The 53,714-nt window shown below is 65.9% G+C and carries 58 protein-coding genes and 1 tRNA gene (2 of these 59 cut by a window edge); 38 read left to right on the top strand and 21 right to left on the bottom strand.

Features of this window, described 5'->3' with window-relative positions:
• The 8 genes in view from bktB to ACSQ3M_RS06565 are tightly spaced (at most 53 nt apart) and all read right to left on the bottom strand, a layout consistent with a single transcriptional unit that may run on beyond the window.
• A protein-coding gene (gene bktB, locus ACSQ3M_RS06600) for a beta-ketothiolase BktB (protein WP_436149245.1) crosses the window boundary here: on the bottom strand, positions 1-578 show its beginning. Its footprint begins 604 nt before the window's first position; only the first 578 of its 1,182 coding nucleotides appear in the window; its start codon is at positions 576-578; the stop codon falls past the left edge of the window.
• A 12-nt stretch (positions 579-590) separates the two neighbouring features.
• Positions 591-2,414, bottom strand: coding sequence for an AMP-dependent synthetase/ligase (locus tag ACSQ3M_RS06595; RefSeq protein WP_436149244.1), 1,824 nt, complete (start codon positions 2,412-2,414; stop codon positions 591-593).
• 11 nt (positions 2,415-2,425) lie between these two features.
• Positions 2,426-3,235: an ABC transporter ATP-binding protein gene (locus tag ACSQ3M_RS06590; RefSeq protein WP_129155767.1), complete on the bottom strand. Its 810-nt coding sequence runs from the start codon at positions 3,233-3,235 to the stop codon at positions 2,426-2,428.
• A 30-nt stretch (positions 3,236-3,265) separates the two neighbouring features.
• On the bottom strand, positions 3,266-4,447 hold the full coding sequence (locus ACSQ3M_RS06585) for an ABC transporter substrate-binding protein (RefSeq protein WP_436149243.1): 1,182 nt from the start codon (positions 4,445-4,447) through the stop codon (positions 3,266-3,268).
• 53 nt (positions 4,448-4,500) lie between these two features.
• Complete coding sequence (locus ACSQ3M_RS06580; RefSeq protein WP_436149242.1) at positions 4,501-5,541, bottom strand: branched-chain amino acid ABC transporter permease; 1,041 nt, start codon at positions 5,539-5,541, stop codon at positions 4,501-4,503.
• Between the two features lie 4 nt (positions 5,542-5,545).
• On the bottom strand, positions 5,546-6,424 hold the full coding sequence (locus tag ACSQ3M_RS06575) for a branched-chain amino acid ABC transporter permease (protein ID WP_436149241.1): 879 nt from the start codon (positions 6,422-6,424) through the stop codon (positions 5,546-5,548).
• Entirely contained in the window at positions 6,424-7,239 is an 816-nt protein-coding gene (locus ACSQ3M_RS06570) for an ABC transporter ATP-binding protein (protein ID WP_436149240.1), read from the bottom strand. The genes ACSQ3M_RS06575 and ACSQ3M_RS06570 overlap by 1 nt, the downstream gene beginning before the upstream one ends.
• Before the next feature lies 1 nt (position 7,240).
• Positions 7,241-8,029 carry an enoyl-CoA hydratase/isomerase family protein gene (locus ACSQ3M_RS06565; protein ID WP_436149239.1) on the bottom strand — a complete coding sequence of 263 codons (789 nt, stop codon included), beginning with the start codon at positions 8,027-8,029 and terminating at the stop codon, positions 7,241-7,243.
• 307 nt (positions 8,030-8,336) lie between these two features.
• Between ACSQ3M_RS06565 and ACSQ3M_RS06560 the strand changes: the two genes are divergently transcribed.
• The 10 genes from ACSQ3M_RS06560 (at position 8,337) to ACSQ3M_RS06515 (ending at position 15,365) form a co-directional block, all read left to right on the top strand.
• The gene (locus ACSQ3M_RS06560; RefSeq protein ID WP_436149238.1) at positions 8,337-9,083 is read left to right on the top strand and encodes an SDR family oxidoreductase; all 747 of its coding nucleotides are present in this window, start codon (positions 8,337-8,339) and stop codon (positions 9,081-9,083) included.
• Positions 9,084-9,326: 243 nt separating this feature from the next.
• Positions 9,327-9,575 carry a hypothetical protein gene (locus tag ACSQ3M_RS06555; RefSeq protein ID WP_129155761.1) on the top strand — a complete coding sequence of 83 codons (249 nt, stop codon included), beginning with the start codon at positions 9,327-9,329 and terminating at the stop codon, positions 9,573-9,575.
• Between the two features lie 10 nt (positions 9,576-9,585).
• Positions 9,586-9,810 carry a hypothetical protein gene (locus ACSQ3M_RS06550; RefSeq protein WP_436095376.1) on the top strand — a complete coding sequence of 75 codons (225 nt, stop codon included), beginning with the start codon at positions 9,586-9,588 and terminating at the stop codon, positions 9,808-9,810.
• Between the two features lie 231 nt (positions 9,811-10,041).
• Positions 10,042-10,248 (top strand): hypothetical protein, encoded by a 207-nt coding sequence (locus ACSQ3M_RS06545; RefSeq protein ID WP_436149237.1) that lies wholly within the window; start codon positions 10,042-10,044, stop codon positions 10,246-10,248.
• Between the two features lie 82 nt (positions 10,249-10,330).
• Positions 10,331-10,564, top strand: coding sequence for a hypothetical protein (locus ACSQ3M_RS06540; protein ID WP_436149236.1), 234 nt, complete (start codon positions 10,331-10,333; stop codon positions 10,562-10,564).
• Positions 10,565-10,653: 89 nt separating this feature from the next.
• Complete coding sequence (locus tag ACSQ3M_RS06535; protein WP_436149235.1) at positions 10,654-11,145, top strand: GNAT family N-acetyltransferase; 492 nt, start codon at positions 10,654-10,656, stop codon at positions 11,143-11,145.
• Positions 11,146-11,389: 244 nt separating this feature from the next.
• The gene (locus ACSQ3M_RS06530; protein WP_057192325.1) at positions 11,390-11,704 is read left to right on the top strand and encodes an NIPSNAP family protein; all 315 of its coding nucleotides are present in this window, start codon (positions 11,390-11,392) and stop codon (positions 11,702-11,704) included.
• Positions 11,705-11,723: 19 nt separating this feature from the next.
• Positions 11,724-13,586 carry a TRAP transporter large permease gene (locus tag ACSQ3M_RS06525; RefSeq protein ID WP_436149234.1) on the top strand — a complete coding sequence of 621 codons (1,863 nt, stop codon included), beginning with the start codon at positions 11,724-11,726 and terminating at the stop codon, positions 13,584-13,586.
• The gene (locus ACSQ3M_RS06520) at positions 13,577-14,560 is read left to right on the top strand and encodes a TRAP transporter substrate-binding protein (RefSeq protein ID WP_436149233.1); all 984 of its coding nucleotides are present in this window, start codon (positions 13,577-13,579) and stop codon (positions 14,558-14,560) included. The genes ACSQ3M_RS06525 and ACSQ3M_RS06520 overlap by 10 nt, the downstream gene beginning before the upstream one ends.
• A gap of 49 nt (positions 14,561-14,609) precedes the next feature.
• Positions 14,610-15,365, top strand: coding sequence for an SDR family oxidoreductase (locus ACSQ3M_RS06515; RefSeq protein ID WP_436149232.1), 756 nt, complete (start codon positions 14,610-14,612; stop codon positions 15,363-15,365).
• A gap of 75 nt (positions 15,366-15,440) precedes the next feature.
• Here the strand turns inward: ACSQ3M_RS06515 and ACSQ3M_RS06510 are convergent, their stop codons facing one another.
• The gene (locus ACSQ3M_RS06510; RefSeq protein ID WP_436149231.1) at positions 15,441-15,752 is read right to left on the bottom strand and encodes a hypothetical protein; all 312 of its coding nucleotides are present in this window, start codon (positions 15,750-15,752) and stop codon (positions 15,441-15,443) included.
• A gap of 269 nt (positions 15,753-16,021) precedes the next feature.
• Here ACSQ3M_RS06510 and ACSQ3M_RS06505 point away from each other — a divergent pair, with 269 nt between their 5' ends.
• The 5 genes from ACSQ3M_RS06505 to ACSQ3M_RS06485 all read left to right on the top strand — a co-directional run bounded on the left by ACSQ3M_RS06505 (position 16,022) and on the right by ACSQ3M_RS06485 (position 19,426).
• Positions 16,022-16,300 carry a hypothetical protein gene (locus ACSQ3M_RS06505; protein WP_436149230.1) on the top strand — a complete coding sequence of 93 codons (279 nt, stop codon included), beginning with the start codon at positions 16,022-16,024 and terminating at the stop codon, positions 16,298-16,300.
• 22 nt (positions 16,301-16,322) lie between these two features.
• On the top strand, positions 16,323-17,279 hold the full coding sequence (gene speB / locus ACSQ3M_RS06500) for an agmatinase (protein ID WP_436149229.1): 957 nt from the start codon (positions 16,323-16,325) through the stop codon (positions 17,277-17,279).
• A 94-nt stretch (positions 17,280-17,373) separates the two neighbouring features.
• Complete coding sequence (locus tag ACSQ3M_RS06495) at positions 17,374-17,889, top strand: AAA family ATPase (protein ID WP_436149228.1); 516 nt, start codon at positions 17,374-17,376, stop codon at positions 17,887-17,889.
• 245 nt (positions 17,890-18,134) lie between these two features.
• A complete protein-coding gene (gene argC, locus ACSQ3M_RS06490; protein WP_436149227.1) occupies positions 18,135-19,067 on the top strand; it encodes an N-acetyl-gamma-glutamyl-phosphate reductase in 933 nt (310 codons plus the stop codon).
• 143 nt (positions 19,068-19,210) lie between these two features.
• Complete coding sequence (locus ACSQ3M_RS06485) at positions 19,211-19,426, top strand: hypothetical protein (protein WP_436149226.1); 216 nt, start codon at positions 19,211-19,213, stop codon at positions 19,424-19,426.
• A gap of 71 nt (positions 19,427-19,497) precedes the next feature.
• Here ACSQ3M_RS06485 and ACSQ3M_RS06480 read toward each other — a convergent pair whose 3' ends face one another.
• Positions 19,498-20,346, bottom strand: a complete 849-nt coding sequence (locus tag ACSQ3M_RS06480) for a fumarylacetoacetate hydrolase family protein (protein ID WP_436149225.1) — start codon at positions 20,344-20,346, stop codon at positions 19,498-19,500.
• 578 nt (positions 20,347-20,924) lie between these two features.
• Here ACSQ3M_RS06480 and ACSQ3M_RS06475 point away from each other — a divergent pair.
• The gene (locus ACSQ3M_RS06475; protein WP_436149224.1) at positions 20,925-22,244 is read left to right on the top strand and encodes an OmpP1/FadL family transporter; all 1,320 of its coding nucleotides are present in this window, start codon (positions 20,925-20,927) and stop codon (positions 22,242-22,244) included.
• A 139-nt stretch (positions 22,245-22,383) separates the two neighbouring features.
• Here ACSQ3M_RS06475 and ACSQ3M_RS06470 read toward each other — a convergent pair whose 3' ends face one another.
• Complete coding sequence (locus tag ACSQ3M_RS06470) at positions 22,384-24,132, bottom strand: PHA/PHB synthase family protein (protein WP_436149302.1); 1,749 nt, start codon at positions 24,130-24,132, stop codon at positions 22,384-22,386.
• 200 nt (positions 24,133-24,332) lie between these two features.
• Between ACSQ3M_RS06470 and ACSQ3M_RS06465 the strand changes: the two genes are divergently transcribed.
• The 4 genes from ACSQ3M_RS06465 (at position 24,333) to ACSQ3M_RS06450 (ending at position 27,456) form a co-directional block, all read left to right on the top strand.
• A complete protein-coding gene (locus tag ACSQ3M_RS06465) occupies positions 24,333-24,692 on the top strand; it encodes a hypothetical protein (protein ID WP_436149223.1) in 360 nt (119 codons plus the stop codon).
• 87 nt (positions 24,693-24,779) lie between these two features.
• Positions 24,780-25,406, top strand: a complete 627-nt coding sequence (locus ACSQ3M_RS06460) for a glutathione S-transferase family protein (protein WP_436149222.1) — start codon at positions 24,780-24,782, stop codon at positions 25,404-25,406.
• Between the two features lie 150 nt (positions 25,407-25,556).
• Positions 25,557-26,777: an LL-diaminopimelate aminotransferase gene (locus tag ACSQ3M_RS06455; protein ID WP_436149221.1), complete on the top strand. Its 1,221-nt coding sequence runs from the start codon at positions 25,557-25,559 to the stop codon at positions 26,775-26,777.
• A 247-nt stretch (positions 26,778-27,024) separates the two neighbouring features.
• Positions 27,025-27,456, top strand: a complete 432-nt coding sequence (locus ACSQ3M_RS06450; RefSeq protein WP_436149220.1) for a hypothetical protein — start codon at positions 27,025-27,027, stop codon at positions 27,454-27,456.
• Positions 27,457-27,462: 6 nt separating this feature from the next.
• Here the strand turns inward: ACSQ3M_RS06450 and ACSQ3M_RS06445 are convergent, their stop codons facing one another.
• Positions 27,463-27,999, bottom strand: coding sequence for a peroxiredoxin-like family protein (locus tag ACSQ3M_RS06445; protein WP_436149219.1), 537 nt, complete (start codon positions 27,997-27,999; stop codon positions 27,463-27,465).
• A 72-nt stretch (positions 28,000-28,071) separates the two neighbouring features.
• Here ACSQ3M_RS06445 and ACSQ3M_RS06440 point away from each other — a divergent pair, with 72 nt between their 5' ends.
• Positions 28,072-28,854, top strand: coding sequence for a helix-turn-helix transcriptional regulator (locus tag ACSQ3M_RS06440; protein ID WP_436149218.1), 783 nt, complete (start codon positions 28,072-28,074; stop codon positions 28,852-28,854).
• Here ACSQ3M_RS06440 and ACSQ3M_RS06435 read toward each other — a convergent pair.
• Entirely contained in the window at positions 28,841-29,188 is a 348-nt protein-coding gene (locus ACSQ3M_RS06435; RefSeq protein ID WP_436149217.1) for a VOC family protein, read from the bottom strand. The two genes, ACSQ3M_RS06440 and ACSQ3M_RS06435, sit on opposite strands and share 14 nt — an antisense overlap.
• 108 nt (positions 29,189-29,296) lie before the next feature.
• Here ACSQ3M_RS06435 and ACSQ3M_RS06430 point away from each other — a divergent pair, with 108 nt between their 5' ends.
• Both ACSQ3M_RS06430 and glpX read left to right on the top strand, forming a co-directional pair.
• Complete coding sequence (locus ACSQ3M_RS06430) at positions 29,297-30,637, top strand: homoserine dehydrogenase (RefSeq protein ID WP_436149301.1); 1,341 nt, start codon at positions 29,297-29,299, stop codon at positions 30,635-30,637.
• A 96-nt stretch (positions 30,638-30,733) separates the two neighbouring features.
• On the top strand, positions 30,734-31,732 hold the full coding sequence (gene glpX / locus ACSQ3M_RS06425) for a class II fructose-bisphosphatase (protein ID WP_436149216.1): 999 nt from the start codon (positions 30,734-30,736) through the stop codon (positions 31,730-31,732).
• Positions 31,733-31,816: 84 nt separating this feature from the next.
• Here the strand turns inward: glpX and ACSQ3M_RS06420 are convergent, their stop codons facing one another.
• Positions 31,817-32,491: a GntR family transcriptional regulator gene (locus ACSQ3M_RS06420; RefSeq protein WP_436149215.1), complete on the bottom strand. Its 675-nt coding sequence runs from the start codon at positions 32,489-32,491 to the stop codon at positions 31,817-31,819.
• A 177-nt stretch (positions 32,492-32,668) separates the two neighbouring features.
• Here ACSQ3M_RS06420 and dctP point away from each other — a divergent pair, with 177 nt between their 5' ends.
• The 4 genes from dctP (at position 32,669) to ACSQ3M_RS06400 (ending at position 36,022) form a co-directional block, all read left to right on the top strand.
• Complete coding sequence (gene dctP, locus ACSQ3M_RS06415) at positions 32,669-33,652, top strand: TRAP transporter substrate-binding protein DctP (protein WP_436149214.1); 984 nt, start codon at positions 32,669-32,671, stop codon at positions 33,650-33,652.
• A 101-nt stretch (positions 33,653-33,753) separates the two neighbouring features.
• Complete coding sequence (locus ACSQ3M_RS06410) at positions 33,754-34,272, top strand: TRAP transporter small permease (RefSeq protein WP_436149213.1); 519 nt, start codon at positions 33,754-33,756, stop codon at positions 34,270-34,272.
• A complete protein-coding gene (locus tag ACSQ3M_RS06405; RefSeq protein ID WP_436149212.1) occupies positions 34,269-35,564 on the top strand; it encodes a TRAP transporter large permease in 1,296 nt (431 codons plus the stop codon). The genes ACSQ3M_RS06410 and ACSQ3M_RS06405 overlap by 4 nt, the downstream gene beginning before the upstream one ends.
• Before the next feature lie 17 nt (positions 35,565-35,581).
• A complete protein-coding gene (locus ACSQ3M_RS06400) occupies positions 35,582-36,022 on the top strand; it encodes a type II 3-dehydroquinate dehydratase (RefSeq protein WP_436149211.1) in 441 nt (146 codons plus the stop codon).
• A gap of 6 nt (positions 36,023-36,028) precedes the next feature.
• On the opposite strand, the gene ACSQ3M_RS06395 is transcribed toward ACSQ3M_RS06400, so the two are convergent.
• Positions 36,029-36,718, bottom strand: coding sequence for a TetR/AcrR family transcriptional regulator (locus ACSQ3M_RS06395; protein WP_436149210.1), 690 nt, complete (start codon positions 36,716-36,718; stop codon positions 36,029-36,031).
• A 158-nt stretch (positions 36,719-36,876) separates the two neighbouring features.
• On the opposite strand from ACSQ3M_RS06395, the gene ACSQ3M_RS06390 reads away from it, so the two are divergent.
• The 3 genes from ACSQ3M_RS06390 to ACSQ3M_RS06380 are packed head-to-tail and all read left to right on the top strand — an operon-like array spanning position 36,877 to position 39,800.
• A complete protein-coding gene (locus tag ACSQ3M_RS06390; protein WP_436149209.1) occupies positions 36,877-37,875 on the top strand; it encodes an efflux RND transporter periplasmic adaptor subunit in 999 nt (332 codons plus the stop codon).
• A 3-nt stretch (positions 37,876-37,878) separates the two neighbouring features.
• A complete protein-coding gene (locus ACSQ3M_RS06385) occupies positions 37,879-39,126 on the top strand; it encodes an ABC transporter permease (protein WP_436149208.1) in 1,248 nt (415 codons plus the stop codon).
• Positions 39,123-39,800 carry an ABC transporter ATP-binding protein gene (locus ACSQ3M_RS06380; RefSeq protein WP_436149207.1) on the top strand — a complete coding sequence of 226 codons (678 nt, stop codon included), beginning with the start codon at positions 39,123-39,125 and terminating at the stop codon, positions 39,798-39,800. The genes ACSQ3M_RS06385 and ACSQ3M_RS06380 overlap by 4 nt, the downstream gene beginning before the upstream one ends.
• A 15-nt stretch (positions 39,801-39,815) precedes the next feature.
• Here ACSQ3M_RS06380 and ACSQ3M_RS06375 read toward each other — a convergent pair whose 3' ends face one another.
• Together ACSQ3M_RS06375 and ACSQ3M_RS06370 are read right to left on the bottom strand one after the other, a co-directional pair.
• A complete protein-coding gene (locus ACSQ3M_RS06375) occupies positions 39,816-40,526 on the bottom strand; it encodes an RlmE family RNA methyltransferase (protein ID WP_436149206.1) in 711 nt (236 codons plus the stop codon).
• Positions 40,523-41,623, bottom strand: coding sequence for a Ppx/GppA phosphatase family protein (locus ACSQ3M_RS06370; RefSeq protein WP_436149205.1), 1,101 nt, complete (start codon positions 41,621-41,623; stop codon positions 40,523-40,525). The genes ACSQ3M_RS06375 and ACSQ3M_RS06370 overlap by 4 nt, the downstream gene beginning before the upstream one ends.
• A gap of 229 nt (positions 41,624-41,852) precedes the next feature.
• Between ACSQ3M_RS06370 and glpK the strand changes: the two genes are divergently transcribed.
• Positions 41,853-43,355 (top strand): glycerol kinase GlpK, encoded by a 1,503-nt coding sequence (gene glpK / locus ACSQ3M_RS06365; protein ID WP_436149204.1) that lies wholly within the window; start codon positions 41,853-41,855, stop codon positions 43,353-43,355.
• Positions 43,356-43,523: 168 nt separating this feature from the next.
• Positions 43,524-43,597, top strand: a tRNA-Gln gene (locus ACSQ3M_RS06360).
• 265 nt (positions 43,598-43,862) lie between these two features.
• On the opposite strand, the gene ACSQ3M_RS06355 is transcribed toward ACSQ3M_RS06360, so the two are convergent.
• Complete coding sequence (locus tag ACSQ3M_RS06355; protein WP_436149203.1) at positions 43,863-44,882, bottom strand: glycosyltransferase family 2 protein; 1,020 nt, start codon at positions 44,880-44,882, stop codon at positions 43,863-43,865.
• A 138-nt stretch (positions 44,883-45,020) separates the two neighbouring features.
• Here ACSQ3M_RS06355 and ACSQ3M_RS06350 point away from each other — a divergent pair, with 138 nt between their 5' ends.
• Positions 45,021-46,199 (top strand): glycosyltransferase, encoded by a 1,179-nt coding sequence (locus tag ACSQ3M_RS06350; protein ID WP_436149202.1) that lies wholly within the window; start codon positions 45,021-45,023, stop codon positions 46,197-46,199.
• A gap of 18 nt (positions 46,200-46,217) precedes the next feature.
• Here the strand turns inward: ACSQ3M_RS06350 and ACSQ3M_RS06345 are convergent, their stop codons facing one another.
• The 3 genes from ACSQ3M_RS06345 to ACSQ3M_RS06335 form a co-directional block, all read right to left on the bottom strand.
• A complete protein-coding gene (locus ACSQ3M_RS06345; RefSeq protein ID WP_436149201.1) occupies positions 46,218-47,687 on the bottom strand; it encodes a mannose-1-phosphate guanylyltransferase/mannose-6-phosphate isomerase in 1,470 nt (489 codons plus the stop codon).
• Positions 47,684-48,448 carry a hypothetical protein gene (locus ACSQ3M_RS06340; RefSeq protein ID WP_436149200.1) on the bottom strand — a complete coding sequence of 255 codons (765 nt, stop codon included), beginning with the start codon at positions 48,446-48,448 and terminating at the stop codon, positions 47,684-47,686. Before ACSQ3M_RS06340 ends, ACSQ3M_RS06345 begins: the two co-directional genes overlap by 4 nt.
• Before the next feature lie 111 nt (positions 48,449-48,559).
• Positions 48,560-48,790, bottom strand: a complete 231-nt coding sequence (locus ACSQ3M_RS06335; RefSeq protein ID WP_436149199.1) for a hypothetical protein — start codon at positions 48,788-48,790, stop codon at positions 48,560-48,562.
• A gap of 187 nt (positions 48,791-48,977) precedes the next feature.
• Here ACSQ3M_RS06335 and ACSQ3M_RS06330 point away from each other — a divergent pair, with 187 nt between their 5' ends.
• The 5 genes from ACSQ3M_RS06330 to ACSQ3M_RS06310 all read left to right on the top strand — a co-directional run.
• On the top strand, positions 48,978-50,318 hold the full coding sequence (locus ACSQ3M_RS06330; protein WP_436149198.1) for a polysaccharide biosynthesis/export family protein: 1,341 nt from the start codon (positions 48,978-48,980) through the stop codon (positions 50,316-50,318).
• Between the two features lie 70 nt (positions 50,319-50,388).
• Positions 50,389-51,012: a LuxR C-terminal-related transcriptional regulator gene (locus tag ACSQ3M_RS06325; protein ID WP_436149197.1), complete on the top strand. Its 624-nt coding sequence runs from the start codon at positions 50,389-50,391 to the stop codon at positions 51,010-51,012.
• Positions 51,013-51,307: 295 nt separating this feature from the next.
• Positions 51,308-52,000: a sugar transferase gene (locus ACSQ3M_RS06320; protein WP_436149196.1), complete on the top strand. Its 693-nt coding sequence runs from the start codon at positions 51,308-51,310 to the stop codon at positions 51,998-52,000.
• A 74-nt stretch (positions 52,001-52,074) separates the two neighbouring features.
• Positions 52,075-53,232, top strand: a complete 1,158-nt coding sequence (locus tag ACSQ3M_RS06315; protein ID WP_436149195.1) for a glycosyltransferase — start codon at positions 52,075-52,077, stop codon at positions 53,230-53,232.
• 37 nt (positions 53,233-53,269) lie between these two features.
• Positions 53,270-53,714, top strand: the 5' portion of a protein-coding gene (locus ACSQ3M_RS06310; protein ID WP_436149194.1) for a class I SAM-dependent methyltransferase. Its footprint extends 248 nt past the window's final position; the window shows 445 of its 693 coding nt (coding positions 1-445); it begins with the start codon at positions 53,270-53,272; its stop codon lies beyond the right edge, outside the window.

Here is a 53,714-nt window from a genome sequence, read left to right as displayed (position 1 = left end):
CTGGCGATCGCCTCGGCGGCGCGACGCTGGCTCTCGGCGGCGAAGGCGTCCTGCGCCTCGCGATCGATGCCGTAGCGCTCGGCGACGTTCTCGGCGGTGATGCCCATGATGCCGTTGCCGAACGGATCGGTCAGGATGCCGGTCAGATGGTCCGAGGCGACCGTATCGCCCATGCGCTGGCCGAAGCGGGCGGTCGACAGCAAATGCGGCGCGCGGCTCATCGTCTCGGCGCCGCCGGCGACGGCGGTGTCGCAATCGCCGAGCATGATCGCCTGGGCGGCGGAGACGATCGCCTGTACGCCCGAGCCGCAGAGCCGGTTCAGCGTTAGCGCCGGCACCTCGACCGGGATGCCGGCCTCGATCGCCGCGACACGCGCGAGATAGGCGTCCTTCGACTCGGTCAGGATGACGTTGCCGAACACGACATGCCCGACCTCAGCGGCGGGCAGGTCGGCGCGGCGCAGCGCCTCGCCGACGCAGAGCGCGCCGAGCGCGGTCGGCGCATGGCCGGAGAGCGCTCCGCCGAAGGTTCCGATCGCGGTGCGCACGCCCGCGGTGATGACGACATGTCGGCTCATGAGATTGCTCCTTCAGGCGGGTTCGGCCTGCCGCTCGGGCTTGTAAAGGGCCTCGATCTCGGCGGCGTATTTCTGGGCGATGTTTGACCGGCGCACCTTCATCGTCGCCGTCACCTCGTCATCGTCATGGTCGAGCTCCTTGACGAGGAGGTGGAAGCGCTTGAGCTGAGCCACTGGCGCGAGCTGGCTGTTCGCCTGCTCGATCTCGGCGGCGACGAGCTCGCGCACCCGCGCATGCTCGGCAAGGCTGCGGAAATGGGTGAAGGGGAGGCGGTTCTCCTCGGCCCATTTGCCGACGGTCTCGCCGTCGATCTGGATGAGCGCCGAGGGGTAGCGGCGTCCGTCGGCGACGACAATGCACTCCTTGATGAAGGCGCTGCCCTTCACCGTGTTCTCGATCTCCGACGGGCTGAGGTTCTTGCCGCCGGCGGTGATCATGATGTCCTTCAGCCGGTCGACGATCCGGACCTGGCCACCCTCGATCACGGCGACGTCGCCGGTGTGGAGCCAGCCTTCGCGCAGCACGCCTTCCGTCGCCTCGGGATTGCGGAAATAGCCCTCGAAGACGATGTCTCCGCGCACCAGCAATTCGCCCTGGTCGCCGAGCTTGGCCTCGGCGCCCGCGACCGCCTCGCCGACCGCGCCGGGGAGCAGGTGCTCGAGGCGCTGGCCGGTCGCCATGCCGGAGGTCTCGGTCAGCCCATAGACCTCGACCAGCGGCACGCCGAGGGTGCGGAAGAACTGCACGATGCGCGGCGGGATCGGCGCCGCGCCGGTGAGCGCGACCTTCGCCTTGCGCAGGCCGATGAAGTTCTGCAGCGGGCGGAAGATGACGAGGTGATAGAACAACGCCAGCGCCTGCTCGCGCAGGCTGCGTGCGGCCCTGGGCTTGGTGGCGAAGGGCTCGCAGGCGGCAAGGCCGGCCTCGAACAGGGCCCGGCGCCAGCCGCCCGCCTCCATCAGCTTGATGTGGATCGAGGCGTGCAGCTTCTCCCAGATGCGGGGTACGCCGAGGAAGAGCGTCGGCGCGACCTCGCGCAGGTCTTCCTGCACGGTGCGGATCGACTCGCCGAAGGAGACGCAGGAGCCGGAATAGATCGGCGCCATCGTGCTCAGCATCTGCTCGGCGACATGGCAGAGCGGCAAATAGGACAGGTTGGTTGTGGTCGCGTCATAGCCGAGCCGCTCGACGACACCGGCGGCCTGGGCGCGCATGTTGCGATAGCTCAGCATCGCGCCCTTGGGCTTGCCGGTCGAGCCGGAGGTGTAGACCATCAGGCCGATATCGGCCTGCGTCTGGGCGGCAAGGCAAGTTTCGACCAGCCCGGGATGCGCGGTCTCGTGCTGTGCGCCGAGCCGCAGCACCTCGGCGAAGGCGACGACCAGCTCGGAGGCGTAGCCCCTCAATCCCTTGGGATCGATCACCACGATGCGCTTCAGCCGCGGCAGTTCCTCCAGCCGCTCCAGCACCTTGTCGGTCTGCTCCTGGTCCTCGCAGACCACGATCTCGACTTCCGCATGCCCCAGCACATAGGCGACCTCGTTGGCCGGGCTCGTCGCATAGACGCCGACCGCGACGGCACGCACCATGCCGGCGCCGAGCTGGGCGACGACCCATTCGGCGCGGTTCTCGGAGAGGATGCCGACATGCCCGCCTTCGCCTAAGCCGAGTGCGCGCAGGCCGAGGCCGAAATGGCGGGCGCGCCGGTCGTACTCCCCCCAGCTGATCGGCAGCCAGATGCCGAAATCCTTCTGCCTGAGAGCAAGCCGCGCCGGCATCGTCCGCGCATTCTCGCGCAGCATCTGCGGCAAGGTGAGATTAGGGAGCTCGCGCATCGTCGCCACCCTCACGAAAGCCAGCGCTTGCGGCGCTTGTAATGCTTGATGTCGCGATAACTCCGTTCGCCCCCAGCGCCGCCGAGGCCGAGATAGAATTCGCGCACGTCCTGGTCGCGCATCAGCTTCTCGACCGGTCCGTCGATGACGACCTTGCCCATTTCGAGGATGTAGCCGTAGCTCGCCACCGCGAAGGCGACGGCGGCGTTCTGCTCGACCAGCAGCATCGAGACCTTCTGCTCGGCGTTGATGCGGGCGATGATCGCGAAGATCTCCTCGACCAGCTTGGGCGCCAACCCGAGCGAGGGTTCGTCGAGCAGGATCAGCGAGGGCCTGGCGATCAGCGCCCGCCCGATCGCGAGCATCTGCTGCTCGCCGCCGGAGAGGTAGCCGGCAAGCCCCTTCCGACGCTCATGCAGCCTTGGGAAATAGCTGTAGACCAGGTCGAAATCGGCGGCGGGCAGCTTGCGCCCGGTCAGTGCGAAGGTCGCGGCCGTGAGGTTCTCCTCGACCGTCAGGTCCTCGAAGATCCGCCGCCCCTCCATGACATGGAAGAGGCCGCGCCGGACGAGGCCGTGCGGGGTGAGGCTGGCAATATCGTCGCCGCGAAAGCGGATGGCGCCGGCGGTGACGTCGCCATCCTCGAGCGAGAGCAGGTTCGACACCGCCTTGAGCAGGGTCGACTTCCCCGCGCCGTTCGAGCCGAGGAGGGCGACGATCTCGCCCTCCGGCACTTGCAGCGACAGCCCGCGCAGCACCTGCACGGTCCGGTTATAGACCACCTCGACATTGTTGACGTCGAGCACCGCGGGACCGGCCATGACCTCTAGCCCTTCACCTGGCAGCTGCTATCACAGCTTGATCCAGTCGGAAGCCGGCTGCATCTGCTTGGCCTTGGCGTCGAAGCGGTAGATGCGCCCGACCGGCACGGAATTGCCGGGGATCGAGATCGGCACGCCGAACAGCCCGCCGGTGTCGAAATCCTTGATGCTGTTGAGCCCGGCCTTCAGGTTGACGCCGGTGAGCTCCTTGCCGGCATCGAGCGTGCGCTTCACCGCCTCGGACATCAGCATGGCGGTGACGAAGCCCTGCAGGTAGCCGGTCGACTGGTAGTCGGGGCGCATCTGCCGGATCTTCTCCAGCATCGGCGCCGAGCCGTCCTTGTCGTAATAGTAGCGGTACGGCATCACGCCCATGAAGCCGTCGGCCGCGTCGCCCATGCGTTGCACGGTCGAATTGTCCATGGTCCAGAACGTGCCCATGAACTGGCTCTTCATGCCCATCTGCTTGGCCTGCGCGACGAATTCCGGGATCGGCGCCAGCACATAGCCGTGGAAGATCGTGAAGTCGGGATTGGCGCGGCGCAGCTTCAGCACCTCGGTCGAGACGTCGACGCTGCCCGGCGGGGTCACGATCTTCTCGACGACGCTGAGCTTCAAATCCTTGGCGACGGCCTCGCTCGGCACGATCGGATCGCGCCCGAACTCGCTGTCGGAATAGACGAAGGCGACGCGCGCGCCCGGCTTCTCCTTGGCGATGTAGCGCAGGAGGATGCCGAACATCTCGGTGTAGTCCGGCCCGGCCATGAATTGCAGCGGGAACTTCTTGGGGTCGTTGAGCTCGGTCGCGAAGGAGGCGCCGGCCATGATCATGCTGCCGCGGCGGTCGAGCTCCGGATTGATCGTCTTCGAGAAGCCGGTCGAGTCGCCATAGTAGAGCGAGACCTTCTCCTGGCTGGTGATCTTGTTGAAGGCGGCGACCGAGGCGTCGACCTTGTAGGCGGTGTCCTCGGCGACGTACTTGATCTTGCGGCCCTTGATGCCGCCGCCATCGTTCAGGATCTTGAGATAGTCCTGGATGCCGGCATGGATGCCGACGCCGGCGAAGGCAAAGACGCCGGTCAGCGGGATCGAGCCGCCGAGCACGATGTCGCCGCCATCCTGCGCGGCGAGGGGCCTGACGCCGAGCGCCATGCCGGCGAGCGCCGCGGTGCCGGCCAGAAGCTGGCGCCTGTCGAGATTCGTATGCGTCATCTCATCCTCCCTAGGGTTGGCTGCTCTTGCCGGCAGCCGTTTCAGCGAAGTGCTCAGGTCCTGAACGGCCAGAGATGGAAGAAGCGCCGCAGCCGCCGCCAGATTTCGGCGAGGCCGCGCGGCTCGAAGATCAGGAAGCCGACGATCAGCCCGCCGAAGACGATGGTGCGCACCGGCGCCAGCGCCGCGAGCGCGTCCGGGTAGATCGGCGTCGCCCAGTTCGCGACGAACTTCAGCAGCTCCGGCACCAGCGTCATGAAGACGGCGCCAAGGATGCCGCCAAGGATCGTCCCCATGCCGCCGACGATGATCGCGGCGAGATAGAAGATCGAATTGACCAGCGGGAAGCTCTCCGGCGTGACGACGCGGAAGAAATAGGCCCAGAGCCCGCCGGCGAGACCGGCATAGAAGGACGAGATCGCAAAGCTCGTCAGCTTGTAGCGCAGCAAGGGTATGCCGAGCACTTCGGCGGAAATGTCGCGGTCGCGGATCGCGATGAAGGCGCGCCCGATCCTGGTGCGCAGCAGGTTCGCCGCGCCGAGCACCATCAGGCAGGTCACCGGCATGATCAGCCAGTAGAGCGAGAAGGGCTGGTCGAGCGTCAGGCCGAACAGGCGTGCCGGCGGCATCGACAGGCCGCGCGACTCGCCGGTCAAGCTCCAGTGCGCGAACAGGAAATGCAGGATGACCGAGGCCGCGATCGTCGCGATGGCGAGATAGAGCCCCTTCACCTTGAGACTGGGAATGCCGACGAGGATGCCGATCATCGCGGCGAGGCCGGCGCCGACCAGAAGATTGATGAAGAGGGGCGTGCCGAGCCTGATCTCCAGCACCGCGACCGTATAGGCGCCGACGCTCATGAAGGCAGCCTGGCCCAGGCTGACGAGGCCGGTATAGCCGGTGAGCAGGTTCAGGCCCGTCGCGCTCGCGACGTTGATCGCGCAAAGGCAGGCGAGGAAGAGCCAATAGGGGCTGGCGACGAAGGGGAAGGCGATCGCGCAAAGCGCGAGCAGCCCCAGCAGCACGCGTTGCGTCGGCGTGTCGAACAGCGCCTCGTCGGCGGCGTAGCTGGTCTTGAGCGTGCCGATCCGCATGGCGCTACAGCCTCTCGATCTCGTGGGTGCCGAACAGCCCGTAGGGACGGACCATCAGCAGCACGAGCAGCAGCGCGAAGGTGACGACGAGCTTGAACTCGCCGCCGAGGAAGGCGCCGGCGAGCGCCTCGACCAGCCCGATCAAAAGGCCGCCGACCAGCGCGCCGGCGATCGAGTCGAGCCCGCCGATGATCACCACAACGAGGACAGAGAGACCGAACACGCCCATGGTCGGCGAGATCCCGCCGATTGCCCCGATCAGCACGCCGGCGCCGGCGGCGGTGGCGCAGGCGAGGATCCAGGCCACCGAGAAGACGCGCGGCACGTCGATGCCGACCGAATAGGCCGCGCCTTGATCGGCCGCCGTCGCCTTCAGCGCGACGCCGCCGCGCGAGAAGCGGAACAGCGCGAGGAAGAGTCCGATCACCACCGCTGCCGCGACGAAGCCGATCGCGACCTTGGGCGCGAGATAGGCTTCGCCGATGAAGACCGGCTTCGACGGCATGAACTCGGGCAAACGCAGCGGATCAGCGCCCCAGCAAAGTTGCACGACGCCGGCCAGGATCGATCCGAGGCCGATCGTCACCATAAAGACCGAGATCGGGCTCTCGCCCAGCATCGGCCGGATCAGGGCGCGCTCGACCAGCCAGCCGAAGGCACCGCCGGCAGCGATGGCGAGTGGCAGCGCCAGCCAGGGCGACAGGCCGAGCCCGGCCGCAAAGCCGAGGAAGGCGTAGCCGCCGAGCATCAGGATCTCGCCGATGGCGAGGTTCACCACGCGCGTGGCCTTGTAGATCAGCACGAAGGCGACGCCGGTCAGCGCATAGAGTGCGCCGGCGCCGAGGCCGGCGAGGGTGACTTCGGCAAGGAAGAGGGTGTCCATCACGCCGCCTCCGCCTTGATCCGGCGCGCGATCGCGCCGACATCGCCGGAGCCGAGATAGGCGGCAACCACCGCCTCGTTGCCTTGCATGTCGCGCGGCGTGCCACTGGCGATGACCTGGCCGAAATTCAGCACCACGACATGGTCTGAGATATCCATCACCATGCCCATGTCGTGCTCGACCATCAGAATAGTGACGCCCCACTCCTCCTTCACGTCGAGGATGAAGCGGGCCATGTCCTCGGTCTCCTCGCGGTTCATGCCGGCGACCGGCTCGTCGAGCATCAGGATGCGCGGGCGCATGGCGAGGGCCCGCGCCAGTTCGACGCGCTTCTGCAGCCCGTAGGAGAGCGTGCCGACCGAGGCGTTGCGGATGTGCTGGATCTCGAGGAAATCGATGATGCGCTCTTCGATCTCGGCCCGGAGTTCCAGCTCCTCCTTCTGCGCCCGGCCCCGATAGAGCAGCGCGTCGAGCACGCCGGTGCGCATATGGGCGTGGCGGCCGAGCTTGATGTTGTCGAGCACGGTCATGCCGCGGAACAGAGCGATGTTCTGAAAGGTGCGGGCAAGGCCGCGCGCGGCGCGCTGCGGTGCGCGTACGCCGTCGAGGTTCTCGCCGGCAAAGGCGATGCTGCCGGCCTGCGGCCGGTAGAAACCCGAGATCGTGTTGAAGAGCGAGGTCTTGCCGGCGCCGTTCGGGCCGATCACCGCGGTGATCGCGCCTTCCGGCACGGTGAACGAGACATCGCTGAGCGCGCGCACCCCGCCGAAGGCGAGCGAGACGCCCGATACCTCCAGAATGGGCGAAGCGGCCATCTCAGCGCCCCTCGAACTGGGGCGGCCGCTTGGCCAGGAAGGCCTGCGCGCCCTCCTTGAAGTCGGCCGTGCGCGCGCCGGCGAGAAAAGCCTCGCGCTCGAGATCGAGCTGGGCGGAGAGATCGTTGCCGAGCGAGCGGCCGATGAGATGCTTGATGCGGGCATAGGCCGCCGTCGGCCCCTGCGCCAGCCGGCGTGCCAACGACATGGCTTCGTCCGCCAGCTCGGCGGCCGGCACGACGCGGTTGACGAGCCCGAGCGCCAGCGCCTCGGGCGCGCGGACGGGCTCCGCCAGCATCGCCAGTTCGAGCGCCTTGCGCGCGCCGACGATGCGCGGCAGCCGATAGGTCGACGAGCTGTCGGGGCTGATGCCGATGCGGGCAAAGGCCAGGGTGAAGACGGCATCATCCGCTGCGATGCAGAGATCGCAGGCCATGGAAAGGCTGAAGCCCGCCCCCGCGACCGGCCCCTGTACGGCGGCCAGCGTCGGCAGCTTCAGCGCGTCGAGCGCGCGCAGGGCTGCGTGAACCGGGTCGATGATCGCCTCGATCGCGGCCGCCGGATCGCCCTCGAAGAAGCGGGCGACATCGCCGCCGGCGCAGAAGGCGCGCCCCTCTCCACGCAGCAGCAAGACGCGCGCCGTGCCATCCCGCGCGATGCGTTCGATCGCATCCGCAAGGCTGCGCGCCATATGCGGGTCGATCGCGTTGAGTACGCGCGGACGATTGAGCGTGACGGTGGCGACGGCCTGCTCGATCGTGAGCAGCACCGGGCTTTCGGCCTGGTCCATGACGTTCCCCTCGAGTCCGCGGTCGTTGGCCGCCGCGGTATCTCCGGCTCTACTCGATATTCCTGAGCTTACTCGTGAGTAAGGCGGAACCTCGAGAGACACGCCATGCGCAATTCCGCACGGCCCGGATTGTCGAAACGGAACGGGTGCATGCCGGCCGTGGCGTCACCCGCTTCCCGGCGCTCGAAGCTCTGCCGGGAGATCACTACGCTCATACGAAGGCCGGCCGCGATCCCCATGGCTGGCGTGTCGATGTGGCTTAAAGGTAGGAGAGCAGTCCGCGACACCGATCCCGCCGAGGACTGTGATGAAGCTGGCAGGCAAGACCGCCCTGGTGACTGGCGCCGGCAAGGGGCTTGGGCTGGAGATCGCCCGCGGCCTTGCCGAGAACGGCGCCCATGTCGTGCTGCACGGGCGCAAGCCGGCCGATCTCGATGAAGCGAAGCGTGCCCTGGCGGCTGGCGGTGCCAATGTCTCCGTGCTCGTCGCTGACCTCGCGGACGAGGCCTCGACCGCTGAAGCGTGCCGCAAGCTCGTCGACGACCGCGGTGGCATCGACTTCCTCGTCAACAACGCCGGCGCGCGCGACCGCCGCCCGCTCGACCAGCTCGATCGCGCCGCCTTCCGGGCCCTGCTGGAGGTCAATCTGATCGCGCCGTTCGATCTGGTGCGGCAGCTCGCGCCGCATATGCCGGATGGCGGCCGGATCGTGAACATCACCTCGATCGCAGGGCCGATCGCCCGCGCCGGCGACCCCGGCTATATCGCCACCAAGGGCGGGCTGGATGCGCTGACCAAGGCGCTCGCCGCCGAGCTCGGTCATCGCGCGATCACCGTCAACGCGGTTGCGCCAGGCTTCTTCGCGACCGAGGCCAATGCGGCGCTGGTCGCGGATCCGGCCATCGCCGAGCGATTGTCGCATCGCACTTCGCTCGGACGCTGGGGCGTACCGAAGGAGCTGGTGGGAGCCGTCGTGTTCCTGTGCTCGCCCGAGGCTTCGTTCATCACTGGCGTGTCGCTGCCGGTCGACGGCGGTTATCTCGCTCACTTCTAGCGGGGCGGCGTCGGAGCATCGTTCCAGGCTCTTGGCGCAATCGTGGCCAGATTGCGTCACGTGGCGGGTAGCAAAACTGAGCGCCGCTCTGCTATGGGTTCAGGGTGAAATGCGGTGATCTGCCTGCTGATCTGGCCGTTCACCATGGATAATCTCGTAGAGCCGCGCGAAAACCGCACTGACCGAAGCAAGGCCCGCCAAGCGGTGCTGGACATATTTCCGCCGCAAGACAGGAGAAATGCCATGCTCAAGATAGCCATCGCCGCAGCGGGGTTCGCTGCTCTCAGCCTCGCAGCGGCTCCGGCCTTCGCCCAGGGCAAGAAGGGCAAGGACGAATTCCTTGGCGTCGACATGGATACAGGCCGGACCTATTACGACGGTCGCAACGACGGCAAGTACTGCCTCTACAAGACGGTGCGCGTGTTCAACCGCTACACCGGCTACTACGAGAACCGGCGGGTACGCCGCTGCGGCCGCGGCCTCTACTTCTAGGAGGCTGCACATGAACCGCATCGCAAAGTTCACCATCGCGCTCGGCCTTGCGGCCGCCGCTGCCGCTTGTGGTCCGACCATCGTGGCCGCCCCCGATGGTACTCTCGTCAACACCGGCGTAGTCCAGGACGGCGACTGCCTGACCCGTACCGTCATGGTCTTTGACCGTGAGCTCGGCTACGAGCGTGCGGTGGAGCAGCGCTTCTGCGGCGGGCGCGCCCGCATCGCGCGCTGATCATTGTATTGATCCCGCGCAGGCCTCGCCACGGCTGTGGCGGGGCCTGTACCTTTGCTAGAGCAGGATGCGAAAAAGTGGGAACCGGTTTTTCGCCAAGAATCCTGCTCTAACTCTTTGATTAGAGACGGATTCAGATTTCAGATGGAAACGCAAAGCGATTCCATCTGAAATCATCCGGCTCTAGGGTGTAGTGACGGAATCGCTCGGATTGCTCCGGAGACAAGTCACATGCCCAGACTCTGCAAGTTCACCTCGCCCAGCGACGGCAAGCCGATCTACGTCAATCCCGATCAGGTCAGCGTCGTCTACACCTTCAAGGGCCAGCCGCCCGACACCATCATCGCGTTCCGCAAGGACTTCCAGCTCGGTGTGAAGGAAAGCCTGGAAGAGACTGTCAAGATTCTTGAAAGCACTGCCGAGGGAGCCGAGCGCTGACGGTTCGGCGCGAGCTGGCGTCTCCCCACCGCCGCCGGATTGTCGCCCCAAAGCAGCCATGCGGCCCTTCCATCCTCGCGCCATGAGGATCATCGCCGCTTCAGCACTCACCCTGGCTCTCAGCGCCTGCGCGAGCACGCCGGACCCGATCGTCGAGGACCGTTCACGCTGCGACGCCTATGGCTTCCAGCGCGGCACCGACGCTTACGCGAACTGCGTCATGACGCAGGACCGCGACCGCGATCGCCGTTACGAGCGCCAGGCGGGGCAGCGGCCTTCCCGCGCCGAACGACCTTATAGTTCCGTCGAGGAATAGCTGCCGGGCTTAGGGCGCTTGAGGCCGGTGCGGGGGTGGGCTTCCGCTCCTGCCCGATTCATGCCGCTTCAGACCGTTCAGTCCGGCCCATGATCCATGCTTCGCAGCTCGAGACGGCACGGCTCGTCGTCAGGCCTTTCGTGCAGGCCGACGCGCCGCCGCTCGTAACCCTTTTCGCCGATCCGGCAGTCCACCGCTTCGTCGATGACGGCCAGCCGTTGACGCCGGACGTCGCAGCGCTCTGGGTCGAGCGCTCTGCCGCCAATCTTGAACACTTCGGCTATGGCACCGGCGCCGTGGTCGAGCGCGCCAGCGGCGAGCTGATCGGCTGGGCCGGTTTCGCGCGCCCGGGCGATGGCTCCGAGGAGCTGATCTACGGCCTGCGCCGCGCGAGCTGGGGCAGGGAACTGCTCGCCGGCCTCGTCGCCTTCGCTGAAGAGCGCGGCATCAAGCCGATCAGGGCGACGGTCGACCCGAACAACAGCGCCTCGATTCATCTGCTGCGGCAGGCGGGATTCGTGCTCGCCGAGCCAGGCTATCGCGGCGATGCCGGGAGCGATCTCTACCTGCGGGGAGCCTGACGGCGCCCCAGCTCGAAAAAGCAAAAAGCTGCTCATTCTGCGCAGGATTGCAGCTCATTCTTCTCCGTCAGGCTGCTCTTGCGTGCTGCGCCCGTCGCCACCGGTTGGCGGGGGGCGTGAGAGATATCCGTCATGTATCGATCGCGGCCGAGACCGGAGCCGTGCCGGTTGGGCTTTGGCGCGAAGACGGCTATCTGATCGCAGGGCCGCAGCGCGGCTTCGCCGTTTTGCCATGAGGGGCCCGATGATCCTCGACGAGCGTACCTACGCCATCAAGCCCGCGCATGTGCGCGACTATCTCGACCTCTATGTCGCCGAGGGAATGGAGCTGCAGATCTCCCATCTCGGCCATCTGATCGGCTGGTTCACCACCGATACCGGCGTGGTCAACGAGGTCGTGCATATGTGGCGCTTCGAGGATGCCGGCGATCGCGAGCGCCGGCGCGCCGCGATGGAGGCCGATCCGCGCTGGCAGGTCTTCCGCGCCAAGGCGGCCCCTTACGTCCTCGAAATGCGCAGCCGGATCCTGAGGCCGACGCACTTCTCGCCGCTGCGCTGATGCGATGCCGGGCGCTGCCATGATCGCTGCGCCGACCCAACCTTCCGCTCGCTTCATCGGCGGACGTGGGCTCGCCGTGCTCGTGGCAGGCCTCGAATGGCTGGGCGCGGCGATCCTCGCGCTGCTCTTCCTCGTGGTGATGGCCGCGGTCACGCGCCGCTATCTGCTCGGCGGCGGTCTGGTCTGGTCGGACGAACTCGCGATCTGGCTCAATGTCGCGCTCGTGGCGGTCGGCGCGCCCCTGGCGGCGACCAGCGCGCTTGCCATGCGGCTCGATGTCGTCGCGAACCTCCTGCCGCCGAAGGGACGGCGCATCGCTGCCATCCTGGCGGAGGCGATAGCCGTCCATGGCTCGCTGGTTCTGGCGCTCGGCGGCGCCAGCGTCGCTGCAATGGTCGGGGGCACCTCGACCGTGCTCGGCCTGCCGGAAAGCTTGCGCTTCGCCGTCTTCGCCATCGGTGGCGGGCTGACGCTGGTTGTCGTGCTCTGGCGCGCCGCGCTCAACCTGTCCTGGCCCGCGGCGCTTGCTGCGCTGCTGCTCGGGCTCGGTCTCTATGGCCTGGCGCAGAGCGCGCCCGCGCTCTTCATCGGCACGCCGAGCCTGGTCGCCGGCCTCGCTGCCGCGGCAGGGCTCCTGCTCGGCGCGCCGCTGCCCTTTGCGCTTCTCGCCGGTGTATCGCTCTCGGGCGCCTTCGGCGGCCTTCTGCCGGAACCGGCCATCGTCCAGAACACGGTGGCGGGTGTCTCGAAATTCCTGCTGCTGGCGATCCCGTTCTTCCTGCTCGCCGGCGAATTGCTGACCGCCGGCGGCCTCGCCGAGCGGCTGGTGCGCTTCGCCGCGGCGCTGGTCGGACATTTCCGGGCCGGGCTGGCGCAGACGGCGCTGGTCGCGAGCGTGCTGTTCTCCGGCGCCTCCGGCTCCTCGGTCGCCAACGCCGCCTTCGGCGCCAAGGTGATGGCGCCAGCGTTGGTGGCGCGTGGCTATCCGCCGGCCAATGCCGCGGCGATCGTCGCCGGCGTCTCGATGCTCGACAACATCATCCCGCCCTCGATCGCCTTCCTGATCCTGGCGGCGGCGACCAATCTCTCGGTCGGCTCATTGCTGGTCGGCGGCTTCGTCGCGGGGGCGGTACTGACGCTGGCGCTCGCCATCGGCATCCATCTCAGCGTGCGCGGCGTGGTCGATTCCGCGCCGCGCGCCAGCGGCGCCGAGCGAGGGCGGGCTTTCGTCGGCGCGCTGCCGGCGATCGGGCTCGGCATCGTCGTCGTTGTCGGCATCCGCTTCGGCGTGGTCACGGTGACGGAGGCCTCGGCACTCGCCGTCGCCTATGCGCTCGTCGCCTGCCTGCTCCTGCGTAGCCTGAATGCCGGCACCGTGCTGGCGTCCTTGCGCAAGGCGGCGGGAGAGGCGGCGGCGGTTGGCCTCCTGATCGGAGCCTCCGCGCCCTTCGCCTTCCTGCTCGCGGTCGACCGCGTCTCCGAGCAGATGGCCGGGCTGGTGACGGCCCTGGGCGGCGGGCCGCTCGCGGTGATGCTGCTGTCGAACCTCGTCCTGCTCGTCGCCGGGCTCTTCCTCGACATCGGCGCGGCGATCCTGTTGCTGGCGCCCTTGTTGCTGCCGGCCGCCATTGCCGCCGGCCTCGACCCGATCCAGTTCGGCGTCGTGCTCGTGGTCAACCTGATGATCCACGGCCTGACGCCGCCGCTCGGCATCCTCGTCTATGTCGCGAGCGGCATCATGCGGATTCCCGCGGCTTCGGTCTTCCGGGCCGTGCTGCCTTTGCTGGCGAGCCTGCTCGTCGCGCTCTTTGTCCTCTGCCTTGCGGTGGCGGCCTGGCCGTCGCTACCTCTGCCCTTCAAGGAGTTGTTCCGATGGCTTTGACCCGCCGCGCCTTCGCCGCCGCCACGATCGCCGCGCCGACCTTTCTCAGGAGCCGCGCGGTCGCCGCCGGCCGGCCGGTCACGGTTGCCTCGCTGCTCGGCGAGGACAAGCCGGAGACCAGGATCTGGCGCCGCGTCACGGAGAAGCTCGCACAGAGCGCGCCCGGTCGCTTCGATCTGCGCGTCGTGCCCAATGCCGCGCTTGGCGGCGAGAAGGAAGTGGCCGAGGGCCTGCGGCTCGGCTCGGTCCAGGCCTCGCTGTTCACGATCTCGGCGCTCTCCTCCTGGGTGCCGGACGGGCAGCTCCTCGATCTGCCCTTCCTGTTCCGCGATCGCGCGCATCTGAAGCGCGTGCTCGCCGGGCCGCTGGGCGAGGAGCTCAAGCGCAAATACGAGGCGCAGGGCTTCGTCGTGCTCGGCTTCATCAACTATGGCGCGCGCCATCTCCTCGCCAAGGAGCCGATCACCACGCCCGCCGGGGTCAAGGGCAAGCGCATCCGCGTGATCCAGAGCCCGCTGCACACCGAGCTCTGGTCAGGGTTAGGCGCCTATCCGACGCCGATCCCGATCCCCGAGACCTACAACGCGTTGAAGACCGGCGTGGTCGACTGCATGGACCTGACCAAGTCGGCCTATGTCGGCTTCAAGCTGCATGAGGTCGTGCCCTATCTGATCGAGACCGGCCATATCTGGGCCTCCGGCGTCATCGCCGTCTCCGCCGCCTTCTGGAAGGGGCTCTCGGCCGAGGACAAGGCGGCGTTCTCGGCTGCGGCCGCCGAAGGAGCGGGCTATTTCGACGAGCTCATCGTCTCCGACGAGGACGCCTCGATGGCCAAGGCGAAGGCCGAGGGCGGCAAGGTCGTGCAGCCGGAGGACCGGGCCGGCTGGGAGGCCGGCGCGCGCAAGGTCTGGGCTTCCTTTGCGCCCAAGCTGGGTGGGATCGAGAAGATCGAGGCGATCGCCAGCAGCACGTGAGCCCGGCCGCCATCCAACTTCGCATTGATGTCAAAGGAGCGCCGTCCGCATGTCCGACCGTCCCGTCCTTCTCGTCACCGGCGGCAGCCGTGGCATCGGTGCCGCGATCTGCCGTTTCGCCGCCGAGCGCGGCTATGACGTCGCGGTCAACTACCAGGGCAATGCGCAGGCGGCTGCCGACGTCGTTGCGGCCTGTGGGCGGGCCGGGGCCAAGGCGGTCGCGATCCAGGGCGACATGGCGAACCTTGCCGATATCACGCGTGTCTTCGCCGAGGCGAAGGCGGCGCTGGGGCCGCTGACCGCGGTCGTCAACAACGCCGCGATCACCGGCAAGAGCAGCCCGCTCGCCAAGTCCGATCCACAGGTCATTCGCGCCTGCATCGATCTCAACGTCACCGGCGCGATCCTGGTGGCGCGCGAGGCGGCGCAGGCCTTGCTCGCCAATGAGGGCGCGAAGAACCGCTCGATCGTCAACATCTCCTCGATCGCCGCCGGCCTCGGCTCGCCGAATGAATATGTCTGGTACGCCGCCTCGAAGGCGGCGGTCGATTCCATGACTATCGGCCTCGCGATCGAACTCGCCCCGGCCGGCATCCGCGTCAATGCGGTGGCGCCGGGCATGACCGAGACGGACATCCACGCCCTCTCGACCGGCGAACCGGGACGCGTCGCCCGCATCGCGCCGTCGATTCCGCTGAAGCGGGTCGCACAGCCGGAGGAGATCGCTGAGACCGTGCTGTTCGCACTCTCCGAGGCAGCGTCTTACATGGTCGGCTCGATCATCCGGGTCGGTGGCGGCCGCTGAGGCGCATCGAACGGCCGGATTGGCTGCGGCTGCGGCCGCAAAGGGCAAGCGCAGGCGCGCTTGCCCAGAGGTCATTCAGTTGCAGATCTCGACCTGCCTCATCCGTCCTTCGACAACGGCCTGCGTGAAATGGCACGGCATGCGGTTGACCGGCTGGGAATACCAGCTCGCCGTCGGCGAGTCGTGGTAGACCGGATAAGCTTGCGTCTCCGGCTGGGGCGGAGGCTGGACCATGTGCTGGTTCTGCGTCGTGCGCGTGTTCGCGACATTGGTGATCAGGCCATGGGAAGCCAGCCCTCCCGAGGCGGCCGACGCCGGTGACTGAATGGCGAGGCTCCCGAGGGAACCAGCCAGGGTGAGTGCTGCTGCGATCAGGGTCTTCTTCATAACAGCCTCCAAAGTCGCGATATCGAGTGATCAAGGCCACTTGGCCGCGCCTGGATTGACGGGGCGACCAACACTGCTGCCCGCAAATCGACCAAGCTGTGGCCTTGATGTGTTGCCCGATCACGAAGCCGTGCCATCGGGCTCACGAAGGGGTGAGGCGGGGTTGGCGGCTCAAACGACAGAATCGGCTGCGGGAACAACCGCAGACGGCTGGAGCCGCAGCCCGTCCGTGCTAAATCGGCTGCCAGCCTGTTCAACTGGAAGCCGCCATGCGCGTCCTGTTCATCCTGATTGCCTTCGGCATGGTTGCGGTGCCGGCGCTGCTGGCGCTGGCGCGCAGCGACCTGCCGCGTGGCCGGCGCATCGTCAATGCGCTGATCGTCTTCCTGGCGCCGGCCTTTGCGCTCGGCCTGATTCATGGCGTGCCGGAGCTCGACGGCAGGGCGCTGCAATATCCGGTCGCCTGGACGACGCTCAGGCTGGTCCTGACCGGGCTCGCTTTGATCCTGCCCTGGTGCCTCTATGTCTGGCTGAACGGCCGGCGCTGACCTCCTGACGGACTTTTTCAAGATGACCGAACCTGCCCAGATCCCGCCGATCGACTACGCCTTCACTGGCGACCGCAAGGGCCCGGCGCATGACCCGACCTATGCCGGCGCGCTCTCCTTCATGCGCCGCCGCTACAGCAAGGACGTCGCCGGCTGCGATGCGGTGGTTTGGGGTGTGCCCTTCGACCTCGCCGTCTCGAACCGGCCCGGCACCCGCTTCGGGCCGCAGGCACTGCGCCGCGTCAGCACGATCTTCGACGGCGACGCGCAATATCCCTCGCGGATCGACCCGTTCGAGACGCTGGCCGTGGTCGACTATGGCGACTGCCTGCTTCCGCGCAGCGACCTACAGGGCTGTGCCCGGGCGATCGAGAACGAGGCGGCTGCGATCATTGCGAGCGGCGCCCAGCTCGTCACCCTCGGCGGCGACCATTTCATCACCCTGCCGCTGCTGCGCGCCCATGTCGCCCGCCATGGCAAGCTCGCCATCGTCCAGTTCGACGCGCATCAGGACACCTGGGATGACGGCGTCGGCGCGATCAGCCACGGCACCTTCGTGCTCGAGGCGGTGCGTGAGGGGCTGATCGATACCGAGCGCTCGATCCAGATCGGTATCCGCACCGTCGCACCGCGCGATTGCGGGATCAAAGTGATCGACGCCTATCAGGCGCATGCGCTCGGCGTCGACGGCATCGCAGCCCAGATCAAGGAGCGCGTGGGGCACGGGCCTGCCTATCTCACCTTCGACATCGATGCGCTCGATCCGGCTTTTGCGCCGGGCACCGGCACGCCAGTCGCCGGCGGCTTCTCTTCGGCAGAAGCGCTGCGGATGGTCTGGGCGATCCGCGATCTCGATTTCCGCGGCATGGACGTGGTCGAGGTCTCGCCGCCCTACGATCATGCCGATGCGACCGCGATCGCAGGCGCGGCGGTGGCGCAGCACTACCTCCAGGCGCTGGCCTTGAGGAAAGCGGGCTGAATCGCTTTGCGAGGCGTTTGAATCTCCTTGAGAAGCGAACACACCAAGCGCTTCGAAACGCGGGTTAAATCAACCGAACCGACCGGAGGCATACGTGCTGATCGTCTTCAGTGGACTCCCCGGTAGCGGCAAGACGACCCTCGCCCGCAAACTCGCGACGCGGCGCTCGGCAACCTATCTGCGCATCGACAGCATCGAGCATGCGTTGCGCAAGGCTTTGCCGGGCAACGACATCGGTGCGGCGGGCTATGCCGCGGCTCTTGCGATCGCAGGCGGAAACCTTTCGCTCGGCATCGCTGTCGTGGCCGATTGCGTGAATCCTGTCGCCGAGAGTAGGGACGCCTGGCGCGATGTCGCTCGCGGCTCGGCCGTGCCGCATCTCGACATCGAGGTTGTCTGTTCCGACAAGGCGGAGCATCGCCGCAGGGTCGAGCAGCGACGGCCCGATATTGCGGGATTTGCCCTTCCGGACTGGGCCTCAGTGGAGACACACGCCTATCAGCCTTGGACGGGGGACCGGCTGGTCGTCGACACGGCGGTTCTTTCGGTCGAGGAGGCATTGCGCCTGATCGAAGGCCGCCTGGCATCGCTGGCACGCAGCGCGGATTGACAGCGACCCGGGCACGGAACATATACGGGCCATGATTACGAACCCGACCCGACGTCGCAACGAACAGGCCGCCCCGGCGCGCCCGCGATGACGCTCGGCTAAAGTCCGAACGCCCGCGACCGCGCCACGAGCGCGGTTTTTTTATGCCCGTCGCAAAAGTGATGTCCGGTTTTGCGACAAGGCCATACTCACAAAGCCAGCCAACGAATTTCGTCCGCCTCCACCAGACACCTTGCGAGGGTCCGATGAGCCAGAACCTGAAATCCATCTTTATCGACGGCGAAGCCGGCACCACCGGGCTCGGTATCCGCGAGCGCCTCGCCGACGTGTCGGAGGTCGTGGTCAAGAGCATCGACCCGGACAAGCGCAAGGATCCGGCCGCCCGCAAGGCGATGATGGCGGGTGTCGATCTCGTCGTGCTCTGCCTGCCCGACGATGCGGCCAAGGAATCGGTCGCGCTCGCCGATGAACTCGGCGCTCAGGCGCCGAAGATCGTCGACGCCTCGACCGCCCATCGCGTCGCGCCGGACTGGGTCTATGGCTTCGCCGAGCTCGAGCCGGGCTTCGCCACGAGGGTCGCCAACGCCAACCGCGTCGCCAATCCCGGCTGCTACCCGACCGGCGGCATCGCGCTGCTGCGCCCGCTCGTCGATGCCGGGTTGCTGCCGACCGACCATCCCGTCACCGTCAACGCGGTCTCCGGCTATTCCGGCGGTGGCAAGAGCATGATCGAGGCCCATGAGGCCGGCACGGCGCCCGACTTCGAGCTCTACGGTCTTGGCCTCAAGCACAAGCACCTGCCCGAGCTGCAGGTCTATTCGCGGCTGGAGCGGCGGCCGATCTTCGTGCCGTCGGTCGGCAATTTCCGGCAGGGCATGCTGGTCTGCGTGCCACTGCATCTCGACACGTTGCCGGGCAAGCCCAAACCCGCCGATCTCGAAGCGGCGCTGGCGGAACGCTACGCTGGCTCGACCTATGTCAGCGTCCTGCCGGCTGAAGCCGGCGGCAAGCTCGAGCCGGAGGCGCTGAACGACACCAACAAGCTCGAGCTGCGCGTCTTCGGCAATGCCGATCTCGGTCAGGCCGTGCTCGTCGCCCGGCTCGACAATCTCGGCAAGGGCGCCTCCGGCGCCGCCGTCCAGAACATCCGCCTGATGCTCGGCCTCCCCGAAAGTTGACAGCCGTTCACATCGCCGCCCTCCAGGCGCATCGTCTCCCTCAATCCGCCCCGAAACAGCAGCTGCACCCCCCAAATGGGGGATGCAGCCGTTTGCGCTCAAGCTCATAGCTGAGGTTGGCGGCTGAGAGCGGGGGCGATTCGATGCCGGGATTCGACACATTGGGAGTGCGTCTGGCTCGCAGTCGGCGCCGGCTGGAACGTGAGCGCGCCACTGTCGCGACAACGACCGTGCGAGAAGGTCTGGACGGCGCGGAGCAGAGCGATGTCGGGACCCAGGCCGCCAAATCCGAGATGAAGGTGCCGATGTCGGCACAGGTGATCGCGTTTCCGCGCTCCAACAGGCGCGGCCGGGACTAAAGCAGTCTTGCCCGTGCAAGATTGCGTGCGCTGCCGGGGGTGGTCGAACGACCCCGGCAGCGCTTTTTACGTCAGCCCGCGTAAGGCTTGAACAGCTGCTTCTGCGTGCCCAGCCCCTCGATGCCGAGAGCCACGGTCTCTCCGCCCTTGAGGAAGCGCGGCGGCTTGAAGCCGAGGCCGACGCCAGGCGGCGTGCCGGTGGTGATGACATCGCCCGGATCGAGCCGCATGAACTGGCTGATATAATGGACGAGATAGGCGGCGCCGAAGATCATCGTCTTGGTCGAGCCGTTCTGGACACGCTCGCCATCGACCTCGAGCCACATCGCCAGGTTCTGCACGTCAGCGACCTCGTCCGGCGTCACCAGCCAGGGGCCGAGCGGGCCGAAGGTCGGGCAACCCTTGCCCTTGGCCCATTGGCCGCCGCGCTCGGTCTGGAACTCACGCTCCGAGACGTCGTTGCAGACGCAGAAGCCGGCGATCGCCCCCATCGCGTCCTTCTCGTCGATATACGAGCCGCCGTCGCCGATCACGATGGCGAGCTCGACTTCCCAGTCGGTCTTCTTCGAGTTCTTCGGGATGATCACGTCGTCATTGGGGCCGACGATGCAGTTCGGCGCCTTGTTGAACAGGATCGGCTCGGCCGGGATTGCCGCCCCAGTCTCGGCGGCATGATCTGCGAAGTTGAGGCCGACGGCGATGAAGTTGCGGACATCGCCGACGCAGGCGCCGATGCGCGGCGCACTCTCGACAAGCGGCAGTGATTCGGGGGACAGCGCCTTCAACTTGGCGAGCGAGGCCGACTTCAATCCTGCGCCGGCGATGTCGGACACATGGGCCGACAGGTCGCGGAGCTTGCCGGCGGCGTCGACAAGGCCGGGCTTCTCCTGGCCGAATGCGCCGTAACGAACCAGTTTCACGTCGTTTCCCCCTTTTTCAAACGTTTAAAACACAATGTGAGACAGAGACCTGAGGTCGGGGCGATCCTGTGCGGACTGCCGCCATGATGCAAGCCCGTCGGGGCGCATGCCATGCCTGCGGAGGCACCAGAGCCGGATCCGATCAGGTTGGATCAACCTGATCGGTGAATCCGTCTCTTATTTTGAGTTGGAGACCGTTTTACCGGTCAGCTTGCGGTGCAAGCTGACCGGAGCGGGCTCAAGGAATTGTGGCGCTTATGCAACGGTCTTCGGTAAACCGCCCCATCGCCTCGCGCCGGTGAACAAGCCTATGCTGCGGCGCACAATAGCAAAATCCACGATAGTTCGTATGTAAACCATCTTTTCCGTCGCCGCTTCGCGGCGGGACACGCAAAACGTGCCGATTTTGGACGGTTTTAATCATGGTGCCGCGACCGATGGGGCGAGCGTGGCGATTTAGAGGCGATCTGGGCGGGATTGCGGCGAAAACCGGCAGGCGGCATGTTGATGACAGATTCCGCGGCGTGATTTGCCGCAGCCGTCACAACAAGAAACCTCAGCCTGGGGAAGAAGCCGCGATGAAGAGCCTCCTGAAACTCACCGCCGCCGCCACCGTCTCGCTCTCGGCGCTGCTTGCGGCCGGCGCGGCCTCGGCGAGCTCCTTTGCGATCCGCTCGGGCCAGAGCGCCGAGGGTCTCGGCATGGCCTATGCCGGCGCTGCTTCGGGTGGCATCGGCATGGGCTCGATGGCGTGGAACCCGGCGACGATCACCATGTTCCCGGGCCGCAACAGCCAGTGGAACTTCACCTATCTCAACGCGAATGCGAGCTATGATCCGACATCGGTGAGCCGGCTCGGCGCGCCCAACGGTCCGCTCAATCCGCTGCAGAACGGCACCGGCAATATCGGTGGCGACGGCGCCTTCATTCCGGCGTCCTACTCGGCCTGGCAGCTCACCGACCGCTTCTGGATCGGCCTGACCACCGGCGCCCCCTATGGCTTGCGCTCGAAGCCTGACAATCAGGCGCATGCCGCCCAAGTCTATGGCCGCTCTGCGAAGCTCGCGACCATCAACGTCTCGCCGACGATCGGTTACAAGGTGACCGACTGGCTCTCGATCGGTGCCGCAGTGCAGGTCCAGTGGCTGAATGCGGCATTGAAGACCGCCTCCGGCGTCGCTCCGACCGCAGCGCCTGTCATCATCGAAGGCGATACCATCGATTTCGGGTATCGGTTTGGTATCAACCTGACGCCATTCCAGGGTACGAATATCGGCATTGCCTACCGCTCGGCGGTGCGCCAGACGCTGGACGGCACGCTGCGCACGCCGCTCGGCGTCGTTCCGGTCAAGGCGAACCTCAACCTGCCCGACTCGGTCGTGTTCGGCATCTCGCAGGAGATCAACGAGCAGTGGCAGGTCCATGCCGGCGTCGAGTGGACCAACTGGAGCCGCTTCCGCAACATTCCGATCGTCAGCAAGCTCAGTGGCCTGCCGGCGACCAGCCTGAACTTCCAGTATGACGACGCCTGGTTCTTCTCGGCCGGCGCCGAGTACAAGTACAACCGCGACCTGACCCTGCGAGCAGGTGTCGGCTATGAGCTGTCCGCGGTCAACGATCGCAACCGGACGATCTTCATCTCGGACAATGACCGTCTCTGGCTCTCGGCCGGCGGCAGCTACCAGATCACCGACAAGGTGAAGCTCGACGTCGGCTACACCTATATCCACGTGAAGAAGGCTTCGGTGAACTACACCGGCATCCACCCGCAGCAGGCTGCCGTGCTCTACACGGCCGAGGCCAAGCCCTCCATCCACATCGTCTCGGCCGGCTTGACCTATCGCTGGGACACCCCGACGGAAACGATCCCGGTCCGCCCGGTCGTCCGCAAGAACTGATCGGCGCCTTCGACGGCAACGAAAGAGCCGGCCTTTGGGCCGGCTCTTTTTGCTTTGGACTATGTCGTCGTTTCAGGCAGGCGGCAGCGTCGCTGGACGCCGGAATGATCGCCGGCCAGCGACCGATGTCCTTCGGTCGCTACGCTCTGATCTTCACATAGCTTCCGGGGGCGTCCTCCAGCGCGGGCAGGGGGCCGTCGCCGGGGATGCGCGGCTTGACGCGCTTGGGCGCCTGCTTCTCCAGCCAGGCGAGCCAATGCGGCCACCAGGAGCCGGGATGCTCCTCGCTCTTCCGGACCCAGTCATCGAAGGCGCCTTCGGGCTTCGCGCCGGTCCAGAACTGGTACTTGACCTTGTTCGGCGGATTGACCACGCCGGCGATATGGCCTGAGCCGGCCATGATGTAGTCGACCGGGCCACCGAAGCTCTGCGAGCCGAGAAAGACCGATTTTGCCGGGGCGATATGGTCCTCGCGGGCCGCGAGATTGTAGACCGGGATCGTCACCTTCTTGAGGTCGAGCAGCTTGCCGCCGAGGCGCATCTCGCCCTTGCTCAGCTTGTTCTCGAGATAGCAGTTGCGCAGGTAGAAGGAGTGGTTGGCGGCCGGCATCCGGGTTGAATCCGAATTCCAGTAGAGCAGGTCGAAGGCCGTCGGTGCCTTGCCCTTCAGGTAATTGTTGACGGCATAGGTCCAGATCAGGTCGTTCGGGCGCAGCATGTTGAAGGCGCCCGACATGCGCGACCCGTCGAGATAGCCGCGTTCGGCCATCTGTTCCTCGACGGAACGAATCTGCTCCTCGTCGACGAAGACCGCGAGCTCGCCGGCGTGGGTGAAGTCGACCTGCGTGGTGAAGAAGGTCGCGCTGGCAATGCGCTTGTCCTTTGTCGCGGCCATATAGGCGAGGGTGACGCCCAGCAGCGTCCCGCCGACGCAATAGCCGATCGTCGAAACCTGCTTCTCGCCCGTCACCTGCTCGACCGCCTCGATCGCGGCGAAGATGCCCTCGCGCATATAGCTCTCGAAATCCTTGAGCGCGTGGCGGTGATCCGGATTGACCCAGGAGATGCAGAAGACCGTCAGCCCCTGCGAGACGCACCAGCGGATGAAGCTCTTCTCGGCGTTGAGATCGAGGATGTAGAATTTGTTGATCCAGGGCGGCACGATCAGCAGCGGCCGCTTCAGCACCGTTTCGGTCGATGGCGCGTACTGGATCAGCTCGATGATGTCGTTGCGGTAGATGACCTTGCCCGGCGTCGTCGCGATGTTGACGCCGACCTGGAAGGCGCCGGCATCGGATTGCCGAATCTTGAGCTCGCCGCCGCCGGCCTCGACATCCTCGGCCAGCATCTTCATGCCGCGCACCAGGTTCTCGCCGCTCTGCGCCATGGTTTCGCGCAGCAGCTCGGGATTGGTCGCGACGAAATTAGAGGGGGAGAGGGCCCCGGCGATCTGCTTGACGTAGAAGCGGGCTTTGTTGCGCGTATGCGGGTCGAGATCGTCGGCCTGCTCGACCATGCCTTCGGCCCAGCGCGTGGTCAGAAGATAGGCCTGCTTGACGAAGTCGAAGACCGGATGGGTGTTCCATTCGGGGTCGGCGAAGCGGGCGTCCCGTTTCTCGGGCTCGATCACTGGCTCGACCTGTTCGCCGCCGAGGCGCTTCAGCGTCGCGCTCCACAGGCTGAGGAAGTCGCTGGTGAGCGCGCCTTGAGCCTCGATGATCTTCTGGGGATCGCTGATCCAGCGCTCGGCGACGCGGCCGAGCACCTTGACCATCTCGCTCGCCTCGTCGGCCTGGCCGGTCTTGGCCTCGCCCCGTTCGATCGGTTTCAGATAGGCTGCCGTCACCTTGCCGGCATGCTCGACCAGCTTGCCCATATTCTGCGCCATCGACTCGAAGTCGGGCACCGGCGGCAAGTCTGCAGACGGCGTTTCAGTTGCCTTGTGGCCGGCTTTGCCCTTCTCGTCAGCAGGCGGACACATGGCGACGCTCCCCTCGGTAGCCTTACGCAGGAGTTGCACTCCCCATTTTGGACCCATTAAGGACCTAACCGGTATGAGTGACAAAGAAATTTTGCGGAAGCAGGGCAATGGCTGACAGGCGGACAGAAATCTCGCTTAAGGCGGTCGGGATCGTCCTGCTCGTTGCAGCTGTGCTCGGCGGCTGCGGGGCGGCTCGCGGCGTCGCCGAGATGACCGATTTCGCCACCACGCCGGGCGAGCCCAAGCCATTCGTCGTCGAGACCCGTCCGCAAGATCCGAAGTTCATTCCGATCGGCACCACTGTTTCGCGCCAGGCCAAGCGCAAGACTGTCGACGAATTCAAGAAGCTCGAAGCCGAGCTTGAAGCCAAGCGGACCTCGAACGAAGCGGCCGGCTCGCAAGCGCAGACCCTTGGCAAGGTCCTGCCACCGCCGGCGCCGCCGCCTGCTCCTCCGCCGTTGCCGTAAGAATGAGGGGACGGCCGCTCGCTTAGGCGGCTTGCCCGACGCCTCCCGGATCGATCCAATGACGGTTCCGCACTGGAGCCGCCCGCAATGATCCTGATCGGCCAATATGATTCGCCCTTCGTGCGCCGCGTCGGCATTGCGCTGACGTTCTACGAACTGCCCTTCGAGCACCGGCCCTGGTCGGTCTTCGGCGACGGCGAGAGAATCGCGCCGCTCAACCCGCTGGTTCGGGTCCCGACGCTCGTGCTCGATGACGGGCTCGTACTGGTCGAGAGCCACGCCATGCTCGACTATCTCGACGGCCTGGTTCCGGCCGAACGCGCCTTGTTCCCTCGGCAGGAGCCGGCGCGCCATCGGGCGCTGCGCATCGCCGCGCTGGCGATGGGGCTCGCGGAGAAGGCGGTGAGCCTGTTCTACGAGCTGCGGCTGCACGATCAGGTCTCCGAGACCTGGGCCGGGCGCTGCCGTGGCCAGATCGGAGGCGTCCTCGCCGCTCTGGAACAGGAACGGGCCGGGCGCGCCGGCGACTGGTGGTTCGGTGACGGCATCGGCCATGCCGACATTGCACTCGCCTGCGCGCTACGCTTCGCCAGCGACGCGCATCCCGATCTCGTCGTCCTGAGCGATTATCCCGCCCTGGCGGCGCACTCGGCCCGCTGCGAGGCGCTCGATGTCTTCCAGACGATCAGCCAGCCCTTCATTCCGCCCTCCTGAGGCGTTGTCGTCGGGAGGTATGCGTCGTCTTTCGATGAATCTTGCTTATTTTGCTCTGTCGGGGCGAAAGCTGCGGTGGTAAGGCATCGCAACGCAAGAATGTGATCGACCGCCTTCCGGGGCGGCGATCCGCAAGGACCTGTTGCCGAGATGACCGACTTCCATCGCATCAAACGCCTGCCGCCCTACGTTTTCGAACAGGTCAACAAGATCAAGGCAGCCGAGCGCGCCAAGGGCGTCGACATCATCGATCTCGGCATGGGCAATCCCGATCTGCCGGCGCCGAAGCACGTCATCGAGAAGCTGGTCGAGACCGCTGGCAAGCCACGCACCGACCGTTACTCCGCCTCCAAGGGCATTGCCGGGCTGCGCCGCGCCCAGGCGCATTACTATCAACGCCGCTTCGGCGTGACGCTCAATCCCGACACGCAGGTCGTCGCGACGCTCGGCTCGAAGGAAGGCTTCGCCAATATGGCGCAGGCCATCACCGGCCCGGGCGATGTCGTGCTCGTGCCCAATCCGAGCTATCCGATCCACGCCTTTGGCTTCCTGATGGCGGGCGGCGTGATCCGCTCCGTTCCGGCCGAGCCGACCCCGGCCTTCTTTCCGGCGCTGGAGCGGGCGATGGCCCATTCGGTGCCGAAGCCGATCGCGCTCGTCACCTGCTATCCGGCGAACCCGACGGCCTATACAGCCTCGCTCGATTTCTATCGCGACCTCGTCGCCTTCGCGAAGCGGCACGAGCTGATCCTGCTCTCCGATCTCGCTTATGCCGAGGTCTATTTCGACGAGAACGATCCGCCGCCGTCGATGCTGCAAGTGCAGGGCGCGGTCGACGTCACCGTCGAGTTCACCTCGATGTCGAAGACATTCTCCATGGCCGGCTGGCGCATGGGTTTTGCCGTCGGCAACGAGCGGTTGCTGGCGGCGCTGGCGCGGGTGAAATCCTATCTCGACTACGGCGCCTATACGCCGATCCAGGTCGCGGCGGCGGCGGCGCTGAACGGCCCCGACGACTGCATCCGCGAGATGCGCGAGATCTATCGCAAGCGCCGCGACGCGCTGGTCGAGAGCTTCGGCAAGGCCGGCTGGGAGTTCCCGGCGCCGCAGGCCTCGATGTTCGCCTGGGTGCCGATCCCGGAGAAGTTCCGTCATCTCGGCTCGCTGGAGTTCTCCAAGCTCCTGATCGAGAAGGCCGAGGTTGCGGTCGCGCCGGGCATCGGCTTCGGCGAGCATGGCGACGATTACGTCCGCATCGCCATCGTCGAGAACGAGCAGCGCATCCGCCAGGCCGCGCGCAATGTCGGGCGCTTCCTGAAGACCGCCGACCAGACCCTGCACAACGTCATCCAGATGCCGAAGGCGGGGTAGGGGACGGCGGCTGTCATTCCGGGGCGGCGCGCGGAGCGCCGAGTCCGGAACCCATGAACACGACGGTCGGGGAAAGGGCATCCGTGACGGAGCCTTTTCGGGGCAGGCCGTGTTCATGGGTTCCGGGCTCACTGCTGCGCAGCGCCCCGGAAAGACGGCCCACAGTGTTGCGCGCTGGCACTGGACCGAGCCGCCAAAACATGGGAACGCAGGCGGCGGGGCGGATAGCTGGGACGAAGAGTGCGCAATGGTCTCTAAGGGCCGGTTGATCGGGATCGCTTTCGGCCTGTTCGCGCTGGTCTGCCTGTTCGCGACCTATGATTTCTCGCGTGGCCGCAGCGCGGACACCGATTCGCCCCTGATCGCCGAGGTGCTGACCGCGACGCGGGCGCGCGAATGCGGTCGCGACGCCACCGAGATCGTGACGAAATACTTCCCGAACGGCATGGGCCGCGCCGAGGCCGAGCAGCTCCTGGCGCAGACCGTGATCCGGGCGCCGAAGCCCTGGTTCTGGAAGCCGGTCGACGAGAACTCCACCGTGGCAGATGGCGACAGCGTCGAGGCGCTGCGCACCATCAAGATCACCGCCTTCGGCAACCAGCTGCTCCGCCTCTATCTCGGCTTCGAGAACGGCAAGGTCCACAAGCTCGCCGCCGAGGTCGTCTGCCGCTTCGAGTGAGCGGCGTCAAACCGCTCCGGTGAACTCGCCGCGCGCCGGGTAGTCGTTCTTGATGACGAAATCGAGCGCTGCGACCATCTCGGCGAAATTCGGCCGTACGAACGGCATCGACTGCACCGACAGATAATAGATCGTGCCGTCCGGGCGGATGAGGAACACGCCCGGCTCGGAGAACAGCGCCGGCTCCTCGATGCCGATCGAGGTCTTGCCGCGTGAGGTGGAAATGTAGAGGCCCCATTCGCGGGCCTTGGTCAGCGGCAACCCGTAGCCGACCCTGAGCGCCTGCGCGCCGACCTTCGCCGCCATCTCGGCCGCCCGTTCGGCGCCGTCGCTGCTGATCGCGATGGTCTCGACGCCGCGCGCGGCGAATTCGGGCGTCAGCCGCTCGAGTTCCTTCAGGTAGCTGGCGCAGATCGGGCAGTGCAGGCCCCGATAGAAGCAGATGAGCGTGAAGCGCTCCGGCGACGCCGCATGAAGCTCGAAGCGGCCATGCGCGAGCGTGTCGACGGAGAGTGCGGGAGCCGGCTGACGGGGAGTGAGCATGGACTTGACCTCGTTGCAGTTGCAGCTGCCGAAGGGTTTCGCATATTATTGGATATGGAAGGTCCCAATCTCATGATCGAAAGTTCGGCGCTTGGCCGAGATCGCCTGTCGAGTTTTTTTGCGGCGTTCGACGTCGTGGCGGAGCAGGCCCAGCTCGATACTGCCAATCTCGTGATGCTCGGTCAGGCTGGGGAGCCACAAGCGCTGATCTTTTTGCCGCATGTGGACGGCCCCATGCGCTTCGATGGAGACGTGCTGGCCGCGGTCAGGATCGACTTCGGTGGGCCTGCCAATCCCCTCATCGCAGCACTGCCAGGGCGGGTCGATCTGGCCTTGGAGAGCGCCCCGGCGATGCAGGCGGTAGCCAGAATTCTCGTCACTGAGGCTTCCGCCCGGCGCTGCGGTCGCCAGGTAGCGCTCGACAATCTCTGCAAGCTGCTGCTGCTCCTGCTGTTGCGCCATCTGATCGATCAGGGCACGACCCGCCCCGGATTGCTGGCCGGCCTGTCCCACCCACAGTTGTTTCCGGCTCTCACCGCCATGCAGGAGACGCCGGCGCGCGATTGGCGGATCGACCATCTCGCGGTGATCGCAGGCATGTCGAGAACCCGCTTTATGACCCTGTTTCCGCAAGTGGTCGGTGTTACTCCGATGGCCTATCTCGCCGGCTGGCGGATGGTGCTGGCAAGACGCGAACTCGAGCGTGGCGGCCGCGTGAAGCTCGTCGCTCGGCGGATTGGCTACGGCAGTGCCGCCGCCTTCTCGCGCGCCTATCAGCGAGCCTTCGGAGAGCCGCCGGTCGCGCGGAGGAAGAGTCGGCAGGGCGAGGGCGCGCTCGCCGTCACTTCTCGATGACGCAGAAGCGGTTCCCGTCCGGGTCTTCCAGCACCACGTAGTCGGCGCCTTCCGGGTAGCGCCACTCGGCCCGTTTCGCACCGATGCCGAGAAGTCGCTCGACCTCGGCCTCACGGTCGCTGGCATAGAGGTCGAGATGATGACGCCGGTGATCCTGCGCCTGCGACGAGACCTGCGTGATCGCCAGTTGCACGCCGACGCCTTCGCGCGGCACCAGGATCGCCCAGTCGAGTGAGGGCGGCCGCAGCGGCCTGTAGGCGAGCGCTTCCGCCCAGAATGCGATGGCGCGCGGCACGTCGCGCACGCCCCAGACGATCGAGCCGACCTTGAGCATCTCGGGTACCTCCTGTTGAACCCTCAATCGCGCCCGATGGCGCAGGTTCCATCCACCCCTTCGCCGTTGACTCCAAACCCGCCTCATGCGACCCCGCCGACCATGACCATGCACGCTGCTCCCTCCGAGATCAGGCCCTTGCGTGTCGGCATCGCCGGCCTTGGAACAGTCGGCGCAGCGGTCGCCGGCATTCTGAAGCGTCAGGAGAACGCGCTCGCCGCGCGTTGCGGCCGGCCGATCCGGGTGACGGCGGTCTCGGCGCGTGATCGCAACCGCGACCGCGGCATCGATCTCTCCAACTTTACCTGGTTCGACGATCCGGTCGCACTCGCCAGCTCCGACGAGATCGATTGCCTGGTCGAATTGATTGGCGGCTCGGACGGCCCGGCCAAGCAGGCCGTCGAGGCTGCGCTTTCCGCTGGCAAACACGTCGTCACCGCCAACAAGGCGCTGCTCGCCGCCCATGGCGTCGCGCTCGCCGAGCTCGCCGAGAGCACCGGCGCGGCGCTCGCCTTCGAGGCCTCTTCGGCCGGTGGTATCCCGGTGGTGAAGACGCTGCGCGAGGCGCTCACGGGCAACAATGTCAGCCGGCTCTACGGCATCCTCAACGGCACCTGCAATTACATCCTCTCGCGCATGGAGCTGGAAGGGCTGACCTTCGAGGCCTGCCTGAAGGACGCCCAGCGCCTCGGATACGCCGAGGCGGACCCGACCTTCGACGTCGAGGGCTTCGACACCGCGCACAAGCTCGCCATCCTGACCAGCCTCGCCTTCGGCACGAGGATCGACGCCGAAGCGATTCATGTCGAAGGCATTTCCTCGATCACGCCGCTCGATCTGAAGATGGCCGACGAGCTCGGCTACCGGATCAAGCTGCTCGGCGTCGCCGAGCGCACCAAGACCGGCATCGAGCAGCGCGTGCACCCGACCATGGTGCCGAAGTCGTCCGCGATCGCGCAGGTGATGGGCGTCACCAATGCGGTGACCATCGATGCCGACGCGGTGCGCGAGATCACTTTGGTCGGCCCTGGCGCAGGTGGCGGGCCGACCGCCTCGGCCGTGATCGCCGACATCGCCGATGTTGCCCGCGGCACCGCCGGCCATCCTTTCGGCATGCCGGTCGCGCGGCTGGAGCAGCCGACCCGGGCGCCGATGCAGCGCCATGAGGGCGGCTACTATATTCGTCTCGCCGTCGCCGATCGTCCAGGCGCCGCGGCCGCCATCGCGACCCGCATGGCGGAAGCCGACATCTCACTCGAAAGCATCGTCCAGCGCCGCTCCGAGAGCGCCGCCCAGCGCGATCCCGGCGGGCGTTCCGGTGCGCCGGTTCCGGTTGTGCTGATCACCTACGCCACCAGCGAGCGGGCGATCCGCGCCGCGCTGGAGAAGGTCAGCGCCGACGGCCACATCGCCGAAGCGCCGCAAGTCATCCGTATCGAGCGGGAATGAGGGGGATGGTGCGGTCGGCCACGGCTTCGCCCTATCCTCGCCAATCTGCTCGCCATTTGCCTCGGCCATCCGCTAACCGCGTTTAGGGAGTCCCCCATGTCCGTCGATCTCCGCATCTCGCCCGATCAGATCATCGAGCGCTACCTCTCGATGGAGCTGGTGCGCGTCACCGAGCGTGCCGCCGTTGCCGCCGCCCGCCTGCGCGGTCATGGCGACGAGAAGGCGGCCGACCAGGCCGCGGTCGATGCGATGCGGCGCGAGCTCAACCGCCTGCCGATCGATGGCGAGATCGTCATCGGCGAGGGCGAGCGCGACGAGGCGCCGATGCTCTATATCGGCGAGAAGGTCGGCAACAAGCAGGGCCCCAAGGTCCACATCGCTGTCGACCCGCTCGAGGGCACGACGCTCTGCGCCAAGGACATGCCGGGCTCGATCGCCGTGATGGCGATGGCCGGCGCCGGCCAGTTGCTCTACGCCCCCGACGTCTACATGAACAAGATCGCGATCGGCCCGGGCTATCCGACCGGCATCGTCGACCTCGACGCCTCGGCCGCCGACAACATCAACGCGCTGGCCAGGGCCAAGGGCGTGAAGCCGCATGAGATCAACACGCTGATCATGGACCGGCCGCGCCACGAGAAGCTGATCGCGGAAGTCCGCAAGACCGGCGCCTCGATCCGCCTGATCACCGATGGCGACGTCGCCGGCGTGATCTTCTGCACCGAGCCGGAGAAGACCGGCATCGACCTCTATCTCGGCATTGGCGGCGCGCCCGAGGGCGTTCTCGCCGCGGCGGCGCTGCGCTGCGTTGGCGGCCAGATGCAGGGTCGCCTGATCCTCGACACCGAGGAGAAGCGGGCTCGCGCCGCGACCATGGGCGTCAAGGATCCGAACCATAAATACGACATGGCCGAAATGGCCTCGGGCGACGTCATCGTCTGCGCCACTGGCGTCACCGATGGCGGCATGCTCTCGGGCGTGCGTTTTGGACCCGACGTGATCGAGACTGAGACCATCGTCTACCGCTCGATCACCGGCACCGTCCGCCGCATCTATGGCGAGCACCGCGAGTTCTCGAAGTTCCAGCTCGACTGAACTCTGGACCTGCTGCGACTACAAAGCCCGTTCCGCAAAGCTGCGGAGCGGGCTTTGTTTTTGAGCTGACGCGCAGCAGCAGCTTCAGCCTTGCAGGCTGCCGCCGGCAAGGGTGTGTTCGACGCAGGCGTTGATATGCGTCGCCAGGACATCCGTGGCGCGCGCTGTGTCGCGCCGCATCGCGCAGTCGAGCAGGATCTGGTGCTCCTGCGCCGCCACCTCGCCACGAAAGATCACCGCGACCATCTGATAGCGCAGATAGCGGTCATAGATCGAGGCATGCGTCTCCATCAGCACCTGCGAGCCGCAGGCTGAGATCAGCGCGTGATGGAACTCCCAGTCATAGCGCTTCCAGAGCTCTGGATCGGCGCGGTCATTGTCGAGCATGCGCCTTTCCATCAGGGCAAGCTTGTGATGGGCGGCGACGACGCGGCCTTCCCACTCCATGTCCCCGGTCGCGAAGGATTGCGCCAGGGCATGCGCTTCCAGGAGCAGCCGCAGCGCCGCGATCTCGCTCAGATTGCTGGCGGAGACCGGCGCGACCATGAAGCCCTTTTGCCCCTCGGCCCCGACCAACCCTTCCGACGAGAGCCGGTTCAGGATCTCGCGCAGCGTGCTGATGCTGGTGCCATAGGTCTCGCGCAGATCGTCGAGCTTGAGCCGCTGCGCCGGCACCAGCCGCCCGAAGACGATGTCGGCCCGGATACGGCGATAGGCGAGCTCTCCGATCGAGGCGGTCGGCGGCGCGTAATTCAGCATGCGTGATCCGTCCGGGACTGCGGCAGAGGGCTCAGCTTAGCGACGCAGCGGAGTGGGCACAATTGTTATGGTGAATTCAGGATCATCAGATGAAATCGAAAATACCAGTTGATTGCTGATTGAGCCTTGGGCATGGTCTGCTTCGAAGCGGGGCCAACCCGCACGGGGAGGAACGGCATGAAACAGGGTATCGACAGGCGCATGCTGCTGGCGGCCGGTGGCGCGCTGGCGCTGACGGGCGGCACGGCGCTCGCACAGGGCAAGCCCAACCTGCGCTTCTCGGCGGTGTTCTCGGAGCAGGATATCCGCGCCGAGATGATGAAGCGCTTCGCGGAGGCCATCAAAGACGACTTCGCGCTGCAGCCCTATTACGGCGGCAACCTGTTCAAGCAGGGCACCGAGCTGGTCGCCATGCAGCGCAACAACCTCGAAATGGGGAACATCGCGCCGCAGGACGTCTCGAACCAGATCCCGGCCTGGTCGATCGTCACCTCGGCCTATCTCTTCCGCGACGCCGACCATCTCAAGAAGGTCTTCGCCAGCGATGTCGGCCGCGACCTCAAGACGATGGCCGAGGACAAGCTCAACATCAAAATCCTCGGCCCGACCTATTTCGGCGCCCGCCAGGTCGGCCTGAAGCCGAAGAAGAAGATCAGCACCCCGGCCGATCTCGCCGGCGTCAAATTGCGCATGCCTGGCGGCGACGCCTGGCAGTTCCTCGGCCAGTCGCTCGGCGCCAACCCGACGCCGATGGCCTACGCCGAGGTCTATACCGGCCTGCAGAGCGGCGCGATCGACGGCCAGGACAATCCGCTGCCTAACGTCCAGAACATGAAGTTCTACGAGGTCTCCTCGCAGATCGTGCTGACCTCGCATCTCGTCGGCTTCGATCTACTCTGCGTCACCAAGCGCGTCTGGGACGGGATGGATGCGAAGAAACAGGCCGCCTTCCAGGCCGCGGCTGACGCCGCGATCGACTGGAGCACCAAGGAGCACCTCGCCAAGGAGGTCGAGCTGGTCGACTTCTTCAAGAAGCAGGGGCTCGAGGTCTATGCGCCCGATCTCAAGGCCTTCCGCGACTTTGCTCAGAAAAAGTATCTTGAATCCGAGCTGGCCAAGGGCTGGGCGCCGGGCATGCTCGACAAGATCAACGCGCTCTAGCGTGCGCTAGGTTCACGCGATCGAGGTCTAGCGCTGGCCCTTCGGGGCCGGCGTGGCCCGCCGAGGGAGGGGCCGGCGGGCCGAATTTCACCGGAGGACACATGCCGCAATCGCTGAAAGCGCTGGGCGCCTGGCTGTCGCGCCGGGCCGAGAACCTGCTCGCGCTGATGCTCGGGGCGATGTTCGTCGTCTTCCTGGTGCAGATCGTCTTCCGTTATCTGCTCAACTTCCCGATCGGCTGGACGCATGAGATCAGCGTCATCCTCTGGCTCTGGCTGGTGCTGTTCGGTGCGGGCTTCGTGGTGCGCGAGAGCGAGGAGATCCGCTTCGACATCATCTATGGCGCCGTCGGGCCGGGGCCGCGCCGCGTCATGGCGCTGATCACGGCAGTCGCACTCGTCATCCTCTACGTGATCTCGCTGCCGGCGATGGTGGACTACGTCGCCTTCATGAAGGTCGAGCGCACCGCCTATCTCAAGCTGCCCTTCAACTGGGTCTATGCGATCTACATCGCCTTCGCGGTCGCTGCGATCATCCGCTATCTCTGGCTCGGCTTCAGCGCATTGCGTGGCAAGGCACCCGAGGCCTTCGATCCGACCAAGGCGGGCTCCGGCGTATGAGCACGCCTTTCTCCCTCGCCATCCTCGCCATCGTGACGCTGTCGCTGCTCGGCCTGCCGATCGGCCATGCGATGATCGCGGGCTCGATCCTCTATTTGCTCGTCGCCGGCCAGGACCTCTCGATCGCCGCCGAGCAGCTGCTCAACGGCATGTACACCAACTATGTCATCCTCGCCGTGCCGCTCTTCATCCTGGCAGCTGAGCTGATGAACATCGGCTCGATGACCGAGCGGCTGCTGCGCTTCTGCGACGCGCTCGTCGGCCGTTTCAGGGGCGGGCTCGCCCATGTCAACATCGTCCAGAGCGTGATCTTCGCCGGCATGTCGGGCTCGGCCATCGCCGACGCCGCCGGCACAGGCAGGATGATGCAGGCGATGATGACCAAGGACGGCAAGTATCCGCCGGCCTTCGCCGCTGCCTTGACGGCCGTGTCCTCGGTGATCGGGCCGATCATCCCGCCCTCGATCCCGATGGTGATCTACGCACTGGTCTCCGACGCCTCGATCGGCTTCCTCTTCCTCGGCGGCGTCATTCCCGGCCTGCTGATGGCGCTGGCGCAGATGGTGATCGTCGCTTCGGCCGCCAAGCGCCGCAATTTCCCGGTCGAGCCGCCGATTCCCTTGCGCCAACTGCCGGGCATCACCTGGCGCGCCTTCCCGGCGCTGATGATGCCGGTCGTGCTGCTCGGCGGCATCTATGGCGGCGCGACCACACCGACCGAGGCTGCCGCCGTCGCCGCCGCCTATGCGCTCGCCGTATCGGTTTTGCTCTATCGCAGCGTCAGCCTCAGCGCCTTCTATGGCTCGCTGGCCTACAGCGCCCGCACCACCGCCTCGATCGGCATGCTGATCGCCGGTGCGCTTGTCTTCAACTACGTCGTCACCATCGAGAACATCCCCGACAGCCTGCGCGTGCTTCTCGCCGGCTGGAACCTGTCGCCGCTCGGCTTCCTGATCCTCGTCAACGTGCTGCTGCTGATCCTCGGCTGCCTGCTGGAGGGCACTGCGATCCTCCTGATCGTCGTGCCGGTACTGATCCCGACGGCCAAGGCGCTCGGCATCGACATGGTGCATTTCGGGGTGGTGGTCGTCGTCAACATCATGCTCGGCTTGATCACGCCGCCTTACGGGCTGCTGCTCTTCATCATGACCAACATCGCCGAGGTGCCGCTGCGCCAGATCGTGCGCGAATGCATGCCGTTCCTCGGCGCAATGATCGTCGCCCTGGCACTGATCACCTTCTTTCCCAGCCTCGTGCTCTGGCTGCCGCGCCTGATGGGCTACCAGGGCTGACAGGACAGGACTGACCCGTGAGCAAGCCGATCTATGTCCTCAACGGCCCCAATCTGAACCGGCTCGGCACGCGCGAGCCGCAGATCTACGGCTCGACCACGCTCGCCGAGGTCGAGGCGCTCTGCCGCGAGGCGGGGGGCGGGCGCGAGATCGTCTTCCGCCAGAGCAACCGTGAATACGAGCTGATCGACTGGATCCACGAGGCGATCGACAACGGCGCCGCGATCGTGATCAATCCCGCCGCCTATTCCTTCACCTCGATCGCGATCCTCGACGCGCTGAAGATGTTTCCCGGCCCGATCGTCGAGCTGCACATCTCCAACATCCACAGGCGCGAGGCGCACTACCACAAATCCTATGTCTCGCTGGCGGCGACGGCGGTCATCGCCGGGCTCGGCGCGCAGGGCTATGCTGTGGCGGTGAGGGCGGCGATCGACTTGGCGGAAAGTACCGGCTGAGGCGCGTCAGCGCGCCGTCATCACCGCGCGGGTGAAGCCAGGTTCGACGAAGGTCAGGCTGCCGTCCGGCAGGCCGAGGATACGGTCGATCGCGACGCCCTGGAACTGAAGGCGCTGATCCAGCGCCTCGATCGCAGCGTCTTCTTCGGCGGTGCCGATGGCTGTGATGGTGCGCGCGACGGCATCGTAGGTGCTTGCGCCTAGATGCAGGATGATCTCGGCGGCACCCTCGGGATCCGGTACGGTGAAGGCACCTTCGGCCTTGCCCTGGGCGATGATGCTGCTCAGCACCGGCCGCATGACCGCGATCGAGGCGGCATTGATCCGGTGATAGAGCAAGAGATTCTCGGGCCGGAAGACCACGTCGAAGGCGGCCCTGAACTTCGGCGCATCCGCCAGCTTCGTGCTCCGGGAGCGCGCCATGAAGCCGTTCAGCCGTTCCAGCGCACTTAATGAGGGATCGTCCAGGATATCGCGGACGCGCGCGACTGCGTCCTGCGACAGGCGGGCAGTGATCCCTTCGAGCAGATCCTCCTTGGCGGAGAAGTGGTGATAGAAGCCCCCCTTCGAGATGCCGATCTGCGCGATGACGTCGTTGATGGTGGTCCGCTCGTAGCCGCGCTCGAAGAACAGCGCCTGTGCTGCATCGAGAATCTCGTTCCTGCGATCATCGGGGTGCTTCACGATACGGGGCATGCATTCTCGCTTCTGCTTGACGACCGACCGTCGGTCTGTAAAATGACCGACGGTCGGTCTTTCGTGATTGTGCGCGAGAGATGTCGCCGATGCAACGCTTTCGACCTGCGATACTCCAAGGTCGAGCACGTTGCGCGAGGCCTCCCGCGGAGGGGGCCGTGAAGTTCGCTCGCAGTCTTCTTGCCGCCGCAGCCGTGATCGTTGCCGGCGGCGCCTATTGGTCGCTGTCGAAGCCGATCGCGGTCGCGACCGTTGCGCCAAAGCGTGGTGACGCGGCCGAGATCGTCTACGCCACCGGCACGGTCGAGCCGCGCATTTGGGCAAAGGTCGCGGCGCTGGTGCGCGAGCGCGTTATCGAGCGCTGCGATTGCGAGGGCCAGCGGGTGGAGCAGGGGCAGATCCTCGCTCGGCTCGATAGTGCCCAGGCCGAGGCGACTCTGGCCGAGCTCAAAGCCCGCCAGAAACTCGCCACCGCCGAGCATGACCGGCTCGCGGTCCTGGTCGAGCGCAATGTGATGAGCCTGCAGGCGCTCGACCGGGCCCGCAGCGAGATGAGCCAGGCCTCGGCGCTCATCGCCGGCCAGACCGCGCGCCTGGAGAATTATGTGCTGCGCGCACCGATGCGCGGCACCGTGCTGCGCCGCGACGGTGAGGTCGGCGAGATCGCCGAGCCCGGCACCGTCCTGTTCTGGATCGGTGAAGCCAAGCCGCTGCGCGTCGTCGCCGAGGTCAACGAGGAGGATATCCCGCAGGTCAAGCCGGGCCAGCGCGTCCTGATCCGGGCCGACGCCTTTCCGGGGCGGACGCTGGAGGGAACCGTCGACAGCATCACGCCCAAGGGCGATCCCGTCGCCAAGACCTACCGTGTCTATCTTGCTCTGCCGGGCGATACCCCGCTGCTCATCGGCATGACGGTCGAGCTCAACGTCATCGTGCGGGTGGCGCAGAACGCGCTCCTGCTGCCGGTCGCTGCCGTGCAGGGCAATGCGATCTTCATCGTCGAAGGCGATGTCGCCCGCCGCCACGAGTTGGCGATCGGGATACGAGGCACGGGCGATGTCGAGGTCCTCTCCGGCCTGCCGGAGGCGGCGCGCGTGATCGCGCCCTATCCCGAGAAGCTCAGCGACGGCGCCCGTGTCGCGCCGCAGGGCAGGTGAGCCGTGCGGCTGATCCTCGCCCTGGCGCTGACACATATCCGCGGCCGCGGCCGGCAGACGCTGGTCGCGATCATCGGCGTCGCGCTCGGCGTCGGCTTCTCGATCGCCATGGCGGCGCTGATGCAGGGCGGTGAGGATGATTTCGTCGCGAGGCTGGTCGACACCATGCCGCATGTCGACATCACCGACGAGTATCGCACCGCCCGCCGCCAGCCGGCGCAGGATGCGTTCGCAGCGGTCCAGATCGCCGGCCTGCGCCCGAAGGACGACCGGCGCGGCATCCTCAACCCGACGGAGGCGACGGCCATGCTGCGCGCCTGGGTGCCGGGGCGGCTGGCGCTCAGCCTGAAGACGCAAGGGGTGGTGCGCTATGCCGGGCGCGATGTCGGCATCGCGATCATCGGCATCGAGCCGCAGGCGGAGGTGAAGGTCTCCTCGCTCGCCAAGGATTTCCGCCAGGGCAGCTTCACCTCGCTGATCGCCGGCGGCAACAACATCATCGTCGGCGACCGGCTGGCGCAGCGCCTCGGCGCCGAGTTCGGCACCACCGTCACCGTGGTCTCCTCGACCGGCCAGAGCCGCGCCTTCAAGATCGTCGGCCTGTTCCACACCGGCACGACCGCCCGCGACGAGGGCGAGGGCTATGTCCTGCTCAAGAACGCGCAGATCCTGAGCGAGCGCCCGAACGCGATCAACGAGATCAGGTTGAAGCTCGACGATCCCGCCGCCGCCCCGCAGGTGGCCCGCCGCGCCGAGGCGCAGATCGGCTATAAGGCGGTCGCCTGGCAGGAGGCGAACGAGTCGCTGCTCGAGGCGCTCGTGATCCGAAACGTCATCATGTACACGGTCGTCGGCGCGATCCTGCTCGTCGCCGGCTTCGGCATCTTCAACATCATCTCGACGATCACCCACGAGAAGGCGCGCGACATCGCGATCCTGAAGTCGCTCGGCTTCACCGAAACCGATATGCGCCGGCTCTTCCTGCTCGAAGGGCTGGCGCTCGGCGCCGGGGGCTCGCTGATCGGCTGGGTGGTCGGCTTCTCGCTCTGCTTTGCACTCTCGCTGGTCCGCTTCGAATTGTCGGGCGCGAGCGTCGCGCAGGAGATCACCCGCCTGCCGCTGGCCTGGAGCATCTGGCATTATCTGATCGCGGCCGGCTTCGCGCTGGTCTCGGCCGGGGTCGCCGGCTACCTGCCGGCCCGCCAGGCGGCGCGCCTCCACCCGGTCGACATCATCCGGGGCGCGACATGAGCGCGCTCATCGAGACGGCTGGGCTCACCCGCGTGCTGCCTGCGGCCGTGCCGGTGACGCTGGTCCAGGACATCACCCTGACCATCGGCGAGGGCGAGTTCGTCGCGATCACCGGCCCGTCAGGCTCGGGCAAGTCCTCGCTGCTTTACCTGCTCGGCCTGCTCGACCGGCCGACAGCCGGCACGTTCGCCATTTCGGGCAGGGATACCGCCGGTCTCAGCGAGCGCGAGCGCGCCGAGATCAGGTTGGCGACGCTCGGCTTCGTCTTCCAGTTCCACTTCCTGCTGCCGGAGTTCACCGTCCGCGAGAATGTCGAGATTCCGATGCGCCGGCTCGGGCGGCTCGGGACTGCCGCCATGCGAGAGCGTTCGACCGAGCTTCTCGGCGCGCTCGGTCTCGCCGACCATCTCGACAAGCGGCCGGACCAGCTTTCGGGCGGCCAGCGCCAGCGCGTCGCAGTCGCCCGCTCGCTCGCCAATGATCCGCCGCTGATCCTCGCCGACGAGCCGACCGGCAGCCTCGACAGCAAGAACTCCGAGCAGGTCTTCGCCATTCTCGCAGCGCTGGTGCGCGAGCGCGGCAAGACCGTTATCGCCGTGACCCACGACACCGACATGGCGGCCAAGGTGAGCCGCCGCATCCATCTGGTCGATGGCCAGCAGGCCGAGGCTTGAGGCGGGGGGTCTGCGTCAGTCTTCCGCGGCCGGCTCGGCCTTGCGACGGAAGCCCGTCGCCAGCACGTAGAGCTCGGAGGAATCGGCCCGGCTCGCGCCAGGTTTGATGTTGCGGACCTGGCTGAAATCGCGCTTGAGTTGCGCCAGCAGCTCGGCGGTGTCGCCGCCCTGGAACAGCTTGGCCAGGAAGAAGCCGCCCGGCGCCAGCACGTCATTCGCGAATTCGAGGGCGGCCTCGGCGAGGCCGATGATCCTGAGATGGTCGGTTTTCTTGTGGCCGGTGGTGTTGCCTGCCATATCCGACATCACGCCATCGGCCTTGCCGCCGAGCTTCTCGGTCAGCAGGGCAGGGGCTTCCTCCGCCATGAAGTCGAGCTCGATCAGTTCGACATGCGGAATCGGATCGACTGGCAGGAGGTCGATGCCGACGATCCGGCCCTTGCCCTTGTCGAGGCCGACCTTCGCCGCCGCGACCTGGCACCAGCCGCCGGGCGCGCAGCCGAGATCGAGCAGCTTCTGGCCCGGTTTCAGGAATTTGTAGCGCTCGTCCATCTCGGCGAGCTTGAAGGCTGCTCGCGAGCGATAACCCATCTCGCGCGCCCGCTTCACATAGGGGTCGTTGAGCTGGCGCTCGAGCCAGAGCTGCGAGGAATGGCTGCGCTTGGCCGGCTTCTTGACCTTGATACGCAGGTCGCGGGCGCCGCCGCCGGATTTTGCTGTCGTCATTGCCGCCTGCGCCACCAGGCGCGATCCTCATGCATCATCCTGAGCAGAATGCCCTCGCGCAGGCCGCGATCGGCGATGCGCACCTTCGGGCTCGGAAATGCGCGCCGGATCGCCTCGAAGATGGCGCAGCCGGCGAGCACCAGATCGGCCCGCTCGTGGCCGATGCAGGCATTGGCCTGGCGCTGGGCATAGTCCATCGCAACGAGTTCGTCGATCACGCTGAGGATATCCTCCTGGCGCATCCACAGACCGTCGACCTGGCGCCGGTCATAGCGTGGCAGGCGCAAATGGATGCCGGCGACCGTCGTCACCGTGCCGGAGGTGCCGAGCAGATGGAAATTGGGCGCGTCGCGCGCCGCAGCCGCCTTCTGCGCGAAGGGGGCCAGCGCCTCGCTGCAATCGGTGACCATGCGCTCGAATTTTTCGCGTCCGACCTCGACCCCGCCATAGCGCTCCGCCACCGAGACGACGCCGATCGGCAGCGAAGCCCATTCGCGGATGCGCTGGGCCGGGTCGCGCCCGGCCTCGCGCCCGCCGAGCCAGACGATCTCGGTCGAGCCGCCGCCGATGTCGAAGATGATGACGGCGCCGGCCTCCGGCGCCGCCAGCGCAGCGCAGCCGGTGACGGCGAGCGAGGCTTCCGTCCTCTGGTCGACGATCTCGAGCTCGATGCTTGCTTCGTCGCCGACACGGCGAACGAACTCGATGCCATTGGTCGCGGCGCGACAAGCCTCGGTGGTGATCAGGCGCGCCCGAGTCACGCCGCGATGGTCCATCTTGCTCTTGCAGATCTTGAGGGCCTCGACAGCGCGGTCCATCGCGTCGTCGCAAAGCCGCCCGCTGGCGCCGAGCCCCTCGCCGAGCCGCACGATTCGCGAGAAGGCATCGACCACCCGGAAACCGTGCTGGGCCGGTCGCGCAATCAACAGGCGGCAATTATTGGTGCCGAGATCGAGCGCCGCATAGGTGGTGGGATGAGGGCGCTGGTAAGGCGCCGGAGCAAATCGAACGGCTTCCGGCGGCGCGGGCCGCTCGCCCGGTAGAGGGACCGCCGCCACGACGGGGCGGTCGGAATCCTGGCGGTCTTCGACCGTCACTTGCTAACCCTTCGCCGGCCATGCCGCCTCGGCGGCTGCCGGGAGTCCAGCACGAAGCTGGAACGTTTCCATTCGTGAGCAGCGTAACAACAGCACGCTGCCCCTGCCAAGCAGAACCTGTGGCGAAACTGCGGTGGCTCTCTCGTGCTTGCCTGTATCGGGCCTTCGCGGCAAAGCTCGATGCCAGCCGGCATTGCGAGCCCGGCAGCGATAGATCGGGAGAAACGGCATGGCGGCGCGGCGCATGATCCTGGCGATCGACCAGGGCACGACTTCCTCTCGCGCCATCCTGTTCGACGAGAATCTGCAGCCGGTCGCCAGCGCCCAGCAGGAATTCCCGCAGCATTATCCGGCCTCGGGCTGGGTCGAGCACGAGGCCGAGGATCTGTGGGAGAGCACGCTTGCGGTCTGCCGGCAGGCCCTGGCGCGAGCTGAGGCGCGGGCAGGGGAGGTCGCGGCGATCGGCATCACCAACCAGCGCGAGACGACGCTGGTCTGGGACCGCAGCACCGGCCAGGCGATCCACCGCGCCATCGTCTGGCAGGACCGGCGCACCGCCGAGCGCTGCGCCGCCCTGGAGGCGCAAGGCAATGGCAGGCTCGTCGCCGAGCGCACCGGGCTGCGAATCGACCCCTATTTCTCCGGGACCAAGATCGCCTGGATCCTCGATCAGGTACCCGGCGCCCGCGAGCGGGCCAGGCGCGGCGAACTCGCCTTCGGTACGGTCGATTGCTTCCTGCTCTGGCGCCTGACCGGCGGCCGCGTCCACGCCACCGACGCGACCAATGCTTCGCGCACCATGCTGTTCGACATCCATAAAGGACAGTGGGACGAGGAATTGCTGGCGCTGCTCGATATTCCGGCCGCGATGCTGCCGGAGGTCCGCGACTGCGCCGCGCATTTCGGCGACAGCGAACCCGGCCTGCTCGGCGGAGCGATCGCGATTCGCGGCATCGCCGGCGACCAGCAGGCGGCGACCGTCGGCCAGGCCTGCTTCGAGCCCGGCATGCTGAAATCGACCTATGGCACCGGCTGCTTCGCCTTGCTCAACACCGGCACCAAGGCCGTCGTCTCGCAGAACCGCCTGCTCTCGACGATTGCCTATCAGCTCAAGGGCGTGCGCCATTACGCGCTGGAGGGCTCGATCTTCATCGCCGGCGCCGCGGTACAATGGCTGCGCGACGGGCTCGGCATCATCGAGAAGGCCTCGGATAGCGGCCCGCTCGCGGCCAATGCCGACCCCGGCCAGCAGGTCTATCTGGTGCCGGCCTTCACAGGCCTCGGCGCGCCGCATTGGGACGCCAACGCCCGCGGTGCCATGTTCGGGCTGACGCGCAACACCGGCCCGCGCGAATTTGCTCGCGCCGCGCTCGATTCGGTCTGCTTCCAGACGCTCGACCTGCTCGAGGCGATGCGCTCCGACTGGCCGGAAGCCGATGGTGCGCAAACCGTGTTGCGTGTCGATGGCGGCATGGTCGCCTCCGACTGGACGATGCAGCGCCTCGCCGACATCCTCGCCGCCCCGGTCGACCGGCCGCAGGTGCTGGAGACCACCGCGCTCGGCGCCGCCTATCTCGCCGGCCTCGATGCCGGCCTGCTGCCGGAGCCGGCCCAGTTCGCCGATCGCTGGCGGCTGGAGCGGCGCTTCTCGCCGAGCCTGGCCGAGGAGACGCGCCGCGGCCATGTCGCCGGCTGGCGCGATGCGGTCAGGCGCACGCTCAGCGCCGGCTGAAGCGTTCTCGCGCGGACGGCCGTGCGGCATGGCCTCAGCGACTGCTTTTGGGCGCCGCGCCGGGCGCCGTGACCGCCTTGCATGTCGAAATCGTCACAGAAGACTTGCAACCGGCCGTGAGGTTGTTTAGACCGCGCCCATCCGACGCGTCGCACCAAGCGCGCCCGTTGGGGGATCGTCTAACGGTAGGACCCCAGACTCTGACTCTGGTTGTCTAGGTTCGAATCCTAGTCCCCCAGCCACTTTCCTAAGTGGTTGATTCAAGCGATTTTCTGCCCTTTCCGACTCGTCATGCCAATCGCGCACTCGGTTGCTACAAACGGGCCGCTTTGGCGCGTCATCTCCACAACGGCGCCCAGCGCAAAGTTTCTGCGGCCGAATGGGATCCCAGGGACCCAGCGCACGCCCTCGCTGTCACGAGCCGCGCCATTTCGCGATCATTCTAGCGAATAGAGCCACCAAGCCCGGTACCCGGCATATGATGTCGGTGTGAATGCTGACCGGAGCTCATGCAAGGCCGCCGGTCAGCGCCTTCGCAAATGCGCGGGCTGACCGCTGCTCGGGGCGGTAGCGGATTTCGATGAGATGGCGAGACATGCTGACGGGTAGAAGGGCAACGAGGATATGAAATAGCGAGAGCACGAGTTTTTTGGGCAGTGAGAAGTACTCTTGGGCGACGACCCCAATCAACCTGGGAAGCTGAAAATAACGATTGGCGTCTCCGTTGATCGCGGCAAGGATCAGCTTCTTCTCCAGATAGAAGAACGTTCGTTTGACATCGAGCTGTCGCGATTTCGAATCCTTGGGCATGACCATGTTGAGATGGTCGATCAGGTGCTCGAAGCGCTTCATGTGCTGTTCGATCTTGTCAGTGTCGATCATGCGCCCCACGCCCGACATGTTGCGGCTGTGGACACGGTAAAGCCCAAGCTCCACCGGGAGGGATACGACCTCACCGAAGAAGGGGGCAGCGAGAATGATGATCCCGTCAACCGCATCGTCATAATCGGCGTCGCGCAGCAATTCGCAGAGATCGCGTCTGAACACGTTCCCCGAGGTCGGCGGGCTGATATAGACGCCGGTCCTGCGGACACGCTCCCTGAGGTCGCCGGGCTCACGAAACAGCTCGGGTTCAGGAACCGCCGAGCCCAGGGACGTGCTGCCGCCATCGACGCGGCTCAGGCAGAATTGCACCTTTGCGATCGACGGTTGCAGATGGGGGACGATCGCATCGAGCGCGCCTGGAGCGAGTTCGTCGTCGGCATCGAGGAACAACACGAACGGCGCCGTCGTCTGGTCGAGACCGAAGGCGCAAGCCCGGCGCTGGCCGCTATTCTCGATCCGGTAGGCGGTGACCCCCGTTCGGCTGATCACCTCCCATGAGGCGTCGGTTGAGCCGTCATCGACGACGACGAGTTCGCAATCGCTGCGGTTTTGCACGAGTACGCTGCGGATCGCGCGCTCGACATATTCGGCGTAGTTGTAGCAGTTGACGATCACCGCGATCTTGAACGTCGAACCGGTCATGCGCCGCTCCGTTGAAGCTTCGATCCCGGCGCCGTTCGCAGTGGCGGCATGGTGTTCGCCACCGGACGCAGAGCACCCCTTGGCGCAGACATTGCAAGAGCCGTACCGCAGAGCAGGCTAGCCGGCGGCCCTGTGGCGATGGCGATCGGGAGCGCGATGTCGGGCAGGAGGACCAGGATTCTCTACATCGTGCCGCCGACGCGGTCGTTTGCCGGTATCGAGCGCGTCACTGACTCGATTTGCTCGGCATTGGCGACCGAGTATGAGCAGGATCTTGAGGTTTCCGTCCTCTACACCTCGCCCTTCGAGCAGATTGTCGGCCAGCCGCGGCCATACGACGTCATTCTGAGCTTCTCAAAGGGACGGCTCGACCTGCTGCGCCGGGTCCGGCGAACGATCGCCAATGGGCAATTCGACCTCGTGGTCGTGCCGCAGGTCGAGCCGACGGCGGTGTTCTGGCTCTGCTGCCTCGGCATCCGGCGCCGCTTCATCCTCTATCTCCACGGAAATCCAAGGCTCGAGCGTCGTTCCCTCAAGGCGAGCCTGCTGTTCGAGGCGATGCGGTTCCTGGTACTGCCGCGGCTGGCGCGCATCTTCGGCACGTCGCCGCGCCAGCTCGAAGCCTTCCGGGCCGATTATCCGAGCAGGGTCGAACATGTCTGGGTGCCCAATCCGGTGCGCTCGTTTGACATGCCCGTGCCCGTGCGGGCGACTGCCATAGGCAGCCCGGTCCGCTTCGTTACGGTCGGCCGCTTCGCTTACCAGAAGGGCTACGACATCCTGCTGCGCGCCTTCGCCGCCTTCTGCGAGAAACGCGAGGGCGCCGAGCTGATCCTCGTCGGCTATGGCGATGAGGAACCGACGATCCGTGCCTTGATCGACGAGCTCGGCCTCGGCGGCAAGGTGACGATCGAACATCACCCCGACAGCCCCGCGATCCCGCTCTCGCGCAGCGACATCTATCTCTCGGGCGCACGCTGGGAAGGCTGGTCGCTCGCCATTTGCGAGGCGCTGCGGTTCGGGCTGCCTGTGATCGCCTTCGACTGCGAGTTCGGACCGAGCGACATCATTCTCGATGAGCGCATCGGCCGTCTCGTCGCGCTGGGGAACCTGGCCGGCTTCGTCGCCGCGATGATGCACTATCACGACCATGCCGTGTCCGAGCGTCGCCATGCGCAGTACCGGGCCGACTACATCGATCGCTTCAGTCTCGACAAGGTCGTGCATGCGCATGCACGAGCCCTGCTCGCCGCCGACGGACGCGTCGAGCTGCAGCCGCTCGGCACGGTGAACACCGAATTCGCCGGAGCATCCTGACGAGGCGGCGGTTGCTGCTCACACCCGGCGATAGATGTCCTCGTAGCGGACGATGTCGTCCTCGCCGAGATAAGAGCCGGACTGCACCTCGATGATCTCGAGCAGAATCTTGCCAGGGTTGGCCATCCGATGGACGCAGCCGATCGGCAGATAAATCGACTCGTTCTCGTGCACGAGGATGGTCTCATCGTTGCGCGTCACCTCCGCGATGCCGCGGACCACGACCCAATGCTCCGCACGGTGGTGATGGCTTTGCAGGGACAGCTTCTGGCCTGGATCGACGACGATACGCTTGACCTGGAAACGCCCCCCGAGATCGAGCGTCTGATAATAGCCCCATGGCCGATAGACCCGGCGGGAGCTGACAACGGCTGGATGCCCGTCGGCCTTGAGTCGCTCGAAGGCGCCCTTGACCGCTTCGGCGCGATCGCGCTTCGTCACCATCACCGCATCGTTCTCGACGATGACAACGGCATCCTCGATGCCGACCAGCACGGTGAGCGGGCCGCTGCTCTGGACATAGCAATTGCGGCTGTCGACGAACTCGACATTCTCGCCGCCGGCATTGCCGGCCTCGTCTCGCGCCGAAGCCTCCCAGACGCTTGACCAGCTGCCGACATCCGACCAACCGAAAGAGGCGGGCACGACACTGGCAAGCTCGGTCCGCTCCATCATGGCGTAGTCGATCGACTTGCGCGGCGCGGCGCCGAAGCGCTCGGCGTCGAGGCGATGGAAGTCGATATCCTCGCGCGCCTCCGCCACCGCTGCTATCGCCGCATTCGCCATTGCCGGCTCGTGCTTGGAGAGCTCCGTCATGAAGCTGTCGGCGCGGAACAGGAACATGCCGCTGTTCCAGAGATAGCCTTCGTCGAGATAGCGCGCCGCCGTCGCCGCATCGGGCTTCTCGACGAAGCTCAGCACCTTGCGGGCTCCTTCGCTACCCGGTTCCGGCCGGATGTAGCCATAGCCCGTGGCGGGCTTGTCCGGAACGATGCCGAAGGTCACGAGCCGGCCTTGGCCGGCCGCCGCTGCTGCAGTCTCGACCGAGGCGCGGAACGCCGCGAGGTCGCCGATCAAATGGTCGGAAGCGAGCACGAGCACGAGGGCTTGCGGATCGCGCTTCTGGACGAAACTCACGGCGGCGGCGATCGCCGGTCCGGAATCGCGGCGGGCCGGCTCGAGCAGGATCTCGCCGGTCATCCCGACCTGCTTCATCTGGCTCAGTACAAGGAAGCGGAAATCATCATGAGTGACGATCACAGGGGCGCGAAACAGCGGATCCTGGATCCGGCCCAGCGTCTGCTGGAACATCGATTCCTCGCCGAGCAGCGAGATGAACTGTTTCGGAAAGGCTTCCCGCGAGGCGGGCCAGAGCCGCGATCCTGCTCCACCGCAAAGCACGATGGGCACAATCGTACCGGCGACATTCATGACGGGGGAGGGCGCGGCGGCGACTGCCGATGCCTGCGTGAGGGGATCGAGCTTCACGGGGCCCTCATGGATGGTTTGAGCCGCTCCGTGACGGAGACGAGCAGCAGGCCGAGGGCAAGCCCGACGGCCTTGATCGAGGCGTCGTGCAAGGTGCCGTGGCGTGTCGGTGCCCAAGCTTGGGCGAACTCCAGCAAAACGACCGCGGCAAGGCCGATGGCGAAGATCGCAATCCGCTGCTTGGGATAGCCGAGCGCAAACGCGGCCGCGGCGGCCAGAAAGGCAAGACTGCGCTCGACATCGGGCATCAGCCACGCCACCGATGGCCGCTGCTCGACGCCAGACAGCGTCGCGTAGACGATGAGGATCAGTAGCATCCAGGCAGAGAAGCGGGAGAAACGTCTGATCACCGCTATCCGCGCCCGTACCTTGCGCAGAAAACGCGACAACAATCCGTCCGGGCCTGCTCCTTCGCGTAACGCGCCGCCGACGCCCGAATTCTCGATCTCGTCGCGCCAGGCGGTTAGCATCGACCTTTGTGCCCGCAATTGTTCGAGCCGGCGAAAGGCCGCCATCATCTGTGCCTCTGCCTCGACCAGGTTGGCCTCGTCGGCCGGCTCACGGTCAAAATAGATTCCGTCCTCATTGCCCATCAGCGCTGCCGCGCGGGTGCGGGCCTCGTCGAGCCGGCCAGATAGCCCGGTGCATTCGCGTTCAATCCCGGCAAGGGCCTGCCCGAGTTGCCGGTACAGCGGTCCTAGCCGGTTGAGATCCGTCTGGCGGTCTCGATGCGAACTACGAAACCGCGCCGGAAGCGTCATTGCCCCGTCTCCCATCGCAATGGCGGGCGGCGGTCCGAAGCGCGATTGCGCGAACCACCCTTGCGGGGATGATCAGCAATTCATGTGCCAGAAGATCGGTCGCGCAGCCGATCAGCGCGGCGGGCGGGGCCCGAGGATATCGAGGACGCCGCGTGGCCGTTGCCCGTCGCTCGTCACGACCCGAGATCTGAGGGCGGTTAAAACGACCGCCAAAACAGCGACGATCGCGCTGGCGACAATAGCGCTGGCGATCAACGCCACCAGCAAGCCGTGCGACCACATCAGCCAGAGGGTCAGTGCACCGCTGGCGAAGGCAGCCAGGAAAAAGACGATCAGCATCACTCGTGCTTTCGCGGCTCGCTATCGGCCAACGACTATAGCTTCGCTCCGCGGCCCAAGAAAGGCTTCAGGCGCGCGAGGGATACACACAAGTCTGAGCACACATGGTTAAGAGCGGGCTAACGGTCCGCAGCGGACTGGCAACGGATTTGCTTGGGGGTCATCAGAGTAGTCTGCAGTGGAGTGTTTCGTGAGGCATCTCACCCTCCCCAACCGTCTTTTGCTGAAGTGCGCTCGAGCCGCCGGCCGAGTGCTCGCGCTGCTAGCAGCGGCGCTGCCCCTGGTTCTCGCCGCCGGTGGCGACCCACAGGTCAGCGCGAGTGAGTTCGAGTACCGTGTCGCCGCGCAGGATCGGCTGAAGATCAAGGTGTCGGAATGGAGGCCGAACTCACGCGAGCTTTTCGAATGGTCGGCGCTCAGCGGCGAGTTCGCCGTCAGTTCGACCGGCATGCTCTCGCTGCCTGTCGTGGGCACCTTCTCGGTTGACGGAAAGGCGCCCGCCGAGATTGCAGCGCTGATATCAGAACGGCTGAAGGGCACCGCCGGGCTTGTGAATGCGCCGGCGGCAGCCGTCGAGATCGCGCAGTACCGGCCGATCTACGTGGTCGGAAGCGTCGAGAAGCCCGGTGAATACGCCTTCCGACCAACGATGACTGCGCTGCAGGCGGTCGCCATCGCCGGGGGATTCCAGCGCATGGAGCTCGCGCTTGGCCGCTTCGAACGCGAGACGATCATCGCCGAAGGCGAAATCAGTGTGCAGCAGACACAATTGCTCGCCCTGCAGGTGCGCCGCGACAGACTTCTGGCGGAGGCACGCAAGGCCGAGGCGATCACCTTCTCGGACGACCTCCGCCGGAATTTGAACGACAGCGCCGCTCAGGCGATGCGCGAGGAAAGTGCGTTGTTCGCCTCGCATCGCAAGGCCGCCAGGTCACAGGGCGATCTCCTGCAGCAATCGCGATCCCTGCTTGAAGAGGAGTTGCGCACGCTCGGCGCCAAGGCTGTGACGCAGCAGCGTCAGCAGGATCTTGTTCGGCGCGAACTCAACAATATCAACAGCCTGATCAGCAAGGGACTGGCAGTCAGCCCGCGCCAGCTCGCCGTTGAACAGAATCTCGCGCAATCCGAGAGTCAGGCGCTTGACCTGATGCTCGCGACGGCCCGGGCAAAACAGGAGATCAGCCGGCTCGACCGGACGCTGTCCGATCTCGAGAACCAGCGGGAGATCGATGTCGGGCGCGAACTGCGCGCAACGCAACTGTCGCTCAAGCAGACGGATGACAGGATCATCGCGCTGCGCGCACTCATCCACGAATCGACAGCGCTCGCGCCGAGATTGCAGAGCCAGCAGGAAAAGCAGTTCGCGCGCATGCGCTTCAGCGTCCAGCGACGCCAGGGCGGCGCGGTCAACGAAATCGCGATCGAGGAGACGTCGCCGATCCTGCCTGGAGATATCGTCAGGGTGGAGCGGGCCTCGCTGCAATCGATCATCTCGTCTCTGCTACCGACCGCTGCGGGAGCGCAGAACTAGCATATCGCGGATCTACAGCTCGATCTTCGATCGGCTGTACCCAGGCTCCCGTCCATATGGAGGTTGGCCTATGCTGTCGTTCGAGCGGCCCGCTCGTATTTTTCTCGCGGACGAGCACCCGATCTTCGTGGCGGGGCTGCGATTTTGCTTGGCTGAGCAACCCCATATCGACGTGATAGGGGAGGCTCATTCGTCTGCCCGTCTCGCACAAGTCATCGAGGCGGCCGCTCCCGATGTCGCGGTCGTGAGCGAGAGTTTCAACGGCGTCTCGGTAGCCGAGGGGCTTTTGAATGATCTTCCATCGCAACGGGTGCTCGTCGTGGCGGAAGAACTCGATAATGCCCGGGCCCACCAGTTGCTGGCCTTGGGCGCGCGCGGCTATGTCCTGAAACAGTCGCCCGTCTCCGTCGTGTACAAGGCGATCGCAACAGTTCTTCGCGGCGGCCACTTTCTTGATGCCGCGGATGCCGTGCAGACCCCAGCGGGGGGGCGGCGCGGATTGGCCCTGACCGATAGGGAGCAAGAAATTCTGCGCTTGATCGCCTTGGGGTTCAGTATTCGTGAAGCGGCCGAGCGCATCGGTATTACCGCCAAATCGGCGGAAACCTACAAGGTGCGTGCTAGCAATAAGCTGAGCATCGATAGTCGCCAACAGATCGTGCAGTACGCCATCACTCAAGGTTGGTTTGAGTAGCTCGATTAAATAATTTAGCTTTCCTCTGATTGATCAAGACATTCTCGTCAAAACTCCATCTGCGTCACCGCGACGCAGCCGCAGACCCGTCCGCGCTGATAGCTCGCTCGCCGGGATGCTACGAAAAGGAGCGAAATTGCACAGAATTTGTCAGGAAAATTACCGACAACGCCCAAGTCGTAGTCAGTTTCCAAGTACTCTGAACAAACATGCTGCATCGCACAAAAGCCTATTGTCATGTATTCGACTCACGTTAATAATCTATTAAGATGCGGTTCAGGCGTAGGGTGCTGCAATGAGTCGATTTCCGGACTCTCAGAATCTGCCGGCGTCCTTCTTTCTACCCCTGCGTGCATGGCGTGGTGACTACAAGTCGACTCGACTTGCAGTAAAGCGAGCATTCGACCTTACGGCAGGTGTGGCTCTGCTCTTCCTGCTCGCGCCTCTCATGCTACTGATTGTCGGCTTGATCAGGGCAGGCGACGGCGGTCCTGCGTTCTTCCGGCAGGCGAGGATCGGCCGCAGCGGCAAGAGTTTCCGTTGCTGGAAGTTTCGCACCATGGCCAGCAACGCTGACGAAGCACTCCAGCATCTGCTCGCTTCCGATTCGGCCGCAGCGCAGGAGTGGGCTGAAAACCAGAAGCTGACCTGCGATCCGCGGATCACACCCATCGGCGTGTTCCTGCGGCGCTCGAGCCTCGACGAACTGCCGCAACTCTTCAACATCATCTCCGGCGAAATGAGCTTCGTTGGACCGCGCCCGATCGTGGCCGCCGAGCGCGAGCGCTATGGCGAGGCCTTCACTCATTGCTTCTCGGTTCCTCCAGGGCTCACCGGCCTCTGGCAGATCAGCGGTCGCAGCGACTGTTCCTACGCAACGCGGATCTCGCTCGACAGCCAATACGTTTCGGAATGGCACCTCCTGCTCGATGCCAAGATCCTGGTCCGAACGGTACCTGCGGTCCTGATGCAGAAGGGCAGTCGGTAAGGCCTGCCCAAGATCACGAGCCTGTCGGGCATTTCATGCCCGAACCACATGAGTTCCATGGAGGTCCTCGGCCCATGAAAGTCGCGATCGTTCATTATTGGCTCGTTGGGATGCGCGGCGGCGAGAAGGTGATCGAGGCGCTGTGCCGGATGTATCCGGACGCGGACGTCTTCACCCATGTCTACGTGCCCGATGCAGTCTCGGACGAGATTCGGCGTCACAAGGTCACGACCAGCTTCATCGGCCGGCTGCCGCGCGCGGCGAAGCTCTATCAGCGCTATTTGCCGCTTATGCCGCTGGCGCTCGAACAGCTCGACCTGCGCGGCTACGACCTGATCATCTCGAGCGAGTCCGGGCCGGCCAAGGGCATCGTGCCGCCGCCCGGCGCCATGCACATCTGCTATTGCCATTCGCCGATGCGTTACATCTGGAACATGTTCCACGAATACAGGGAGCGTTCCGGGCCGATCACACGTTTGGTCATGCCGGCGCTGGCGCATTACATCCGCAACTGGGACAGCATCTCGGCCAATCGCGTCGATCACTTCGTCGCCAACTCCGAGACGGTCGCCGCTCGGCTGCACCGCTATTATCGCCGTGCCTCGACCGTGATCCATCCACCGGTCGACGTCGATGCGTTCGAGGTGCTGCCGAACGGCTTCATCGAGGATTACTGCCTGATGGTCGGTGAACTCGTCGGCTACAAGCGGCCCGAGCTCGCCGTCGAAGCCTTCAATCGCACCGGCCGGCGCCTGGTGGTGATCGGTGGCGGCGAGATGCTGGCCGAATTGCGCCGTATCGCCAAGCCGAACGTGACCGTGATGGGGCCGCAGCCTTTCAGCGTACTTCGCTACCATTATTCGCGTTGCCGGGCCCTGGTCTTCCCCGGCGAGGAGGACTTCGGGATCGTGCCGGTCGAAGCCATGGCGAGCGGGCGGCCGGTGATCGCCTTCCGCCGCGGTGGCGCAACCGAGACGGTGATCGACGGCATGAGCGGCGTCTTTTTCGACAAGCAGAGCGTCGATGCGATCATCGACGCTGAGGAGAGAGCGCGGGCGATCACCTGGCAGCCGCGCGAGATCGCGGCCTATGCCCGCAACTTCTCGACGGCGGTCTTCGAGAAGCAGATGGGGCTTCACATCAACCAGCTGCTCAAGCCGCTAGCCGGGACGATCTCGATGGCCATGCCGGCGGCGCAGCCGCGCCCGGCCCTGGTCCACAGCTTGGTGTGATCGACGCCGCCCCCTTGCGATCTTCAGGAAGAATCTGATGCAGACGATCTACCAGAGTGAAGTCTACGCTGATTTGAATCCCAGCTGGCACGAAGAGGATTCGCCTTGGAAGGCGCGGCAGATCGAGACGATCCTGCGCAAGAACGCGATCAGCTTCGACAAGGCCTGCGAGGTCGGCTGCGGGACCGGCGAGATCCTGTTCAACCTGGCGAAGGCCTTCCCGGCGGCGCGCTTCCACGGCTACGAAATCTCGCCGCACGCCTATCAGCGCGCCAAATACAAGGAGACCGACAAGGTCGCTTTCTCGCTCGGAGATTTCACCGCGGAAGGCGCATCGGACTACGACTTGCTCGTGATCGCCGACGTGATCGAGCACGTCGAAGACTACATCGCCTTCATCAAGGCCTTGCGCGGCAAGGGTCGCTACAAGGCCTTCCACATCCCGCTCGATCTCTCCGTCCAGTCGCTGCTGCGCGGCTGGC

Origin of the sequence: Allobosea sp. LjRoot90 (assembly GCF_964254315.1) — a bacterium.
GTDB lineage: Bacteria > Pseudomonadota > Alphaproteobacteria > Rhizobiales > Beijerinckiaceae > Allobosea.
This window is presented reverse-complemented; position numbering and strand designations above follow the sequence as displayed.

Excerpts from the sequence above, each read along its gene's own strand:
- ACSQ3M_RS06475 (WP_436149224.1), top strand. The coding sequence starts at position 20,925 with ATGAAGAGCCTCCTGAAACTCACCGCCGCCGCCACCGTCTCGCTCTCG.
- argC (WP_436149227.1), top strand. The coding sequence starts at position 18,135 with ATGAGCCAGAACCTGAAATCCATCTTTATCGACGGCGAAGCCGGCACC.
- ACSQ3M_RS06405 (WP_436149212.1), top strand. The coding sequence starts at position 34,269 with ATGAGCACGCCTTTCTCCCTCGCCATCCTCGCCATCGTGACGCTGTCG.
- ACSQ3M_RS06505 (WP_436149230.1), top strand. The coding sequence starts at position 16,022 with ATGCGCGTCCTGTTCATCCTGATTGCCTTCGGCATGGTTGCGGTGCCG.
- ACSQ3M_RS06550 (WP_436095376.1), top strand. The coding sequence starts at position 9,586 with ATGAACCGCATCGCAAAGTTCACCATCGCGCTCGGCCTTGCGGCCGCC.
- ACSQ3M_RS06455 (WP_436149221.1), top strand. The coding sequence starts at position 25,557 with ATGACCGACTTCCATCGCATCAAACGCCTGCCGCCCTACGTTTTCGAA.
- ACSQ3M_RS06375 (WP_436149206.1), bottom strand. The coding sequence starts at position 40,526 with ATGACGACAGCAAAATCCGGCGGCGGCGCCCGCGACCTGCGTATCAAG.
- ACSQ3M_RS06555 (WP_129155761.1), top strand. The coding sequence starts at position 9,327 with ATGCTCAAGATAGCCATCGCCGCAGCGGGGTTCGCTGCTCTCAGCCTC.
- ACSQ3M_RS06450 (WP_436149220.1), top strand. The coding sequence starts at position 27,025 with ATGGTCTCTAAGGGCCGGTTGATCGGGATCGCTTTCGGCCTGTTCGCG.
- glpK (WP_436149204.1), top strand. The coding sequence starts at position 41,853 with ATGGCGGCGCGGCGCATGATCCTGGCGATCGACCAGGGCACGACTTCC.
- ACSQ3M_RS06325 (WP_436149197.1), top strand. The coding sequence starts at position 50,389 with ATGCTGTCGTTCGAGCGGCCCGCTCGTATTTTTCTCGCGGACGAGCAC.
- ACSQ3M_RS06355 (WP_436149203.1), bottom strand. The coding sequence starts at position 44,882 with ATGACCGGTTCGACGTTCAAGATCGCGGTGATCGTCAACTGCTACAAC.
- ACSQ3M_RS06410 (WP_436149213.1), top strand. The coding sequence starts at position 33,754 with ATGCCGCAATCGCTGAAAGCGCTGGGCGCCTGGCTGTCGCGCCGGGCC.
- ACSQ3M_RS06590 (WP_129155767.1), bottom strand. The coding sequence starts at position 3,235 with ATGGCCGGTCCCGCGGTGCTCGACGTCAACAATGTCGAGGTGGTCTAT.
- ACSQ3M_RS06585 (WP_436149243.1), bottom strand. The coding sequence starts at position 4,447 with ATGACGCATACGAATCTCGACAGGCGCCAGCTTCTGGCCGGCACCGCG.
- ACSQ3M_RS06540 (WP_436149236.1), top strand. The coding sequence starts at position 10,331 with ATGAGGATCATCGCCGCTTCAGCACTCACCCTGGCTCTCAGCGCCTGC.
- ACSQ3M_RS06435 (WP_436149217.1), bottom strand. The coding sequence starts at position 29,188 with ATGCTCAAGGTCGGCTCGATCGTCTGGGGCGTGCGCGACGTGCCGCGC.
- ACSQ3M_RS06430 (WP_436149301.1), top strand. The coding sequence starts at position 29,297 with ATGCACGCTGCTCCCTCCGAGATCAGGCCCTTGCGTGTCGGCATCGCC.
- ACSQ3M_RS06570 (WP_436149240.1), bottom strand. The coding sequence starts at position 7,239 with ATGGCCGCTTCGCCCATTCTGGAGGTATCGGGCGTCTCGCTCGCCTTC.
- ACSQ3M_RS06380 (WP_436149207.1), top strand. The coding sequence starts at position 39,123 with ATGAGCGCGCTCATCGAGACGGCTGGGCTCACCCGCGTGCTGCCTGCG.
- ACSQ3M_RS06520 (WP_436149233.1), top strand. The coding sequence starts at position 13,577 with ATGGCTTTGACCCGCCGCGCCTTCGCCGCCGCCACGATCGCCGCGCCG.
- speB (WP_436149229.1), top strand. The coding sequence starts at position 16,323 with ATGACCGAACCTGCCCAGATCCCGCCGATCGACTACGCCTTCACTGGC.
- ACSQ3M_RS06485 (WP_436149226.1), top strand. The coding sequence starts at position 19,211 with ATGCCGGGATTCGACACATTGGGAGTGCGTCTGGCTCGCAGTCGGCGC.
- ACSQ3M_RS06315 (WP_436149195.1), top strand. The coding sequence starts at position 52,075 with ATGAAAGTCGCGATCGTTCATTATTGGCTCGTTGGGATGCGCGGCGGC.
- ACSQ3M_RS06445 (WP_436149219.1), bottom strand. The coding sequence starts at position 27,999 with ATGCTCACTCCCCGTCAGCCGGCTCCCGCACTCTCCGTCGACACGCTC.
- ACSQ3M_RS06340 (WP_436149200.1), bottom strand. The coding sequence starts at position 48,448 with ATGACGCTTCCGGCGCGGTTTCGTAGTTCGCATCGAGACCGCCAGACG.
- ACSQ3M_RS06440 (WP_436149218.1), top strand. The coding sequence starts at position 28,072 with ATGATCGAAAGTTCGGCGCTTGGCCGAGATCGCCTGTCGAGTTTTTTT.
- ACSQ3M_RS06535 (WP_436149235.1), top strand. The coding sequence starts at position 10,654 with ATGATCCATGCTTCGCAGCTCGAGACGGCACGGCTCGTCGTCAGGCCT.
- glpX (WP_436149216.1), top strand. The coding sequence starts at position 30,734 with ATGTCCGTCGATCTCCGCATCTCGCCCGATCAGATCATCGAGCGCTAC.
- ACSQ3M_RS06420 (WP_436149215.1), bottom strand. The coding sequence starts at position 32,491 with ATGCTGAATTACGCGCCGCCGACCGCCTCGATCGGAGAGCTCGCCTAT.
- ACSQ3M_RS06510 (WP_436149231.1), bottom strand. The coding sequence starts at position 15,752 with ATGAAGAAGACCCTGATCGCAGCAGCACTCACCCTGGCTGGTTCCCTC.
- ACSQ3M_RS06460 (WP_436149222.1), top strand. The coding sequence starts at position 24,780 with ATGATCCTGATCGGCCAATATGATTCGCCCTTCGTGCGCCGCGTCGGC.
- ACSQ3M_RS06350 (WP_436149202.1), top strand. The coding sequence starts at position 45,021 with ATGGCGATCGGGAGCGCGATGTCGGGCAGGAGGACCAGGATTCTCTAC.
- ACSQ3M_RS06565 (WP_436149239.1), bottom strand. The coding sequence starts at position 8,029 with ATGGACCAGGCCGAAAGCCCGGTGCTGCTCACGATCGAGCAGGCCGTC.
- ACSQ3M_RS06515 (WP_436149232.1), top strand. The coding sequence starts at position 14,610 with ATGTCCGACCGTCCCGTCCTTCTCGTCACCGGCGGCAGCCGTGGCATC.
- ACSQ3M_RS06320 (WP_436149196.1), top strand. The coding sequence starts at position 51,308 with ATGAGTCGATTTCCGGACTCTCAGAATCTGCCGGCGTCCTTCTTTCTA.
- dctP (WP_436149214.1), top strand. The coding sequence starts at position 32,669 with ATGAAACAGGGTATCGACAGGCGCATGCTGCTGGCGGCCGGTGGCGCG.
- ACSQ3M_RS06580 (WP_436149242.1), bottom strand. The coding sequence starts at position 5,541 with ATGCGGATCGGCACGCTCAAGACCAGCTACGCCGCCGACGAGGCGCTG.
- ACSQ3M_RS06525 (WP_436149234.1), top strand. The coding sequence starts at position 11,724 with ATGATCGCTGCGCCGACCCAACCTTCCGCTCGCTTCATCGGCGGACGT.
- ACSQ3M_RS06560 (WP_436149238.1), top strand. The coding sequence starts at position 8,337 with ATGAAGCTGGCAGGCAAGACCGCCCTGGTGACTGGCGCCGGCAAGGGG.
- ACSQ3M_RS06465 (WP_436149223.1), top strand. The coding sequence starts at position 24,333 with ATGGCTGACAGGCGGACAGAAATCTCGCTTAAGGCGGTCGGGATCGTC.
- ACSQ3M_RS06595 (WP_436149244.1), bottom strand. The coding sequence starts at position 2,414 with ATGCGCGAGCTCCCTAATCTCACCTTGCCGCAGATGCTGCGCGAGAAT.
- ACSQ3M_RS06545 (WP_436149237.1), top strand. The coding sequence starts at position 10,042 with ATGCCCAGACTCTGCAAGTTCACCTCGCCCAGCGACGGCAAGCCGATC.
- ACSQ3M_RS06395 (WP_436149210.1), bottom strand. The coding sequence starts at position 36,718 with ATGCCCCGTATCGTGAAGCACCCCGATGATCGCAGGAACGAGATTCTC.
- ACSQ3M_RS06470 (WP_436149302.1), bottom strand. The coding sequence starts at position 24,132 with ATGGCGCAGAATATGGGCAAGCTGGTCGAGCATGCCGGCAAGGTGACG.
- ACSQ3M_RS06575 (WP_436149241.1), bottom strand. The coding sequence starts at position 6,424 with ATGGACACCCTCTTCCTTGCCGAAGTCACCCTCGCCGGCCTCGGCGCC.
- ACSQ3M_RS06530 (WP_057192325.1), top strand. The coding sequence starts at position 11,390 with ATGATCCTCGACGAGCGTACCTACGCCATCAAGCCCGCGCATGTGCGC.